General features: G+C 67.9%; 61 protein-coding genes (2 of these 61 cut by a window edge). 25 read left to right on the top strand and 36 right to left on the bottom strand.

What is annotated here, in order from left to right; translation table 11 throughout:
* Both I5803_RS06975 and I5803_RS06970 read left to right on the top strand, forming a co-directional pair.
* On the top strand, positions 1-42 hold the end of the coding sequence (locus tag I5803_RS06975) for an ABC transporter ATP-binding protein (protein ID WP_196985653.1). The gene continues 894 nt to the left of window position 1, outside the view; only the last 42 of its 936 coding nucleotides appear in the window; the start codon falls outside the window, past its left edge; the stop codon is at positions 40-42.
* The gene (locus tag I5803_RS06970; RefSeq protein WP_196985652.1) at positions 39-800 is read left to right on the top strand and encodes an ABC transporter permease; all 762 of its coding nucleotides are present in this window, start codon (positions 39-41) and stop codon (positions 798-800) included. The genes I5803_RS06975 and I5803_RS06970 overlap by 4 nt, the downstream gene beginning before the upstream one ends.
* Here I5803_RS06970 and I5803_RS06965 read toward each other — a convergent pair.
* Positions 790-1707 (bottom strand): LysR family transcriptional regulator, encoded by a 918-nt coding sequence (locus I5803_RS06965; protein WP_196985651.1) that lies wholly within the window; start codon positions 1705-1707, stop codon positions 790-792. The two genes, I5803_RS06970 and I5803_RS06965, sit on opposite strands and share 11 nt — an antisense overlap.
* Positions 1708-1817: 110 nt before the next feature.
* Between I5803_RS06965 and I5803_RS06960 the strand changes: the two genes are divergently transcribed.
* Positions 1818-2711, top strand: coding sequence for a sterol desaturase family protein (locus I5803_RS06960; protein WP_196985650.1), 894 nt, complete (start codon positions 1818-1820; stop codon positions 2709-2711).
* A 7-nt stretch (positions 2712-2718) separates the two neighbouring features.
* On the opposite strand, the gene I5803_RS06955 is transcribed toward I5803_RS06960, so the two are convergent.
* The gene (locus I5803_RS06955) at positions 2719-4038 is read right to left on the bottom strand and encodes a diguanylate cyclase domain-containing protein (protein WP_196985649.1); all 1320 of its coding nucleotides are present in this window, start codon (positions 4036-4038) and stop codon (positions 2719-2721) included.
* Between the two features lie 194 nt (positions 4039-4232).
* Between I5803_RS06955 and I5803_RS06950 the strand changes: the two genes are divergently transcribed.
* Complete coding sequence (locus tag I5803_RS06950) at positions 4233-4655, top strand: VOC family protein (protein WP_196985648.1); 423 nt, start codon at positions 4233-4235, stop codon at positions 4653-4655.
* 4 nt (positions 4656-4659) lie between these two features.
* Here the strand turns inward: I5803_RS06950 and I5803_RS06945 are convergent, their stop codons facing one another.
* Positions 4660-5925 carry a 7TM diverse intracellular signaling domain-containing protein gene (locus I5803_RS06945; RefSeq protein WP_196985647.1) on the bottom strand — a complete coding sequence of 422 codons (1266 nt, stop codon included), beginning with the start codon at positions 5923-5925 and terminating at the stop codon, positions 4660-4662.
* A gap of 129 nt (positions 5926-6054) precedes the next feature.
* Between I5803_RS06945 and I5803_RS06940 the strand changes: the two genes are divergently transcribed.
* Complete coding sequence (locus I5803_RS06940) at positions 6055-6825, top strand: SGNH/GDSL hydrolase family protein (protein ID WP_196985646.1); 771 nt, start codon at positions 6055-6057, stop codon at positions 6823-6825.
* Here I5803_RS06940 and I5803_RS06935 read toward each other — a convergent pair.
* From I5803_RS06935 to I5803_RS06920, 4 genes are all read right to left on the bottom strand, one after another.
* Positions 6809-7621 carry a class I SAM-dependent methyltransferase gene (locus I5803_RS06935; protein ID WP_196985645.1) on the bottom strand — a complete coding sequence of 271 codons (813 nt, stop codon included), beginning with the start codon at positions 7619-7621 and terminating at the stop codon, positions 6809-6811. The two genes, I5803_RS06940 and I5803_RS06935, sit on opposite strands and share 17 nt — an antisense overlap.
* A gap of 33 nt (positions 7622-7654) precedes the next feature.
* Entirely contained in the window at positions 7655-8062 is a 408-nt protein-coding gene (locus I5803_RS06930) for a hypothetical protein (RefSeq protein WP_196985644.1), read from the bottom strand.
* A complete protein-coding gene (locus tag I5803_RS06925; RefSeq protein ID WP_231402363.1) occupies positions 8055-8633 on the bottom strand; it encodes a nucleotidyltransferase domain-containing protein in 579 nt (192 codons plus the stop codon). Before I5803_RS06925 ends, I5803_RS06930 begins: the two co-directional genes overlap by 8 nt.
* Positions 8634-8724: 91 nt before the next feature.
* Complete coding sequence (locus I5803_RS06920) at positions 8725-9378, bottom strand: hypothetical protein (protein WP_196985642.1); 654 nt, start codon at positions 9376-9378, stop codon at positions 8725-8727.
* Positions 9379-9617: 239 nt separating this feature from the next.
* Here I5803_RS06920 and I5803_RS06915 point away from each other — a divergent pair, with 239 nt between their 5' ends.
* Positions 9618-11180: a T6SS phospholipase effector Tle1-like catalytic domain-containing protein gene (locus I5803_RS06915; RefSeq protein WP_196985641.1), complete on the top strand. Its 1563-nt coding sequence runs from the start codon at positions 9618-9620 to the stop codon at positions 11178-11180.
* Here I5803_RS06915 and I5803_RS06910 read toward each other — a convergent pair.
* The 4 genes from I5803_RS06910 to I5803_RS06895 form a co-directional block, all read right to left on the bottom strand.
* A complete protein-coding gene (locus I5803_RS06910; protein WP_231402362.1) occupies positions 11161-11991 on the bottom strand; it encodes a restriction endonuclease in 831 nt (276 codons plus the stop codon). The genes I5803_RS06915 and I5803_RS06910 overlap by 20 nt on opposite strands.
* 190 nt (positions 11992-12181) lie before the next feature.
* On the bottom strand, positions 12182-12469 hold the full coding sequence (locus I5803_RS06905) for a type II toxin-antitoxin system RelE/ParE family toxin (protein ID WP_196985639.1): 288 nt from the start codon (positions 12467-12469) through the stop codon (positions 12182-12184).
* Positions 12466-12696 carry an addiction module protein gene (locus I5803_RS06900; RefSeq protein WP_196985638.1) on the bottom strand — a complete coding sequence of 77 codons (231 nt, stop codon included), beginning with the start codon at positions 12694-12696 and terminating at the stop codon, positions 12466-12468. The genes I5803_RS06905 and I5803_RS06900 overlap by 4 nt, the downstream gene beginning before the upstream one ends.
* Positions 12697-12753: 57 nt before the next feature.
* Positions 12754-14556 carry a glutamine--tRNA ligase/YqeY domain fusion protein gene (locus I5803_RS06895; protein WP_196985637.1) on the bottom strand — a complete coding sequence of 601 codons (1803 nt, stop codon included), beginning with the start codon at positions 14554-14556 and terminating at the stop codon, positions 12754-12756.
* Positions 14557-14738: 182 nt separating this feature from the next.
* On the opposite strand from I5803_RS06895, the gene I5803_RS06890 reads away from it, so the two are divergent.
* Entirely contained in the window at positions 14739-15068 is a 330-nt protein-coding gene (locus I5803_RS06890) for a hypothetical protein (protein ID WP_196985636.1), read from the top strand.
* A 291-nt stretch (positions 15069-15359) separates the two neighbouring features.
* Here the strand turns inward: I5803_RS06890 and I5803_RS06885 are convergent, their stop codons facing one another.
* From I5803_RS06885 to I5803_RS06850, 8 genes are all read right to left on the bottom strand, one after another.
* Complete coding sequence (locus tag I5803_RS06885) at positions 15360-16160, bottom strand: LytR/AlgR family response regulator transcription factor (protein WP_196985635.1); 801 nt, start codon at positions 16158-16160, stop codon at positions 15360-15362.
* Between the two features lies 1 nt (position 16161).
* Entirely contained in the window at positions 16162-17208 is a 1047-nt protein-coding gene (locus I5803_RS06880) for a sensor histidine kinase (RefSeq protein ID WP_196985634.1), read from the bottom strand.
* Positions 17205-17504: a 2TM domain-containing protein gene (locus I5803_RS06875; RefSeq protein ID WP_196985633.1), complete on the bottom strand. Its 300-nt coding sequence runs from the start codon at positions 17502-17504 to the stop codon at positions 17205-17207. The genes I5803_RS06880 and I5803_RS06875 overlap by 4 nt, the downstream gene beginning before the upstream one ends.
* A gap of 11 nt (positions 17505-17515) precedes the next feature.
* Positions 17516-18541 carry an alpha/beta hydrolase family protein gene (locus I5803_RS06870; RefSeq protein ID WP_196985632.1) on the bottom strand — a complete coding sequence of 342 codons (1026 nt, stop codon included), beginning with the start codon at positions 18539-18541 and terminating at the stop codon, positions 17516-17518.
* A gap of 5 nt (positions 18542-18546) precedes the next feature.
* Positions 18547-18843 carry a 2TM domain-containing protein gene (locus tag I5803_RS06865; protein WP_196985631.1) on the bottom strand — a complete coding sequence of 99 codons (297 nt, stop codon included), beginning with the start codon at positions 18841-18843 and terminating at the stop codon, positions 18547-18549.
* A 33-nt stretch (positions 18844-18876) separates the two neighbouring features.
* Positions 18877-19425 (bottom strand): DUF6622 family protein, encoded by a 549-nt coding sequence (locus tag I5803_RS06860; protein ID WP_196985630.1) that lies wholly within the window; start codon positions 19423-19425, stop codon positions 18877-18879.
* Between the two features lie 39 nt (positions 19426-19464).
* A complete protein-coding gene (locus I5803_RS06855; protein WP_196985629.1) occupies positions 19465-19884 on the bottom strand; it encodes a DUF2306 domain-containing protein in 420 nt (139 codons plus the stop codon).
* Positions 19885-20036: 152 nt separating this feature from the next.
* Positions 20037-20303 carry a hypothetical protein gene (locus tag I5803_RS06850; RefSeq protein WP_196985628.1) on the bottom strand — a complete coding sequence of 89 codons (267 nt, stop codon included), beginning with the start codon at positions 20301-20303 and terminating at the stop codon, positions 20037-20039.
* 259 nt (positions 20304-20562) lie between these two features.
* Between I5803_RS06850 and I5803_RS06845 the strand changes: the two genes are divergently transcribed.
* Entirely contained in the window at positions 20563-20766 is a 204-nt protein-coding gene (locus I5803_RS06845; protein WP_196985627.1) for a KGG domain-containing protein, read from the top strand.
* Between the two features lie 70 nt (positions 20767-20836).
* Positions 20837-21661 (top strand): undecaprenyl-diphosphate phosphatase, encoded by an 825-nt coding sequence (locus I5803_RS06840; protein ID WP_196985626.1) that lies wholly within the window; start codon positions 20837-20839, stop codon positions 21659-21661.
* Here I5803_RS06840 and I5803_RS06835 read toward each other — a convergent pair.
* The 8 genes from I5803_RS06835 to I5803_RS06800 form a co-directional block, all read right to left on the bottom strand.
* Positions 21612-22388 (bottom strand): esterase/lipase family protein, encoded by a 777-nt coding sequence (locus I5803_RS06835; RefSeq protein ID WP_196985625.1) that lies wholly within the window; start codon positions 22386-22388, stop codon positions 21612-21614. The two genes, I5803_RS06840 and I5803_RS06835, sit on opposite strands and share 50 nt — an antisense overlap.
* Before the next feature lie 122 nt (positions 22389-22510).
* A complete protein-coding gene (locus I5803_RS06830) occupies positions 22511-23320 on the bottom strand; it encodes an alpha/beta hydrolase (protein ID WP_196985624.1) in 810 nt (269 codons plus the stop codon).
* A complete protein-coding gene (locus I5803_RS06825; RefSeq protein ID WP_196985623.1) occupies positions 23317-24147 on the bottom strand; it encodes a proteasome-type protease in 831 nt (276 codons plus the stop codon). The genes I5803_RS06830 and I5803_RS06825 overlap by 4 nt, the downstream gene beginning before the upstream one ends.
* Positions 24144-26708 carry a DNA mismatch repair protein MutS gene (gene mutS, locus I5803_RS06820; protein WP_196988488.1) on the bottom strand — a complete coding sequence of 855 codons (2565 nt, stop codon included), beginning with the start codon at positions 26706-26708 and terminating at the stop codon, positions 24144-24146. The genes I5803_RS06825 and mutS overlap by 4 nt, the downstream gene beginning before the upstream one ends.
* A 102-nt stretch (positions 26709-26810) precedes the next feature.
* Positions 26811-27302: a helix-turn-helix domain-containing protein gene (locus I5803_RS06815; RefSeq protein WP_196985622.1), complete on the bottom strand. Its 492-nt coding sequence runs from the start codon at positions 27300-27302 to the stop codon at positions 26811-26813.
* 18 nt (positions 27303-27320) lie between these two features.
* Positions 27321-27770 (bottom strand): type II toxin-antitoxin system RelE/ParE family toxin, encoded by a 450-nt coding sequence (locus I5803_RS06810; RefSeq protein WP_231402361.1) that lies wholly within the window; start codon positions 27768-27770, stop codon positions 27321-27323.
* 24 nt (positions 27771-27794) lie between these two features.
* Complete coding sequence (locus I5803_RS06805; protein ID WP_196985621.1) at positions 27795-28856, bottom strand: mechanosensitive ion channel family protein; 1062 nt, start codon at positions 28854-28856, stop codon at positions 27795-27797.
* Entirely contained in the window at positions 28853-29782 is a 930-nt protein-coding gene (locus I5803_RS06800; RefSeq protein ID WP_196985620.1) for an inositol monophosphatase family protein, read from the bottom strand. The genes I5803_RS06805 and I5803_RS06800 overlap by 4 nt, the downstream gene beginning before the upstream one ends.
* A gap of 154 nt (positions 29783-29936) precedes the next feature.
* On the opposite strand from I5803_RS06800, the gene I5803_RS06795 reads away from it, so the two are divergent.
* The 4 genes from I5803_RS06795 (at position 29937) to cysE (ending at position 32080) form a co-directional block, all read left to right on the top strand.
* Entirely contained in the window at positions 29937-30224 is a 288-nt protein-coding gene (locus I5803_RS06795) for a hypothetical protein (protein WP_196985619.1), read from the top strand.
* 113 nt (positions 30225-30337) lie between these two features.
* Positions 30338-30520 carry a DUF3606 domain-containing protein gene (locus I5803_RS06790; RefSeq protein WP_196985618.1) on the top strand — a complete coding sequence of 61 codons (183 nt, stop codon included), beginning with the start codon at positions 30338-30340 and terminating at the stop codon, positions 30518-30520.
* Between the two features lie 29 nt (positions 30521-30549).
* A complete protein-coding gene (locus I5803_RS06785) occupies positions 30550-31275 on the top strand; it encodes an RNA methyltransferase (RefSeq protein WP_196985617.1) in 726 nt (241 codons plus the stop codon).
* A gap of 31 nt (positions 31276-31306) precedes the next feature.
* Positions 31307-32080 carry a serine O-acetyltransferase gene (gene cysE, locus I5803_RS06780; RefSeq protein ID WP_196985616.1) on the top strand — a complete coding sequence of 258 codons (774 nt, stop codon included), beginning with the start codon at positions 31307-31309 and terminating at the stop codon, positions 32078-32080.
* 6 nt (positions 32081-32086) lie between these two features.
* Here the strand turns inward: cysE and I5803_RS06775 are convergent, their stop codons facing one another.
* On the bottom strand, positions 32087-32524 hold the full coding sequence (locus I5803_RS06775; protein ID WP_196985615.1) for a surface-adhesin E family protein: 438 nt from the start codon (positions 32522-32524) through the stop codon (positions 32087-32089).
* A 187-nt stretch (positions 32525-32711) separates the two neighbouring features.
* On the opposite strand from I5803_RS06775, the gene I5803_RS06770 reads away from it, so the two are divergent.
* Genes I5803_RS06770 through I5803_RS06755 form a run of 4 tightly spaced genes read left to right on the top strand, consistent with a single transcriptional unit; the run spans position 32712 to position 37908 of the window.
* Entirely contained in the window at positions 32712-33296 is a 585-nt protein-coding gene (locus I5803_RS06770; RefSeq protein WP_196985614.1) for a biliverdin-producing heme oxygenase, read from the top strand.
* A complete protein-coding gene (locus tag I5803_RS06765; protein WP_196985613.1) occupies positions 33277-35478 on the top strand; it encodes an ATP-binding protein in 2202 nt (733 codons plus the stop codon). Before I5803_RS06770 ends, I5803_RS06765 begins: the two co-directional genes overlap by 20 nt.
* Positions 35478-35936 carry a response regulator gene (locus I5803_RS06760; protein ID WP_196985612.1) on the top strand — a complete coding sequence of 153 codons (459 nt, stop codon included), beginning with the start codon at positions 35478-35480 and terminating at the stop codon, positions 35934-35936. The genes I5803_RS06765 and I5803_RS06760 overlap by 1 nt, the downstream gene beginning before the upstream one ends.
* On the top strand, positions 35929-37908 hold the full coding sequence (locus tag I5803_RS06755) for a hybrid sensor histidine kinase/response regulator (RefSeq protein ID WP_196985611.1): 1980 nt from the start codon (positions 35929-35931) through the stop codon (positions 37906-37908). The genes I5803_RS06760 and I5803_RS06755 overlap by 8 nt, the downstream gene beginning before the upstream one ends.
* Here the strand turns inward: I5803_RS06755 and mog are convergent.
* Both mog and yjgA read right to left on the bottom strand, forming a co-directional pair.
* Positions 37892-38482 carry a molybdopterin adenylyltransferase gene (gene mog / locus I5803_RS06750; protein ID WP_196985610.1) on the bottom strand — a complete coding sequence of 197 codons (591 nt, stop codon included), beginning with the start codon at positions 38480-38482 and terminating at the stop codon, positions 37892-37894. The genes I5803_RS06755 and mog overlap by 17 nt on opposite strands.
* On the bottom strand, positions 38479-39135 hold the full coding sequence (gene yjgA, locus I5803_RS06745; protein WP_196985609.1) for a ribosome biogenesis factor YjgA: 657 nt from the start codon (positions 39133-39135) through the stop codon (positions 38479-38481). The genes mog and yjgA overlap by 4 nt, the downstream gene beginning before the upstream one ends.
* A 37-nt stretch (positions 39136-39172) precedes the next feature.
* Between yjgA and pmbA the strand changes: the two genes are divergently transcribed.
* Positions 39173-40549 (top strand): metalloprotease PmbA, encoded by a 1377-nt coding sequence (pmbA, locus tag I5803_RS06740; RefSeq protein ID WP_196985608.1) that lies wholly within the window; start codon positions 39173-39175, stop codon positions 40547-40549.
* Between the two features lie 19 nt (positions 40550-40568).
* Here the strand turns inward: pmbA and I5803_RS06735 are convergent, their stop codons facing one another.
* From I5803_RS06735 to I5803_RS06715, 5 genes are all read right to left on the bottom strand, one after another.
* The gene (locus I5803_RS06735; protein WP_196985607.1) at positions 40569-41015 is read right to left on the bottom strand and encodes a GatB/YqeY domain-containing protein; all 447 of its coding nucleotides are present in this window, start codon (positions 41013-41015) and stop codon (positions 40569-40571) included.
* A gap of 108 nt (positions 41016-41123) precedes the next feature.
* The gene (rpsU, locus tag I5803_RS06730; protein WP_012346814.1) at positions 41124-41336 is read right to left on the bottom strand and encodes a 30S ribosomal protein S21; all 213 of its coding nucleotides are present in this window, start codon (positions 41334-41336) and stop codon (positions 41124-41126) included.
* A gap of 91 nt (positions 41337-41427) precedes the next feature.
* The gene (locus I5803_RS06725) at positions 41428-42705 is read right to left on the bottom strand and encodes a BaiN/RdsA family NAD(P)/FAD-dependent oxidoreductase (protein ID WP_196985606.1); all 1278 of its coding nucleotides are present in this window, start codon (positions 42703-42705) and stop codon (positions 41428-41430) included.
* Between the two features lie 10 nt (positions 42706-42715).
* Positions 42716-44488 (bottom strand): ABC transporter transmembrane domain-containing protein, encoded by a 1773-nt coding sequence (locus I5803_RS06720; RefSeq protein ID WP_196985605.1) that lies wholly within the window; start codon positions 44486-44488, stop codon positions 42716-42718.
* Between the two features lie 14 nt (positions 44489-44502).
* A complete protein-coding gene (locus tag I5803_RS06715) occupies positions 44503-45009 on the bottom strand; it encodes a TlpA family protein disulfide reductase (protein ID WP_196985604.1) in 507 nt (168 codons plus the stop codon).
* A 149-nt stretch (positions 45010-45158) separates the two neighbouring features.
* Between I5803_RS06715 and I5803_RS06710 the strand changes: the two genes are divergently transcribed.
* From I5803_RS06710 to I5803_RS06680, 7 genes are all read left to right on the top strand, one after another.
* On the top strand, positions 45159-46268 hold the full coding sequence (locus I5803_RS06710) for a transglutaminase family protein (RefSeq protein ID WP_196985603.1): 1110 nt from the start codon (positions 45159-45161) through the stop codon (positions 46266-46268).
* On the top strand, positions 46261-46626 hold the full coding sequence (locus I5803_RS06705; protein ID WP_196985602.1) for a mercuric transporter MerT family protein: 366 nt from the start codon (positions 46261-46263) through the stop codon (positions 46624-46626). Before I5803_RS06710 ends, I5803_RS06705 begins: the two co-directional genes overlap by 8 nt.
* A 22-nt stretch (positions 46627-46648) precedes the next feature.
* Entirely contained in the window at positions 46649-46948 is a 300-nt protein-coding gene (merP, locus tag I5803_RS06700; protein ID WP_196985601.1) for a mercury resistance system periplasmic binding protein MerP, read from the top strand.
* A gap of 126 nt (positions 46949-47074) precedes the next feature.
* The gene (locus I5803_RS06695) at positions 47075-47602 is read left to right on the top strand and encodes a MarR family winged helix-turn-helix transcriptional regulator (RefSeq protein WP_231402360.1); all 528 of its coding nucleotides are present in this window, start codon (positions 47075-47077) and stop codon (positions 47600-47602) included.
* Positions 47599-49053 carry an efflux transporter outer membrane subunit gene (locus I5803_RS06690; protein WP_354001630.1) on the top strand — a complete coding sequence of 485 codons (1455 nt, stop codon included), beginning with the start codon at positions 47599-47601 and terminating at the stop codon, positions 49051-49053. Before I5803_RS06695 ends, I5803_RS06690 begins: the two co-directional genes overlap by 4 nt.
* 16 nt (positions 49054-49069) lie before the next feature.
* On the top strand, positions 49070-50365 hold the full coding sequence (locus I5803_RS06685) for an HlyD family secretion protein (protein WP_231402359.1): 1296 nt from the start codon (positions 49070-49072) through the stop codon (positions 50363-50365).
* An 8-nt stretch (positions 50366-50373) separates the two neighbouring features.
* Entirely contained in the window at positions 50374-51933 is a 1560-nt protein-coding gene (locus I5803_RS06680; protein WP_196985599.1) for a DHA2 family efflux MFS transporter permease subunit, read from the top strand.
* Positions 51934-51956: 23 nt separating this feature from the next.
* Here I5803_RS06680 and I5803_RS06675 read toward each other — a convergent pair whose 3' ends face one another.
* A protein-coding gene (locus I5803_RS06675; protein WP_494337215.1) for a lipocalin-like domain-containing protein crosses the window boundary here: on the bottom strand, positions 51957-53022 show its 3' portion. It continues 29 nt past the right edge of the window; 1066 of the gene's 1095 nt are visible here — the last part of the coding sequence; its start codon lies off the right edge, out of view; the stop codon is at positions 51957-51959.

The raw sequence follows: 53022 nt of genomic DNA, 5'->3' as shown, positions 1-53022 counted from the left end.
GACATCTTCGTGAGCCTGGTGCATGGCGGGGAGCACGCATGAACCTCTACGCCGTCCGCGCGATCTACCGGTTCGAAATGGCGCGCACCTTCCGCACGCTGGTGCAGAGCATCGTCTCGCCGGTGGTCTCCACCTCGCTGTATTTCGTCGTCTTCGGCTCGGCCATCGGCTCGCGCATCCCGGAGGTCGGCGGCGTGAGTTACGGTGCGTTCATCGTGCCGGGGCTGGTGATGCTGTCGCTGCTCACGCAGAGCATCAGCAATGCATCGTTCGGCATCTACTTCCCGAAGTTCACAGGGACCATCTACGAGCTGCTGTCGGCGCCGGTGTCCACGCTGGAACTCGTGATCGCCTACGTCGGCGCCGCCGCGACGAAGTCCGTGATGCTCGGCATCATCATCCTTGCGACCGCCGCGCTCTTCGTGCCGCTCAAGATCATGCACCCCGGCTTCATGTTGCTGTTCCTCGCGCTCACCGCGCTCACCTTCAGCCTGCTCGGGTTCATCATCGGCATCTGGGCGGACGGCTTCGAGAAGCTGCAGTTCATCCCGACGCTCATCATCACGCCGCTCACCTTCCTGGGCGGCAGCTTCTATTCCATCGACATGCTGCCGGCGTTCTGGCAGAAGGTGACGCTCTTCAACCCGGTCGTGTACCTGATCAGCGGCTTTCGCTGGAGCTTCTACGGCGTGTCGGACGTGAGCGTCGGCGTGAGCCTGGTGATGACGCTGGTCTTCATGGGCCTGTGCCTGGCGGGCGTGGCCTGGATCTTCAAGACGGGCTACCGGCTCAAGAGTTGAGCGCGCTGCCCGCCCTTGCGGCGGACGCGAGAAATTTCACCGCGACCTCCGCCATCGGCGAATGGCTGCGCCCCAGCAGGGAAACGATCCCCATTTCGTTGTAGAGCGCAGGCAGCCCGCGCAGCGACAGCGCGTGCAGGCGGCCGGCCTTCACCTCCTCCTGGACGGCGGGATCGGTGGAGGCCAGCACGGTATCGCTTGTCAGCGCGACCCGCTTGAGCAGGTGCACGTCGTCGCATTCGAGCACGACGGGCAAGGCGGCGTCCGTGGCCAGCCCGAGCAATTGGCAAACGACCGCTTTCATCTCGTTGGGCAGCCTGACACTCGCGAGGCCGTACGCGGCCATCGCGGCGGGCTTCAGGTTCCTGCGCGCCAGGAGCGGATGGCCGGTGCGCACGTAGAAGCGGCCGCGCTGCCGTCCGATGCTCTTGATCGCGAGGTCCCCGTCGCGCGGCACGTCCCGGATGTCCGCCACGAAGAAATCGATTTCCTCGACGCGCAGGTGCTCCGCGAGGTACTTCCAGTTGTTCACCTCGACCCGCACCTGCACGGCCGGGTGCTTCGCGCGCAATTCGCGCATCAGCGGCTCGAGCAGCGTCGCCGCGGGGAAGGGGCCGACCCCGAAGGAAATGTTGCCGAGCTGCCTGCCGCGGAACAGGCCGATGTCGCGCTGCAGGCAATGGTTGTCGAACAGCAGCTTGCGCGCACGCTCGACCACGAAGGTGCCGGCAGCCGTGGGCCTCACCTGCAAGGGACCCCGCTCGAACAGGAGCAGGCCGAGCTCCGCTTCCGCCGCCTGCACGCTGCGGCTGAAGGCCGGTTGCGTCACGTGGACGCGCTCGGCGGCGCGGCCGAAATTGCGTTCCTCCTCCAGCGCCACGAGGTGCGACATCCGTCTCAGGTCCATGGGGCCTCCTGCGAAGACAATGCTTTGAAGGCATTGATTATCGGATCAGAATGCATTGGACGCATGATCGTGGCGCTTCGAGAATTTGCGCACGACATGGAGACAACGCGATGAACGCGACGCAAAACCTGATCCTGGTGGCGATCATCCTGGGCTTCGCCGCCGCGGAATTCATCTCGGGGCGATACCGGGACTTCCACGCCACGGCGGACGACGGCAAGCTCGAGCTGTTCATGTTCGTGAGCCTCGTGGCTTTCACCCAACCCTTCATCTTCGCCGTGGTCGGCAAGGCCGGTGAGTTGTGGTTTCCCCAGTGGCGGGGCGCCTGGGCGGGCCTGCCGTGGTGGATGATGGCGGCGATCCTGCTGGTCGGCGACGACATGACGCAGTACTGGTGGCACCGCGTCTCGCATACGCCGATGCTTTGGCCGCTGCACCGCGCCCACCACACCGCGCACTACATGAGCCTGCGCATCACCTACCGCAACAACTTTTTCTACTACCTCATGATGCCGGGGCTGTGGGTGTCCGGCGCGCTCATCTACCTCGGATTCGGCGACGTCTACCTGGCCTACGTGATCGTCAAGCTGACTGTCATCATGGGCGCGCACAGCGCGGTGCGCTGGGACGAGCCGCTCTATCGCATCAAGGCGCTCTCCCCGCTCATGTGGGTCGTGGAGCGCACGATCTCCACGCCGGCGACGCACTGGGCCCACCACGCGCTCACCAACACCGACGGCGTCGGCCACTACACCGGCAATTTCGGCAACCTGCTCTTCTTCTGGGACGTGCTGTTCGGCACCGCGCACATTACCCGCCGGTACCCGGAGAAGGTCGGCCTGCAGGACGACCTGATCTTCGGCAAGGAGCGCTGGTTCACGGAGATGTTCTACCCGCTGCTGCGCTCGCGCCGCGAGCACAGCGCGCTCACACCCGGCGGCAAGATCTACGCCGAGGCCGAAGCCGACGCCGGCGCACCTCCGCACGCCGCGCAACGGGGTTGAAGTCCCGTCACGCGCGCGGCCGCGCCGCGTGGCCGTTGGCGTGATGCATCGCGCCCGTCACGTGCGGCGCGGCGTGCGGCACATGCCCCGAGCGCGCGCGGCGGCGCCCACCGATCTGCGCATGCTCCACGGGCACGGCCTCGCCGCTCACCGGATCGCGCATCGCGGCGCGCGACGGCATGTGGCGCGCCGCCTCCGCCAGCCGCTGCGACTGGTGCAGCAGGTCCTCCACCGCCTCCGGCTGACGATCCATGTGCACCACGCCGACGCCGATCTCGCACTTCACCTGGATGCTGTGGCCGTCCAGTGCGTTCACCTGCATGGGGTGACGCAGGCTGCTGGCCACACGCAGGCCGAGCGTGCGCAGCGCGGCCGGCGAGTGGATGGTTTCGACGAGCGCGACGAAGCAGCGGTCCCAGTAGCGCCCCACGGGATTCATGATGCCCACCTGGCGCTGCAGCCGCTGCGCGATATGCAGGTACACCTCGTTGAGGCCCGCCACGCCGGCCTGCGACACGATGCGCTCGGGCGAGAAGATGATCACCGCCAGCACCGCGCGGTCGCGCCGCGTGAGGCGCCTGCGCTCCTGCGCCCGCACCAGCGCGCGTACGAAGGGCTGGCCGCCGGGCAGCTTGGTGAGGGGGTCGTATTGCGATTGCACGGGCTCGAATCCACGCGAGCGCTGGGCGTGCTGGTTGCGCTTCCACAGCATCATCCCGATAACGGCTACGCACAGGACGGTGAAGAGCGCGACGCCCGCCTGCCAACCGGCGCCGATGCCGGGGATGCCCAGCGCCACCGCATAGAGGCCGCCGACCGCGGGGAGCATCAGCACGCTGCCGATCGCGATGCCCAGGGCGAGCCTGTCCCCGAACAGCCAGGCCCGCACGCTCATCCAGACCACGAGCCCCGTGTTCACCAGCACCACCACGGCGACGGCGGGGAGCTGCTGCGAGGGCTGCAGTGCCAGGAGGGCGAAGAGGCCCGCGGCGGGCGCGAACACCGCGGAGCCGAGCAGGCACATGTCCATCAGGCGGTCCCGTTCGCGCGCCGCGAGCCAGCCGCGTACCCAGTAATTGCCAAGGCACACGCACAGCGGGCCGATGAGGACCTGCGCCACCTGCAGGGACGGGCCGCGGATGGCGGGGAAGATGGCCTGCGGGACGCCGCTCAGGAGCAGGACGAAGGCCAGCGCGGCCAGGTTGTACGCCGCGCCCTGCGCCGCGGCGAGGGTGGCGACCATGGCCAGGTCCACGAGGCAGAGGATCACCACGAGGGCGATCGCCCCGGCCGCCGCGCACCAGATCGCGAGTTCCGTCATGCTCATTCGGCGCTCCCTGTGAAGGCAACCACCTGCTGGCAAAGAACCACGATGACACAAATCCGCCGCGCTTGCCATCGCGGGACCGTGAGGGAATGCCCGAAGCGAAGGATTTGCGGGGCGGATGTCGAATGGAAGGGGCCCCGTTCGTCGTGGAGGAGGCGAGCCACGGGGCGCGCCGCCTCACAGGAGAACCCACCATGCCGATGCTCGACAGCTACCTCTTCTTCAACGGCGACTGCCGGGCCGCGATGACCTTCTACCAGGAGGTGATCGGCGGCCAGATGATGTCCATGATGACCTACGCGCAGTCGCCGGACCCCAACCAGTGCGGCGCGGAGGGCAAGGACAGGATCATGCACGCCCACCTGCTCGTCGACGGCCGGAACCTGATGGCCTCCGACGCGCCGCCTGGCCAGCCGGTGCCGGCGCAAGGCGGCTTCGCGCTGTCGCTGAACTACCCGAGCGCGGGCGAGGCGAAGAAGGCCTTCGACGCCTTCGCGGAAGGCGGCAAGGTCACCATGCCCATGAGCAAGACCTTCTGGATCGAATCCTTCGGCATGGTCACGGACAAGTTCGGCACGCCGTGGATGGTTGGAGGCGGGGAAGCGGCGAAGGGCTGAAGCCTCAGGCCTGTGCGATGCGCGGCGGCTTGCCCGCGCGGATGCGCCTGCGCTTGCCCAGTTGCGCGTGCTCCACCGGCACCACCTGGCCACTGACGGGGTCGCGCGTGGCTGCCCGCGAGGCGCAGCACCGTGCCGCCTCTGCCAGATGCTGCGCGTCGTGCAGCACGTCTTCCACCTGGAGCGGCTCCCGCCCCAGGTGCACCACGCCCACGCCCACCTCCAGCCGCACCGTGACCACCCGGCCGTCCGGCGCGTTCACTTCCATGGGCATGCGCAGGCTGGTCGCCACGCGCAGGCCCAGCGTGCGCATCGCGGCAGGGGAATGGATCGTCTCGGCCAGGCCGACAAAGCAGCGGTCCCAGTAGCGGCCCACGGGGTTCATCACGCCGAGCTGCTGTTGCAGGCACTGCGCCACCTGCAGGTACAGCTCGTTCATGGTGGCGGGCCCCGTTTGCGCCACGATGCGGTCGGTGTCGAACAGGATGACGGCGAGCACCGCACCGTCGCGGCGCGTGATGCGGCGCCGCTCCTGCGCGCGGATGAGCGCGCGCACGAAGGACGCACCGCTCGGCAGCCGGGTGACGGCGTCGAATTGCGAATGCACGGGCCGGTCGCCGCGCATCCTGCGTGCGAGCTGGTGGCGCTTGCGGAACATCATCCCCAGCACGGCCACGCAGGCGACGCTGTTGAAGGCGATCGCGGCCTGCCAGCCGGGGCCGATCCCCGGGATGCCGAGGGCCATGGCGTAGAGGCCGCCCGCGGCGGGCAGCATGAGCAGGGCACCCGCGGCGATTCCCAGCGCCAGCGCATCGCCCATGAGCCACGCACGAACGCTCAGCCAGACGATGAGCCCGGAGTTCACCAGCACGATGACGGCAGCGGCGGGAAGCTGCTGGGGCTGCGGAAGCGCCAGACAGGCGAGCCCCGCGAAGGGAGCGAAGATCGAATAGGCCAGCAGGCTGGAATCCATCAGCCGGTCGCGATGGCGCGCGCCCAGCCAGCCCCGCACCCAGTAGTTGCCCAGGCAGCCGCACAGGGGGCCGATCAGCACCTGCAGCACGGCCAGGGCCTGGCCGCGCAACTCGGGCAGGAGGGCCGGCGGCAAGCCGCTGAGGGAAAGGACGAACACGAGCGTCGCCAGGTTGTAGCCCGCACCCTTGGCCGCCGACCGCGAGCGCACCAGCGCGAAATCGACCAGGCCCACCACCACCACGAGGGCGATGGCGCCCGCGGCGGCGCTCCAGATGGCAAGTTCGAGGGGAAGCATCACGTCTATTCCACAAAAGTTCCAATTGTAGAGTTGGGGCGCGTACTTCGGTAGAGCTTATCTTCTGGTAATGGCCAAGAGGCCGATGTCCTACAGGGCAGGGAAGGCTCGCTCCCTAGCATGGGCACCATGATCCAAAGACAGCTTCTTCCCTTCCCGCCCGCCGCGCGCCGTGGCTCCCCACCCTGGGCGCTGGCCCTGGGCGTCGCCGCGGCGGTGGCGTTGCTGGGCACCGCCGGTCTGGCTACCTGGCGCATCCGCAGCGCCCAGTCGCTCGCGAGAACGAGCGAGCCCTTCCAGGCCTTCCCGCAAGGCGCCTCGCAAAGCCTGCTGATCGTGGGCGACAGCACCGCTGTGGGCACGGGCGCGAGCGGGCCCGCGGCAAGTGTCGCCGGGCTGATCGCATCGGCGCATCCGGGGCTGCGCCTCGTCAACCGCGCGGCCGATGGCGCGAAGTACGAGGACTTCGTGCGCCAGCTGCTGCAGGACAGCGAAACCTTCGACACCGTGCTGGTGCTGGGCGGCGGCAACGACGTGATCCGCTTCACCAGTGAAAGCGCTTTGCGCGTCAGCGTTGCCAAGGTGGCCGCGCTCGCCCGCCTGCGCGGCACGCGGGTGATCCTGATGCCGCCGGGCAACGTGGGCAATGCGCCGTTCTTCTTCCGCCCGCTGGCGTGGCTCATGGCGCGGCGCTCGCGGATGCTGCATGCGGTGGTGCGCGAGCAGGCGCAGCGCCACGGCGCGTCGTATGTGGATCTGTACAAGCCGCGCAGCGCGGACCCGTTCGCGCAGCGGCCACGGGCGATGCACGCGAAGGACGGGCTGCACCCCAGCGACGAGGGCTATCGGCTCTGGCTGGCCGAACTGCAGCAGCAGGCGGGCGCTACCTTGCCGGCTTGACGAACTTCAGCACGAATTCGTCCTTGGGCATGGGCGGCTCCGGCGTGTTCCTGTCGCGCGGGTCCGCCGGATTGCGCATGTAGTCTCCGCGAGCCGCGAGCCGGAAGCCTGCGGCCTCGACTTCGCGCTTGACGAAATCTTCCTCGACCCGGTGCAGCGTCCCCGCTTCGGAGATGCCCGTGCCCGCGCGGCCGGAGTGATCGGCGATCACATACACACCGCCCGGCTTGAGAGCTTTGAACACGGCGCGATTGACGCTCGCGCGGTCCACGCCCATGTGGCCGAAGTCGTGGTAGTTGAACATCAGTGTCACGAGGTCGAGCGCGCCGGCGGAAACCTCGGGCGGCGCCGGGTCTTCGAAGGGCCGCGACACGATGACGATGTTGGCGCCCGCCGGCCTCGCGGCGCGTTCCGCGAGCGTGGGCGCGGGCGGTGTGGTGGATGCGTTGGGCGCAGGAGGTGCCGACGCGCCCTCCGGCTGCGCCGGCGCCGGTGCAGGCGTGGCGCGACGCGGTGGCGACTGCGCGTAGACCTTGCCGCCGGGGCCGACGGCACGCGCGATCAGCTCCGTCGTGTAACCGCGCGCCGCGCTCACGTCCAGCGCGACCCAGCCGGGTTGCACGCCGATGAAGGCGAGCGTTTCGGCGGGCTTGCGGCGGACGTCCGTCACGCGATCCGCCGCCGCGCGGTCGGGCGCGGCGACGAGTGCTGCGAAGCGCTCGGGCGAGGGGGTTTGCGACGGCGTGGATGCGCATCCGGCCAGTGCTGCGAGAAGTGCGAAGAAAACAATGCGCATGGAGAAGGCCCCAAATTGAAGTTCGTGGACAGCTTACCTTGACAGTGCGTCTGCCACCGCCTGAGTCGCCGTGATCAGATCCGAAACGAGCCGCTCGCTGATGTCCAGAAGGCCTTCGTACTCGCCCAGATTTCGCGTCTGATGGCACTTGTCGAGCACTCGCCAGACCTCCGGGCCGAGACCCAGGGTATGAGGCAGCACCTGGAAGACGATGTAGCGATTGGACGCGCGATAGCCCCTTGCGCGAAGGGCGCAAAGGCAGAGCGAATGGGCAGCGTTGTACGCGAGGTCGAACCGGCTCTCGAGCGCGAGAGTCACATTGCGGGCGTCCGCCAAACGAGCCAGTCCGGTGCGTTGCAGACCGTCGCACTCGTGCGCGTCCGGCGGTTCCGCACGCAACTGCTTGCCCGGTCCACTCAGGTTTGAAAGTGCATCAGACACGAAGCGCGTCCTCCGAGCCGACGACCCACATCTTGGGCTGCTTCATCACGCGTGTCGTGAAAGCGCTGGCCTGCTTCATGCGTTTGGCGAGGTCAGCATGTGTATAGAGCGTAGGGTTGATCTTGCGTCCGACGATGTCGGCAGCATTTTCCAGTGCCGAGAAGACATCCGCGTAACCCAGCGCATCGGAAACGATGAGCAAGTCGACGTCACTGCTCTTCGTGTCTTCGTGCTTTGCGATGGATCCAAAGACGAATGCGGCAGAGATGCCGGATGCAAGGGGCGCAAGCGCGACGCGCAGCACGTCGACCAGACCGGAGGTCTTGAGGACCAGTCCCCGCAGTTCGGCGAAGACCGGAGCCTCCCGGTCTGCCTGGTAATGCTTCTGGTTTCCGCGGGTGGTAACGGTCAACAGACCTGCCTGGCTCAAGCCGGCCAGCTCGCGTTGCACTGCTCCGGTGCCGGACTGGACCAAAGCCACCACCTCATTGGAAAAGAAGCTGCGGTCCGGATTGCCGAAAAGAAGGGCGAGCACGCGTTGACGCACGCGTGGAAACAACGCGTCGGCCATGGGCGAATCGATTGGGGCGGGTTTCGAACCCATAATGGGGTCGATTATACCCAAATTGGGTTTGTCGGCCCTGTGCTCCTGTCCGGACGGCTTACTTCGCCATGCAATAGAACAATCCGCCGCCGCCCACGCGCGCCAGCGCCTCGGTGCTGCAGCCGGGCGTGCCGTGCGACGAATTCCATGACGCGTTCTTGACCGGATCGGGATTCGTGCCCGTGCGGTCCACGTGGCCGACGATGGCGGAGCCGTCGGTGCTGCTCGTCCAGGCGCGGCAGGACGCGTCCGCGGCTTGTGCCAGCGTGCCGTCTGGGTTGGAGCCGGTGAGGATGTCGTGCTGGTTGGGCGTGTCGCCGCGCACCTTGATGCGGTTGCCCTTTTCGTCGAGCGCGGTTTCCTTGGTGATGCCGTTGGTGCCGTGCAGCTCGGCATTGTTGAGCGCGATGAGCGCGCCTTTCGCGTTGTACCAGGGGCCGTTGCCGATGCGGTCGCGCGCATTGACCGCCGGCGAGCCGCCGCTGGCGGGCGCGCTCAGGTAGGCGGCCCAGGTCTTGCCGCGGACGCCGGCGCCTTCGGCGAGCATCTTGCAGTGGGCATCCGCCCCGGCGATGCCGCCCAGGTCGCCGCCCTTGCCGGAGCCGACGCTGGTGATGAAGAAGGACATCCCGCTGCCGGACATGCCGGCGCAGGAAGACAGCAGGACGGCGGCGCCGCAGACGGCGGCGAGGCGGGTGAGGGTGCGGCGCATTTTTGCTCCTGGCGATGTGGAACGCGGAGCGTAGAGCAATTCGGCGCGGCGCCGCCTAGAGGAAAACTCGGGGAAGCTTTGGGGAACCTCCGGGTCTGCTTGCGATCCGCTACCGGTACCCCGGGAAGGTCATGGCGAACCTCCTTCGCGTGAGCGGGACGATTTTCGGCCGCCGAATGGCCCGGCGCATCCTCACATTGGAGGATGCGGCCGCGGCGGGCCTGCCTTAGCCTGCGGCGATGCCGGACGACCCTTCCAAACCCAAGCCGCACCCACCCACGCGCGAAGCCGTGCTCGCCGAATGCCGGGAGGCGGCCGAGCGCTGGATCGCGCGGCCCGGCCGCAACCTCGTGCTGCTGTTCGACGGCACGGGCAACATCCTGGGCAACAGCCACGACACGAACGTCGTGAAGCTGATGCGCCTGCTCGCCAAGGACAGCCCGAACGCGCCGCACCGGCCGACGCAAGTCGTTTACTACGATCCCGGCGTGGGCACGACGAACGAATTTCCCGCGGCGAGCATCTCGAGCAAGATCGCGGGCTTCTTCCGGCAGGTGGTCGGCCTCGCCCTGGGCAGCGGCGCGTTCGACAACATCGCACAGGCCTACGAGTACCTGGCCCACACGCACGAAGAAGGTGACCGCATCTACCTCTTCGGCTTCTCGCGCGGCGCATTCACCGCGCGGGCCGTGGGCGGCATGGTGAACATGTACGGCCTGGTGCATGCGCCGGGGCTGCCGCTGATCCGCACGCTGGTGCGCAACTACTTCGCCAAGCCGAGCCGCGACCGCGAATCGTTCACGCAGGACGTGATCGACAACTTCTCGCTGGGCCGCACGCCGCTCGTGCACTTCGTCGGCGTGTGGGACACGGTGGAGACGATCGGCAGCGGCCTGCTCGGCGGCGTGTCGATCAGCAATTCGAAGGACTTCGAGCGAAAGCGCTTTGTGCACGTGCGCCATGCGATGTCGCTGCACGAGACGCGCAGCAAGTACCAGCCGCGCGGCTACACCGCGCCCGAATTCACGCCCGAAGAAGCGGCGGTGCGCAGCTTCGACGAGCGGTGGTTCCGCGGCGTGCACAGCGACGTGGGCGGATCGTACGAGCGCGATGGATTGTCGAACGTGACGCTGGCGTGGATGGTCCAGGAGGCGCGAGCGCAGGGCCTGATCGTCGAGAAGCCGAACCTGCACATCCCCGATGCAGGCGTGGCCATGCACGACCAGACCCTGGACAGCCCCTACTGGGTGTGGACGGGAATGAACTCGCGCGAGCGGGACGCGGCGGCGGTGATCGACGCCAGCGCGCACCCTGTGGCCGGCGCGACACCGGCAGTGCGGTCAGCGGGCGCGTGGATGTGGCTGGCGGGAGGATGGGTGCTGGCGCTGATCGTGGCGATCTTGTTCGCCATGGCGTTCAGCGGGGGAGGCAAGACGGGCTGCGATGCAGCGAGTATTCGCGCGGGGCTGTGCAGGGACTGGGCGATCCTGATTGCGCTCGCGTTGTGGATCGCTTATCCGATGGCATGGGCGCTGCGGCAGATGACGAAGGTGGCGGTGCTGAAGGGCCAGCAACTGCCGTGGATCGCAAGGAAAGTGCATTGGTGGATGATCGGTTTCGTCCTGGCGGATATGGGTGAGAACTTGCTGGCGTGGTGGCGGGTGGAGTGGGTGACGGTGATTGCCTGGGTGTGTGCGGTGAAGCTCGGATTGATGGCCGTCATGGCGTTGGTGTGGGTGATGGGGGTGGCGGCGTCGCTTCGGCGGCCCGGAAATCCTGCCGCTACGCCGCCTGGCGGATAGGCAGCGTCGAGCGGCACTTCGGAAAGTTCGCGCAGCCCCAGAACGACTTGCCATCCTTCCTCGAATCCCGTTCGACCATCTTGATGCCGCAGCTGGCGCAAGTGGGACGCCAGTACTCGCCCTCATACGCCAGTTGCAGGAGTTCTACCTGTTGCACGGGTGTGCGTGTCGCGATCAGCGCCAGTAGTTTCTGCCCGTCGAGCGCGCTGATACCGTTGTCCTTCGCGAAGCGCTGCGCGTCGGCAGTGAAGGTCGAACTCGTCGCGAAGGTGCCACGCTGCAACTTGTGCGACGACATGACGCCGAAAAACTCGCGCATCTCCTTCACGCCCCCCTGTCGGCCGATCCAGTGCTTGCACTGGACAACCGCGGCGGGGCCTTCGGCGTGTTGCGAATACAGCCAGATATCCACGCCGCCGTCCGCGCCGTGGGACTGCGCACGGGTCTCGAACCCGCCCTGGCCGAACAGACTTGAGCAAACCAGTTCGAAGCGACGCCACTCGATATCGTCGAATACGCGTTGACTCCATGCGATAGCCGGCGGGCGTTGTCCGCGGTGTGTGCGAGGGGGTGGGGTTGCTGCCGCTTTGCGCGGAAGCTGCGACACGAAGTCGGTGGAGTCCTTGCCGAAAAACGCGGGCTGGTTGTCGGGGCGCTCGGCGGAGGGAGAGCGCGGACGCATCGCGGCCCAAGCCGCCAAGAGGAAGAAACCCAAAAGTAAGGGATATGGCGCAGCGATTCGGATCCCGTTGGATGCGGCAACTAGAGCCGGGAGCGACGGCATAAGAAAGGAGATGACAAACAGCGCCATCCCTAACGCGAGCATTCCCAGACCAGCGGCCAACGCTCGGTCCGCTGGTCTCCACTTCGAGCTCGACCGGCCCGGTTTGCGCATACTCTTCTCCCCGAACTACCTGGCGATTGAAGCAGGAGGCACTCGAACGTGCAAGGATGGTCACCGAGTACGAGTTCCATCGCCGGTGGCGGCGCTTCCCCAAAGACTAGCGGTTGCGCCAATACGTGGGGCTGCGATGCTGGTGGGCAATCGCAAGGACCACCACATCGTCATCTTGGTTGGAGTAAACGACGCTGTAAGGAAACCGGTTGAGGCGGCAGCGGCGTACATCAGGAGCCAGCGGATGCCACGCCTGGGGGAACTGCGCGATGAGATTGAAAACCTTCATCACTTCGATCAGGAATGCATCACCAAGGCCGGGAGCTTGCTCCGCATACCGGATGACTGCTTCGTCCAGCTCGACCTGAGCTGGCGCGAGTAGCCGGACGTTCATCCCTGGCGGGTGACTTGGTACTTCGCAAGGACTTCCGACAATTCCACCGCTCGGATCTCGCCTCGCCTGTAGGCGCCGAGGCGATCCTGCGCTTCCATTGCCCACTGCGCGTCGAGCGAACTGTCCGGCGCGTCCAGGCTATCGAGAATACGTTCGACCAGGGCAACGCGCTCTGCGGGTGGTAGTTGCAAAGCTGCTTTGCCAAGGTCATCGGATGGATGCGACATGTCAGATTTACGAGTCTCGCCAAAGCCCAATATTAGCGAACAGGGCTGCAGTTGAGTTTATTTACCCCAACTATCTTTCATGCCTGCCACTCGGTTGAAGACTGGCTTGCGCTCACTTGTGCTCACGAGGGTTGAGAAGTGGTCCTTCCGATCCGCCACAAAATATCCGTGCCGCTCGAACTGAAACTTCTCATCCCCCTTCGCTGACGCCAGCGACGGCTCCACATACGCCGTAGCCACCGTCAAGCTGTCCGGGTTCAGTTCCTCATGGAAGTCCTTCTCCGTCGTGTCCGGCTGAGGCACCGCAAACAGCCGGTCATACAACCGGACTTCCGCCTTCAACGCATCCGCAACGGCCACCCAGGTGATCACCCCCTTCACCTTGACCTTGTCGCTGCCCGGCGTGCCGCTCTTCGTATCCGGCACCAGCTCCGCCTGCACTTCGGTCACGCGGCCCTCGGCGTCCTTCGTTGCGCCCTTGCACTCGATCACGTGCCCGTACTTCAGGCGCACGCGATTCCCCGGGTACAAACGGTTGTAGCCCTTGGGCGGCACGTCCTCGTAGTCCGTGCGCTCGATCCACAGTTCCTTGCCGAACTTGAATTCGCGGCGTCCCCGCGCTTCGTCGTGCGGGTGCACAGGCGCCGAGCAGGCATCCAGAAATCCTGCGCCGTGGATCTCGTCCCAGTTGGTGATCACCAGCTTCACCGGGTCCAGCACGGCCATCGCGCGGGCAGCCTTCGGGTCGAGGTCGTCGCGCAGCGCCTGGTCCAGCGTGCTGTAGTCGATCCAGCTGTCGCTCTTGGTCACGCCGATGCGTTCCGCGAAGAGCTGGATGCTCTCGGGCGTGTAGCCGCGCCTCCTCATGCCGACGATGGTGGGCATGCGCGGGTCGTCCCAGCCCGTCACGTGCTTCTCGTCCACCAGCTGCTTGAGCTTGCGCTTGCTGGTGATCACGTAGGTGAGGTTCAGGCGCGCGAATTCGTATTGGCGCGGGTGGGGCTTGTTGATCAGGCCGCCTTCGCTCAGGCGGTCCAGGAGCCAGTCGTAAAAAGGGCGCTGGTCCTCGAATTCCAGCGTGCACAGGCTGTGCGTGATGTTCTCCAGCGCATCCTCGATCGGGTGCGCATAGGTGTACATCGGGTAGATGCACCACTTGTCGCCGGTGTTGTGGTGCGTGGCGCGGCGGATGCGGTAGATCGCGGGGTCCCGCATGTTGATGTTCGGGCTCGCCATGTCGATCTTCGCGCGCAGCACGGCCGCGCCGTCCGCGAGCTTGCCGTCGCGCATGTCGCGAAAGCGCTGCAGGTTCTCGTCGATGCTGCGGCTTCGAAAGGGGCTGTCGGTGCCGGGCCGGCCGAAGTCGCCGCGGTTGTGCCGCATCTCCTCGGCGCTCTGCTCGTCGACATAGGCGAGGCCGGCTTCGATCAGGTACTCGGCCGCGCGGTACATAAAGTCGAAGTAATCGCTCGCGTGGTAGTAGTGGCTGGTGCCGTTGGCGTCCCAGCTGTAGCCGAGCCACTTCACCGCGTCCAGGATGCTGTCGACGTATTCCTGGTCTTCCTTCTCCGGGTTCGTGTCGTCGAAGCGCATGTGGCACACGCCGCCGTAGTCGCGCGCCAGGCCGAAGTTCAGGCAGATGCTCTTCGCGTGGCCCACGTGCAGGTAGCCGTTGGGCTCGGGCGGAAAGCGGGTGCGGATGCGCGCCGGGTCGGGCTCGCCTCGCTGGTGTTCCTGGGCGTCGGCGGGGTGGCCGGCCCACTTGCGCTGGGCGTAGGTGCCTTGTTCGAGGTCGCGTTCGATGACCTGGCGAAGGAAGTTGCTGGGTTTGAGGGGCTCTTTGTCGGGGGCGGCGTGCATATTGAAACCATTTTATGGTGCGCCGCAAGAATGTGACTCCCGTCACATAAAACCTGTGGTTGGGTTACGAGTCGCAACGACTTTGACTGTGCAGTGGTATTCGTGAAGGCTTTCGCCCCGTTTAATCAAGGCATGGGTGCGATTCGGACGCTCCCCCAGACAGATCAACACAGGAGTACAGCATGAAGTTCTACAGCAAAGCAGCCGTCGCGGCGCTCGCCCTGGCCGCAGCCGGCGTGGCCACGGTGGCCGAAGCCCGCAGCAACGTCTATTTCTCGGTCGGCGCGAATGTCGCCCCGGGCGTGTCGCTCGGCGTGTCCAACGCGCCCGTCTATTACGGCGCCCCGGTGGTCTACGCCGCCCCGGCTCCCGTCTATTACGAACCCGCTCCCATCGTCTACAGCGCGCCGGTGTACTACCGTCCGGCCCCTATCGTGTATGTGGGCCCGCGCTACTACGGTCCGCGCCACCACGGCTACTACCGCACGCACGGCGGCCGTCACTGGAACTGATTTTTCCGGCGTTCATCGTTCACCACTGAGTTCTCCAAGCTCGGCCCCCATCGCTGCAAGCGGTGGGGGCTTTTTTTTCGTGGGGGAGCCGATTCGCCCCGCACAAAAAAGAGCCCCCGAGCTTTCGGGCTCGGGGGCAACATGCCAGTCGCGGGACGGAGGGCCGGACCAGCTCACCCCGGAGGAGGAGGGGACTCAGAGGAGTCGGGGTGATTGGCTTGTAGTAGAGCCGCGCCCCGCCCGTTTCCCTGTAGGACGGGGACCACAAAGCATGACGGACATTTTCCGCTGCTACATGGCCTTGAAGAGGTGGGCGTAAAGCCGGCTCACGGGCAGTTTTTCCTTGCGGCCGTGCAGGGCCAGGTGCAGCTTGCCCGCCTCGTCGCGGGTGACGCTGTCGATCGCGTCGGCGCGCACCACGGTGCCGCGATGGACCTGCCAGAAGCGCTTGCTGTCGAGCTGCGGCAGCAACTCCTTGAGGGGCGTGCGGATCAGGTATTCGTGCGCCCCGGTGAGCACCCGCACGTACTTGTCCGCCGCTTCGAAGTACATCACCTCGTCGACCGGCACCATGCGGATGCTCGTGCCGACGCTTACCTGCAGCACCTTGAGCAGTTCCGTCGCGCCGGCGGGCTTGTCGATCGCGCCGAGCAGGTGGCGCAGCTGGCCGAGTGTCGATTCCATGTCGCCGCCCGGCGTGCGCTTGGCCAGTGCATCGCGGACCTTCGTCACGGTCTTTTGCAGGCGCGCGGATTGCACGGGCTTGAGCAGGTAATCCACCGCCTGCGTCTCGAAAGCCTGCACCGCGTACTGGTCATAGGCGGTGATGAAGACGAGGGCGGGGAAGGGCAGGTCGTGCGGCCATTCATCCGCGAGTTCGGCGGCGGCGTCGAGGCCGCTTTGCCCCGGCATGCGGATGTCGAAGAAGAGGACGTCCGGCCGCAGCTCCAGCGACTTCGCGACGGCGGAGATGCCGTCACCGACCGTCGCCACGATCTGCAGCTCGGGGCAGGCGCGTGCAAGCTCGGCTTGCAGCGCCGCCGCGAGCAGCGGTTCGTCTTCGGCGATGAGGGCGGTGGCCATGGCGGTCATGTCAACCTGCCAGCGGAAGTCGAAGCAGCGTGCGCGCGCCGCCGTCGGGGCCCGTGCCGAAGTCCATCTGCGCGTCGGCGCCGTACAGCGTGGCGAGCCTCTCGCGCACCTGGCTCATGCCGAAACCCTGGCCGGGCGGCGGCGACCCTGGCGACGGGCCGACGCCCGTGTCCGTCACTTCGAGAAGCAGCCGCGCGCCTTCACGCCGCGCGCTCACCGCGATGCGCCCGCCGCCGACCTTGGGCTCGAGCCCGTGCTGGATGCTGTTTTCCACGAGGGGCTGCAGCAGCAGCGCGGGCACGGGCAGCGCGGCGAGGTCTTCCGGCAAGTCCAGCGCGTACGCGAGCCGCGGCCCCATGCGGATCGCCATCAGCTCGAGGTAGTCGCGCAGCCGGTCGAATTCGGATTGCAGCGTGTGCGTCGTGCTGCGCGACGCATTCAGCGTCGCGCGCAGGTACGCGATCATGTGGTCCAGCATGCCTTGCGCGCGCACCGGGTCCACGCCGATCAACGCGCGCAGGTTGGCGAGCGTGTTGAACAGCATGTGCGGCTCCAGCTGCGTCTCCAGCAATTTCAGGCGCGCCTCGTTCGCGTGCTTGCGCGCCTCGCCCATCTTCTGCTCGAGGTAGCGGCTCTTGTTGGCGCTGTAGAAGTAATAGCTCCCGGCGACGCCCGCCATGGCGGTGATGAGGATGGAGTTGCGCAGGTCGCTCGCCTTGTCCGGTGGCGGGCCGGGGGGATAGAGATTGAAGCTGCGGCAGATCAGGTCGCCGGTGAAGTTGCCGATGAAGTAGCCCCCGACGATGCCGAGCAGCACGATGCCGATGCCCCAGATGCCCTGCGGCCAGCCGGTCTCGCGGCTCGAAGGGAAGAACTCGCGCCCGAGGTCGATGATCGCCCAGATGGAGGTGCCGATCAGCAGCGAATAGACCATCGGCGGGCCGTAGGGCTTGTCCGGCTGGAAGCCGAACTGCAGGGTGCCGATCGCCAGGCAGAAGGCCAGCACCTGCAGGAAGTGCTGGAGCTTGGTCTGGCCGTCGAGCTTCACGGCATGCGATTCTGTTCGCGCTGCAGGCGCTCGCGTTCCTTCTGCACCATGCGTTCGCGCAGGCTGCTGCCGCCGCCCAGCACGAAGACGGCGATGAAGTGCAGCGCGAGGCCTAGGCCCCAGCCGAGCAGCAGCTTCGGCGACCAGGTCTTGTAGCCGAAGCCCAGGTCCGACGCGAGGAACCAGTACAGGTTGATGAGCGTGAACACCAGCGCGTGCGTGTACCAACCCATCTTGGCCCCTGCACGCTTGCGCGCGAGGGCGTCGACTTCTTCGGGGGTCATGGGTGAGGTCATGTCGAACGATTCTAGGGGACAAGGTGGCGGCTGAAGAAGGCTGCGATCTTCCTGTCGACGGCGGGCATTGCGCTGCGGTCGAAGCCGGGCGGGTCGCCGAGCAGGTCCTGCGCGATCTCGCCCATCACGTCGATCGGGGGCGGGGGCGACAGCAGCGCGCCGTGGCCGCCGTCGGGCAGGTCGGCGATCACCGTGCAGGTTTTGCACACCGCGAGGATGCGGTCGCTGTGGAAGCGCGGATTGAGCCACTTGTCCTTGCGCGCGGTGACGAAGCCGAGCGGGACGGCGGGGCTCGCGAGCGAAGCCGGGTCGAAGTCGGCGGCCGCGGGCACGCCCGCCACGATGGCGCGGATGCGGGGGTCGCGGTGGACGTACCAGGTCGCGTCGTCGTAGCGCTCGCGGATCACGCCCGTCGCGACCGCTTTCTTCACGCCGTCGAGCGCGTCGCCGCGCAGCCGCGCGCTCAGGCCGACGCAGGTCGGGAAGTCTTCGGCGATGTTCGTGACGCAGTGATCGCGATAGGCCGCAGGAGACCAGCGGCCACCCGCCAGGCTGAGCGCCGTGTGCCCGCCCGCGGACATGCCGTACATGCCGACCTTGTCCAGCGACAGCAAAGGCGCGAAACGCGGGTCCCTGGAGACCGCATCGATGGCGCGCGACACTTCGGCGGGGCGCAGCCTCCAGCTGTCCGGTCCGGGGTGCGAGGGGTCGGTGGCGTTGTCGCCCCGGTGCTGGGGCATCGCCACGGTGAAGCCCGCTTCGACGAGCGTGCGCGCGAGGTCCGAGTGCACCCACGGGTTGCCGCCGGAGCCGTGCGAGATCATCACCAGCCGGCCGTTGCCGCGCACCGGCGGCGCGTCCTGCAAGGCCTTGATCGTGAAGGGGCCGCGCTTCAAGGCGGCATCCGTACCGTCGGCCGGATAGAACACGGTGACGGGCCCATCGCCGTTGGCGGCCGGCAACTGCGTGAGGCCCACGCCGGCTTGCGCGCACGCGGCGGCCAGTGCCAGCACGCAGGTGAAGAAGTACTTGCCCATCGCGTTCACCACGGGTCGCGCTGCAGTTGCAGGCGGTTGCGTTCGTGCTGCAGCAGCTTGGCGTGCAAGCCGCCGCCTCCCGTGATGAGGAACACCACGGCACCGTGGATCGCCAGGCCGAGACCCCAGCCCCAGGCGGGATACAGCACCCACCCCTTGCCGCTCGAGGCCGCGAGCATGACGAGCATCAGGTTCACGGCGGCGAACACGAAGGCGTGGATGAAAAAGCCCAACTTCGCGCCGGCGCGGCGGCGCGCCATGCGCTCGAGGTCGGGGGCTTGGGTGTCGATCAGGGTCTTCATGGCGATCTCCAGGGTTGGAAGGGTTCAGGCGTTTCAGGCAGCGGCCGTCATCGGCGAGGCGCGATGCGCCAGCTTCCACAGGCGGGCGGCGCGTCCGGCGAAGAGGCCGTTGAACACGCCGTACAGCGTGGCGACAGGCAGGGCGAAGGAGGCATCGCGCACGAGCTGCGGCTGCATCGCGAGCTCCACGCCCACCCAATACTTGGTGAGGAAGATCCCGGCGATCAGCAGCAAGGGGACGACGCTGCCCGGCAACGCATAGCTGCGTGTCGCGGCGTCGTAGCGCGCGCCGGAATCGCCGAGCGACACCACTGCACCGACGATGGCCGCGGTGACGATCCAGGCGGCGAGCACGCCGGTGAAATGCGGCGAATTGCCGAAGGCCGAGACCATGCCCCAGGCCGAGAAAACCGTCATCGCGACCGGCATGATGGACACGCGGGCCAGGCTTTGCGTGCGGTCACGCAGTTGCGTGACGCCGAGCACCATCAGGCCGGAGAACAAGCCCCAGACCCAGGTGGGCGTTTGCTTGACGATCTGGACGATGGCTTCGGGATGGTTGGCGAGCAGTTGGTAGAGCATGGGGTTCTCCGGGAGGTTGGGAAAGAGGGTTGGATGGGATCAGGCGATGCCCATCCACTGGCCGAGTACGAGGTGGCCGAGGAAGCGGTTGGGCAGCAGGGTGAAGGAGCCCGCGATCACGCATGCGCCGACGTACAGGCGCTGCATGAGGCGGCGGTGCGCGCCGATGTTGCCCTTGGCGAGCTGGTAGAAGCTCGCGAACAGCATGCCGAAGACGACGGGCACGAACAGGTGGATGGGGGAAAAGCCGGCGATGCTGGGCAGCTCGGAGCCGGCGGGGATGAAGATCGCGGAAGTTGCCGCGATGACCATCAGCGTGACCCACGCATAGCCGAAGGCGCGGTGCAGCTTCGGATGCTGGGAGCGGCCGCGGCGCGCCCACAACGCGATGGGGCCGGTCACCACCGCGCCGAGCGCGGCGGCGACGTGGATCGCGATGACGGGGGTGAGTGCGGCCATGTCCTTCTCCTGTGTGGCGGGTCTGTCGATGGGCGGACTTTGCCGCCCGCCGCAGGGCAGGGCCACAGGGATGGGACGAAACGACGCGAAAACGCCGCGAAATGTCGCGGCGCCGGAGTGAAATGCGGGGCGGAATGGGCGGGTGGACGGCGCTAGATCGCGCGGACCCGGTACAGGTTGCCGAGCCAGCTGCGCTTCCTGTCGGGCAATTCGACGCCCAGCAGGCGGCGGGCCTGCGCCAGGAGTGCGGGGTCCGCCGGCTTGCCTTCGGTGATCGCCTGTTCGGCGGCCACCAGGGCCTTGGCGATCAGGGGCCGCACGTTGGCCGGCAGCAGCAGGTCGCCATTGGGTTGTTCCATGCCGCGCGGCACGTCGCCGGGCACGGACTCGAGGCTGAAGATGGTCGATGTGCTTGTCATGGAAGGCTCCCGCTGTAGGCCTTCACTGTGGTCCTCCCGCCGATGGCCCCATGTCGGAGCGCGCCGCGTCGCGATGACGGGCGCTGCATGAGGACGCTGTCAGCGCCATGGGTGCGGCGGCCTGTGCGCATGTAGGAGCTTGCCTACGCGTTTGACTGAACGGCGGCGGCACGGCCGGGCTCGGGAATTTTCTATCGTTGTGCTGACCGGCCGAAGCCGTCGGCCGTTCACCTTTTTTCCTCAACCTACGGAGCTCACCATGGAAGACACGAACCAGTCCCCCCAGAACACCCGTCCACGTGCACCGCGCGGCTTCGCTGCCATGGACCCCAGCCGCCAGCGCGAGATCGCGAGCCTCGGCGGCCGCGCCGCGCACCAGAGCGGGCATGCGCATGAGTTCAGCTCCGCCGAGGCGCGCGCCGCCGGCATCAAGCGTCACCAGAAGAGCAACAAGCCGGCCTGACGCCGCCGGTCAGCCGCCGGGCCCGCCCCGGCGGCGATAATCGCGCACTTCAAAAGCAGAAGGATTGCGCATGGATCTCGTGTTGTTGGCCAAGGCCGCGGTGATGGGTGTGGTCGAAGGCCTCACGGAGTTCCTCCCGATCTCCAGCACCGGTCACCTGATCCTCGCGGGCGCGCTGCTCGGCTTCGACGACGACAAGGCCAAGGTCTTCGACATCGCGATCCAGACCGGCGCCATCCTCGCGGTCATCATCGTCTACTGGCAGAAGATCCGCGACACGCTGGTCGCCCTCCCCACGCAAAAGCGCGCTCAGCAGTTCGCGCTCAACGTGCTCATCGCCTTCGTGCCGGCCGTCGTGCTGGGCCTGCTCTTCGGCAAGGCGATCAAGGAACACCTCTTCACCCCGGCCGTGGTGGCCAGCACCTTCATCATCGGCGGGTTCATCATCCTGTGGGCCGAGCGGCGCTCGCCCGCGACGGTGCGCGTGCAGGAAGTGGACGAGATGACCTGGAAGGACGCGCTCAAGGTCGGGCTCGTGCAGTGCCTCGCGATGATCCCCGGCACGAGCCGCAGCGGCGCGACCATCATCGGCGGCATGCTGCTCGGGCTCTCGCGCAAGGCGGCGACGGATTTCTCGTTCTACCTCGCGATCCCGACGCTGATCGGCGCGGGCGCGTACAGCCTCTACAAGGAGCGCGCGCTGCTCTCGATGGCGGACCTGCCGATGTTCCTCGTCGGCCTGTTCTTCTCGTTCGTCAGTGCGTGGTTCTGCGTGCGCTGGCTGCTGCGCTACATCTCCACGCACAGCTTCACGCCGTTCGCGTGGTACCGCATCGCCTTCGGGATCATCGTGCTCGCGACCGCGTGGAGCGGGCTGGTGCACTGGGCCGCCTGATCGGCTTCCAGCCGCCTTCGGGCTGCGCGAGGCGGTCCGCGACGATGCGCAGCACCTCGCCATGCGTGCCCATGCCGAGGTGGCTGGCATGCACCTCGACGCTCTCGGAGCGCGCGGTGTTCTTCTCGATGCAGCCGCGCCACGACACGATGCCGTCCGACTTGCTGTAGACCGAGGTGGTGGGTACCGGCGGGGTCTGGCGCAGCCGCGCTTCTAGTTGCGGGGTGAGCTGCGAGGTGTCGCGGTTGAGCAGCTTGTAGACCGTGCCAGCGTGCGTGCCGCCACCGAGCGAGGCGAAGGGCGTGCCGAGGGTGACCACCTGGCGCACGCACTCGGGGCAGCGCCGGGACAGCTCACGCGCATAGACGCCGCCGAGGCTCCAACCCACGAGGCTGACGGTGCGCCCGGTTTGCGCGTGCAGCGCACGCACGCGCTGCTCGAGCCCCGCGAGCCAGTCGTCGATGTGGCCTTCGGGGCCGGTGTTCAAGCCGCCGCCCCAGTCGTGGGCCTCGAATCCGGAATCGGCCAGGAAGCGGCGCAGGTGCTGCGTGCTGAGCGCGCCTCCGCCAAGACCGGGATAGACGATGACCGGGTGGCCGTCACCGATGGGCACGGCGCGGGACCCCACCTTGGCGGAGACGAAGTCGAAGAGCGCGCGCAGGGGTTCCGTCGCCAGCAGGGAGAGCGAAGGGGCGGAAAAGGAAGTGAGAGTCTGGGCTTGGGGCATGACTCCAATGTGGCGCCGCCGGGCCCTGGGACCTGTGGGTACGCGCGGAGGCCCCCTGTAGGACAGCCGCGCCAGTGCTGCACTGCAGCAGTGCATTCGCCCCGCTTTCGCGAGCTTTCGATCTAGTGAGGAAAGTCGAATCCGCGCAGCGCGGCTTCGATGGCGGCCGCCGTAGCGATCGGCTTTTCCATCGGGAAGAGGTGGCTGCCGTCCAGCATCATGATCCGGCCACCCGTGACCTTCTGCGTCATCGCGATGCCCACCTGCTTCATCTCCTGCGACGCGAGGCCGCCGATGAACGCCGCGTTGCATTGCAGCGGGTAGCGGCGTAGCAGGCTGTCGAGGTTGTGTGGGAGCGTGTTGTAGATCGAGGTCTCGATCTCGCGGTCGAAGGACAGCATGCGTTCGCCGTCGTCGTCGTGCATGCAGTGGTCGACATAGTCGCGCAGCACTTGCTCGTCCCACGCGGCGAAGGCCTTCTTGCGCTGGAAGTGCTCGAGCGCGGCCTCGCGCGAGGGCCAGCGGTTCTTGCGCTTGCGGCTCACCGCGCCGGGGGAGAGGGACCCCACGAGCGGCGTCTGCTTCATCGCGCGCAGCGCCCGGGCTTTCCAGCCGCCGATCAGCGGCGAATCGAGCAGCAACACGCCGCGTGCGAGTTCAGGGTGGCGCGCGGCGCACATCAGGCTCAGGAAGCCGCCCAGCGAATGGCCGACCAGGAAGGCGGGCTCGCCGTGCTTCTGCACTTCGCGCTCGGCGAAGTCGTGCAACTGTTGCACGAGGTGGCGCCAGTTATCGGTGACGGGGTAGGCCCCGTCGTGGCCGAACTTGTCGACCGCCTTCACCGTGAAGCCGCGCGAACGCAGGCTCTTGAACAGGACGCCGTACGCGGCCGCGGGAAAGCTGTTGCCGTGCGAAAAAACGACGAGGCTCAAATCAGGCGCTCTTCCGGCCGCGTGATCTTCTTCAGCGGCTTGGACCTGCCGCCTTCCGTCTTGAGCGGCGTGTCCGTCTGCGCGTCGTCCCAGACCGGGTCGTCGAGGCTGTCGAAGACTTCGCGCAGCTTCTGGCCCCAGCTGCTGTGCAGCATCCGGTAGTACGGGTTCTGCATGTCGATGGAGATGATCTTGTCGGTCTCGAAGCGGTTGGCCTCGTACACGACGAGGTCCAGCGGCGGGCCGACCGACAGGTTGGACTTCATCGTGGAATCCATGGAGACGAGCGCGCACTTGGCGGCTTCGTCCAGCCGGGTGTCGGGCGTGATCACGCGGTCGAGCACGGGCTTGCCGTACTTGTACTCGCCGATCTGGAAGTAGGGCGTCTCGGGCGTCGCCTCGATGAAGTTGCCGGCGGAATACACCTGGAACAGGCGCATGCCTTCGCCGCGGATCTGCCCGCCGAAGATGAGCGAGACGTTGAACTCCACGCCCGTGTACTTGAGCGCTTCCGCGTCGCGGTCGTACACGTGGCGCACCGCGTTCCCGAGCACGCGCGCGGCGTCGAACATGCTCTTGGCGTTCCAGATGGTGAGCGATTCCTTGTCTTCCGGGTCTTCCTTGAGCTGCTCGACCTGCAGGATCTCGCGCACCGATTGCGAAATGCTGAGGTTGCCCGCGGAGAGCAGCACCATGAAGCGGTCGCCGGGGCGCTCGTAAACGATCATCTTGCGGAAGGTGCTGATGTTGTCCACGCCCGCGTTGGTGCGGGAGTCCGACAGGAACACGAGGCCCGCGTCCAGTTTGATGCCGACGCAATAGGTCATGATTTTTCTCCAAGCTTCTTCAGGGCGTACAGGGCGTCGAGTGCTTCGCGGGGACTCAGCGAATCGGGATGGATCGCCGACAGGGCGGCCTCCACCGCGCTGTGCATGGGCGTGTCGGCTGCCGGTGGGGGCGCGAACAAGTCTACCTGTTCGCGGCTTAAGGTCTGCTGACTCTCGAGCGCAGCGAGCGCATGCCGCGCGTGGTTGACCACGGCAGCGGGCATGCCCGCGAGCTTCGCGACCTGGATGCCGTAGCTGCGGCTCGCGGGGCCGGCCTGGATCTCGTGCAGGAAGACGATGTCGGTCCCCGATTCGGTCGCGCTCACGTGCACGTTCATGGCGGCGTGATGCTTCGCCGGAAACTCCGTGAGCTCGAAATAGTGCGTGGCGAAGAGCGTGTACGCCTGCGTCCTGTCGTGCAGGTGCGCGGCGATGCCGGACGCGAGCGCGAGGCCGTCGAAGGTCGAGGTGCCGCGGCCGATCTCGTCCATGAGCACCAGCGATTGCGGCGTCGCGGCGTGCAGGATCTGCGCGGCTTCCGTCATCTCGAGCATGAAGGTCGACTGCGCATTCGCGAGGTCGTCGGCCGCGCCGATGCGCGTGTGGATCGCATCCATGGGCCCGAGCCGTGCGGCTTGCGCGGGCACGTACGAACCCATCGCCGCGAGCAGGCAGATGAGCGCGACCTGCCGCATGTACGTCGACTTGCCGCCCATGTTCGGGCCGGTGATGACCTGCATGCGCTGCTTCGGGCCGAGGCGCGTGTCGTTGGCGATGAAGCTGCCCGCCGAGGTCTCCGCCAGGCGCGACTCCACCACCGGATGGCGGCCCTGCACGATCTCGATGCCGGGCTCCTTCGAGAATTGCGGGCGGGACCAGTTGAGCGTGAGCGAGCGTTCGGCCAGCGCGCACAGCGCATCGAGCGACGCCACCGCGCGTGCGAGCCGCGTGACGGCCGGCACGAAAGCTTGCAGCTGGTCGAGGAGTTGCTCGTACAGGAATTTTTCGCGCGCGAGCGCGCGGTCCTGCGCGGACAGCGCCTTGTCCTCGAAGGCCTTGAGCTCGGGCGTGATGAAGCGCTCCGCGTTCTTGAGCGTCTGGCGCCGGCGGAAGTCCCCGGGCACCTTGTCGAGCTGCCCCTGCGAGATCTCGATGTAGAAGCCATGCACCTTGTTGAACTGCACGCGCAGGTTCGCGATGCCGGTGCGCGCGCGCTCGCGGGTTTCGAGCTCCAGCAGGAAGCCGTCGCAGTTGTCCTGGATGGCGCGCAGCTCGTCGAGCTCGGCGTCCAGGCCCGTGGCGATCACGCCGCCGTCGCGAACGAGCGCGGCCGGTTCGTCCATGATCGTTCGCGCGAGCAGCGCGGCGCAGCCTTCGGGCGGCGTCATCGAGGCGGCGAGTTCCGCGAGCAATCCCTGCTGTCCGGCCAGCCGCCGCGACAACTGCGCCGCCTTGTCCAGCGAATGACGCAAGCCGACGAGCTCGCGCGGCCGCACCTGCCGCAGCGCGATGCGCGCGGTGATGCGCTCGATGTCCGAACATCCTTTCAGCTCGGCACGCAGGAGGTCGGCCCCACCTTCGCGGAGCGCCGCGATCGCCTCGTGCCGCGCCACCGCATGGCTCCTGTCCCTGCGCGGCTCCAGCATCCAGCACTTCAGCATGCGGCTTCCCATGCCCGTCATGCAGGTGTCGAGCAGCGAGAAGAGCGTCGGCGAATCCTCCCCGCGCAGCGTCTGCACGAGCTCGAGGTTGCGCCGCGTCGTCACCGGCAGGTCGATCAGTTCGTCGTCGCGCTGCACCTGCAGGCTCTGCACGTGCGTGAGCGCGCGACCTTGCGTGTGCTCGGCGTACGCGAGCAACGCGCTCGCCGCCGCATGCGCGAGGACCAGGTCATCGGCGCCCCAGGCCGTGAGCGTCGCGCCGTTCAATTGCTCCAGCAGCTTGCGCAGTCCCAGCCCGGAATCGAACTGGAACTCCGGCCGCTGCGTGAGCGACATCGACATGCCCGCGCGGATCGCCTTGAGGCGCTGTTCGAACTGCGGCGTGACGTCGGCGCTGAACAGCAGCTCGCTCGGTGCGATGCGCGCCACCCAGGACTCGAGTTCGTCGCCGGCGCATTCGGCCAGTTGCAGCGCGCCCTGCGTCACGCTCAGCCAGGCCAGGCCCAGCTTGTGCCGCGAGCCCTGGTGCACGGCCAGCAGCACCGCCTCGGATTTGTCGTTCAGCAGTTCGGTGTCCGTGAGCGTGCCCGGCGTGACGACGCGCACGACCTTGCGCTCCACCGGCCCCTTCGACGTGGCGACGTCGCCGACCTGCTCGCAGATCGCGACCGATTCGCCCTGCTTGATCAGGCGCGCGAGGTAGTTCTCCACCGAGTGGAAGGGCACGCCCGCCATCACGACCGGTTCGCCCGCGGAATTGCCGCGCCGCGTGAGCGTGATGTCCAGCAGGCGCGCGGCCTTCTCGGCGTCGCTGTAGAACATCTCGTAGAAATCGCCCATGCGGTAGAACACGAGCGTGTGCGGGTGCTCCGCCTTGATGGCCAGGTACTGGGCCATCATGGGCGTGTGTGCGGCTATGGCCGTGTCCTTGTCCGTCAACAAGATGGCTCCATTTTCTTATTGTCCCTTCTGGAATCGTCGCTGGCCGCTACGGGCTGCTTTCTATCGAGATGCCTTCTTCCTGGAGCGCGCACCATCTCGCAGTTGGCCCGGGGCCGATGCGGCCGCCGGAGCTCGCTCCAGTTTGGCGCTGCGTCGCGCAGGTAACGCCTGCTTGCGCGCGATGGCCTTGCCCTGCCTGGTCGCGACGGCCGGAACGGAGACGTCCTGCCAGGGCTGGAACTTCGGGAGCGGCACCCTGTCGCCATCGGGCTTGCGGAACGCCAGCTCCAGTTCGTATCCCAATGCCACGGCCACATTGGCGACAGTGGAGATGAAAACCTCGGTCCTCTTTTCCATTTGCGACACGGCGTTCTGGTTGATTCCCATCAAGTCGCCGAGCTCCGTCTGCGTCAGGCCGGCCACCCTGCGGATCGCGGCAAGCGAATCAGCGCCGCGGAGCATCTCCTCGGCCATCTTCTCGGCGCCGGCGTGGATTCGCGCGCGGCGCGCCTGCGGCAGGCTGTCGATGATGTCGTCGATGTTGCGTCCCATGTCGTTCCCCTTGTTCGGTCACTTCCGCTTGCTGGACTTCGCCTGGACCTTCGCTCCGCCTTTGCGCGCGGCTCCAGCGCGCTCCCTTCCATCCCTGATTCGCTTTAGGTGACTGTCGTACCGCTTATCCGCCTTCGCGATCAAGCTCCTGTAGAACCCGTCGGGCGATACGCCCTGTTTGTCCGCGGCGCACAGGATGATGGCTTGCTGGTTCGGATCGAAGGCGAAAGCCGCCCTCCAGATCTGCGAGCCGTCATCCGATTTGTATCTCAGCTCCTTCATGTTCTGGTGCTTCGAAGCCTTCAGCGTGTCCACGTGCGGCCGGCCGACCTGGGGGCCTGCGATGCCGAGTGCCTTGGCGGCGGTCAGCAGCCAATCTTTCTCGTCATCCGTGAACTTCTCGAACTCGGGCTCGAACGCATCATCAAGGCTCACCTTCCATGGGGGCCTCGTCTTCGGCGAACTCAATTATCACTCCAAAATGATATCACGTCAGGATGCTAGAGGCCCCGCAACGTACGGATCCTGCGTCCGCAGCTTCGGCAGCATCTGCGGATATTCCCGCGCCATGAACGCGAGCAAGCCTTCGCGCACCTTGCACCCCAGGTCGAACGCCGTGCCTGCCGCGCCGGACGACACCAGCAGGCGGATCTTCATCGCGCGTTCCGTCGCGTCGACTGCGACCAGCTGCGCCGTGCGGCCGTCCCACTCCGGGGCCTCCTTGACGATGCGTTCCAGCTCCGCGCGCAATGGCGCGAGCGGCGTCGCGAAATCGACGAAGAGGTAGACGGGCTGGTGGATCTGCGCATTGGTGCGCGTCCAGTTCTGGAACGGGTGCTCGATGAACCACTGCAGCGGGACGATCAGCCGCCGCTCGTCCCAGATCTTCAGCACGACATAGGTGCCGGTGATCTCCTCCACGCGGCCCCATTCGCCTTCGACGATCAGCACGTCGTCCAGCCGGATCGGCTGCGCGAGCGCGAGCTGCAGGCCCGCGATCAGGTTGCTGAACACCGGCCGCGCGGCGATGCCGCCGACGATGCCGATCACCCCGGCCGACGCCAGCAGGCTCGCGCCGACCTGCCGCGCGCCCGGAAACGTCATGAGGCCGATCGCCGCGCCGGCGATCAGGATCACCACCATCGCGGTGCGCGAGAGCACCTTCGCCTGCGTCTGGATTCGGCGCGCGTGGAGGTTGTCCGCGATGTCGACGGGATGTCGCGCGATCACGCCCGACGAGATGCCTCCGACGAAGGCGATGGCCAGCCAGGTGAGCGCGGCGATCAAGGCCAGCCCGTTGGCGTGGCGGACGGTGCCGATGTAGGCCAGCGTGTCGGGCGCGGCCTGCCAGACCACCTGCAGCGCCACCAGCGGAATCACGGCGCCCGCCGGGTGCTCGCAGGCGCGGACCATGCTGGAGAGCAGCACCGACATGCGGCTGGCCCGCCGCAGCACGGCACCGCCGGCGCGATGCACGGCGAGACCGAAGACCACCGCCAGCAGCGCCGCCCCCGCGGCCGCGAGCCACGGGCTGTGCGCGAGCACCTCGCTCATCGCTGGGCGTGGCCTTCGTCTTCCTCGCCGGGGGCGTTGTCCAGCGCGGCGCTCGGGGTCATGTCGGGCGCGACGAGCGTGGCCTGCTGGCGCACTTCGGCCTTTTCGCCGGCGGTCGCGAACTTGCTGTACTTGCCGATGATGCCCACGAGCTGGCTGTAGATCTTGGGACTGCCCGCGACGCACTCCTTGTGTTCGAGGAAGTCCGACTCGCCCGTGAAATTGCCGACCAGGCCGCCGGCTTCCTGCACGAGCAGCGAGCCCGCGGCGACGTCCCAGGGGGAGAGGCCGGTTTCGAAGAAGCCGTCGGTGAAGCCCGCGGCGACATAGGCGAGGTCGAGCGCGGCTGCGCCCGGGCGGCGCAGGCCGGCGGTGCGCTGCATCACGTCGGCCATCATGCGCAGGTAGTTGTTGAAGTTGTCGCCGGGGCGGAAGGGAAAGCCGGTGGAGATGAGGCACTGGCGCAGGTCGATGCGCTTGGAGACGCGCAGGCGCCTGTCGTTCATGTAGGCGCCGCGGCCGCGCGTGGCGGTGAAGAGGTCGTTGCGGCTCGGGTCGTAGATCACGGCCTGTTCCATCTTGCCGCGCACCTGGAGCGCAATGCTCACGCAGTAGACCGGGAAGCCGTGGATGAAGTTGGTGGTGCCGTCCAGCGGGTCGATGATCCAGATGTGGTCCGAGCCCTGGTTGCCGTGCTGCTTGCCCGATTCCTCGGCCCAGATCGCGTGCTTGGGGTAGGCGCCGAGCAGCGTCTCGATGATGACGGCTTCGCTCGCGTGATCGACCTCGGTCACGAAGTCGTTGACCTGCTTTTGCGAGATGCGCACGGCTTCGACGTCGAGCGCGGCGCGGTTGATGATGGCGCCGGCGGCGCGGGCGGCCTTGACGGCCACGTTGAGCATGGGGTGCAGGTTGGGAGACGGCATGGATTGTGGGGAAGATCGGCGGGCCGGGCCTCCCGGCGATGCGGAAGGGGGACAGTGGCGCCGATTTTACCCGGCGGGCCATCTCATCCACGGCACGCCGCTTCCCGCCGGCCTGGCGATACTGTATATTTGAACAGTTATTCAGGAGTACGAAGTGAAGGGCTACTACACCGTCAAGCTGGTCGGCGGCGATCTGGCAGGCCGCCTGCGGATCGAGCTCGAGACGCGCTACGCCAGGGCGCTGGAGGGCTTGCTCGGCGGCCCCGAACAGGTGAAGGACGTATGCCTGGCCGCCGCGGCGCACGCGCGGTCGAACGCGCCCGCGGATCCCCGGCTGCGCGCGGCCTGCCTCAGCGCCGAGGCCGTGGCCTGGCATGGGCGAGCGCGGTGCGAAGGCGCGCGCTTCGAGCTGAATGCGTGGGAAGCCGTGGACCTCGCGTGAGGGACGGGGCGGCGCGCTGCCGGAATTCGCCCACACGCGATACCTCGATCAGCCTGCAACCGAGTCCACGCCGCCGCGCCACCCTGAATGCTTCCCCATAACAAGGAGCAACCATGGCAACCAAGACCTCCAGTTCCCGCGGCCGCGCACAGGACCGGCGCCTCGTGGCCGGCGAGCAGAAGCACGAAGTCGCTTATGAAGCGAAGAAGACCGGCGCGTCCGCGGCCGACGTGAAACGTGCCGTCAAGAGCGGCGGCAACTCGCGCAAGAGCGTGGAGAAAAAGCTGTCGAAGTAGGCGGCGCACGGGGCCCGACAATAGGGCCCGTGCAAACCCGCTTCGTCCTCCTCCAGACCAGCCACGCCGGCAATGTCGGCGCGGCTGCACGCGCGCTCAAGGTCATGGGCTTCGACGATCTCGTACTCGTCGCGCCGCGCTGGCCGGACGTGCTCACGCGCGAGGAAACCGTCCAGCGCGCGAGCGGCGCGACGGATGTCCTCGCGAAGGCGCGCATCGTCGCGACGCTCGATGAGGCACTGGACGGCATCACCTACCTGTGCGCGACCGCCATGACACCGCGCGACTTCGGCCCGCCGACGTTCACGCCGCGCGCGCACTTTCCCGCCATCGCCGACGCGGGACACCGTGTGGCCTTCCTGTTCGGCTCCGAGCGGTTCGGCATGAGCAACGAGGACGTCTACCGCTGTCACGCGGCGCTCACGATCCCCACCGACCCCGGCTACGGATCCCTCAATCTCGCCGCAGCAATCCAGGTGATCGCGTACGAGTGGCGCATGGCGCTCGGCGGCTTCGCGGCGGCGCGCGCCGGACAAGCGCAGCCGCGAGCCGATGCGCAGGCCGTCAGCGGCATGCTCGCGCACTGGGAGCGCGCGCTCGTGGACATCGGCTTCCTCGATCCGGCCTCGCCCAAGAAGCTCATGCCGCGCCTGAACCAGATGTTCAACCGCGCGCAACTGACCCCCGAGGAAATCCACATCCTGCGTGGTGTTGCCAAGGCGATGTCGGAAGCGGGCGCGAAGCTAAAACGATAGACTGCGCGGACCAACCACAGCGGCCCCCTCCATGTTCAACCGCCTGCGCTCCGACATCCAGTGCATCCTCGACCGCGACCCCGCCGCCCGCGGGACGTGGGAGGTGATCACGTGTTACCCGGGGTTGCACGCGCTGGTCATGCACCGGCTCGCGCACTGGTTCTGGCTGCACGGGCTGCGATGGCTCGGGCGCTTCACCTCGCAGTTCTCGCGCTGGCTCACCGGCATCGAGATCCATCCGGGGGCGACGATCGCCGAACGCGTGTTCATCGACCACGGCATGGGTGTCGTCATCGGCGAGACCGCGGAGATCGGCGAGGGCTGCACGATCTACCAGGGCGTGACGCTGGGCGGCACGTCCCTCTACAAGGGCACGAAGCGCCACCCGACGCTCGGCAGGAACGTGGTGGTGAGCGCGGGCGCCAAGGTGCTCGGCGGCTTCACCGTGGGCGACGACGCGAAGATCGGCAGCAACGCCGTGGTGATCAAGCCCGTGCCCGCCGGCGCGACGGCGGTGGGCATTCCCGCGCGCATCATCCAGGCCGACGACAGCAAGCGGCGCGAGCAGGTCGCCAACCAGCTGGGCTTCTCCGCCTACGGCATCACCGAGAACGACGACCCGCTGTCGCAAGCGATGAAGGGCCTGATCGACAACGCCTCGACGCACGAGCACCAGATCGCGCTGCTGTGGCAGGCGATCGAGAAGCTGTCCACCATGAAAAAGGGCGAGGACTGCGTGCCCGACGGCGCGGCCATGAAGGAAAGTTTCGAGGCCGACAAGCTCACGCAGCTCGTCGGCAAATAGCCCGCGCTACTCGCGCGCGACGCTGGCGGCCGGCGCGCAGGCGGCCGAGATGATGCGTGCGTTGGGGTTGGGTTCCACCTCGCGGAACTGCATCATGCGCGGCTCCCCCTTCACGTAACTCACGGTGCGCTCGGGCTTTCCCTTCCAGAAGGGGACCTGGTAATAGTCGATGCGCTCGTAGCGCGCCGTGCGCTGCGCGCAGTCGAAGACCACCCGCGCGTCGTACGACCGGTAGGGGACACCGTCCCAGCTCGTGCGGTTGGCCGAGCGGCTCACGCGCACCTGCAGCGTCTTGGCCGCGCTGCGCGGTTCGAGCGGCGCCGGATTCACCTGGATCGTGTTGACGGACGGGTCGGACATGTCCCCGATGATGGTGAGCCACGGGTGCGCGTCCACCGGTGCAAGGGTGGCGCCGGCGGCGGCGAGGAGCAGGGAAATGATCACTGATGAGTCTTCGGGGGGTGGAAAATCATAGCCCGATATGCATGCTGACTGCGGCAGGCTTACAGCGAGTCGGAATCGTCCTACATCGGAAGCTGAGAAACTCGTTCATGCTTGCTGTCGTGCTGGACCCGCGGGCTCCGGCGACGATGTTGCGATGCGGGGCTGGCCCGCGAGTGGATGACCGGATTTGCGCCAACCCCTGATCGATGCCTTGCGGCGTGCCACCTCGGCGCGCCACGCCGAAGTGGAATGCCTGCTGGGGCTCGACGCCCCCTTCGACATGGACACGTACACGCGTGTCGTGAGCGGCTTCGACACCTTTCTTTCCTCCTGGGAGCCCCGCACGTCGCAGGCGCTGCCGGAATTGCTGCGCCCCTGGTTCGCCGCGCGTTGCCGGGGCGACATGGCCCGGCGCGACGCCGCCCGACTGGGCGCCATCGCGCCGCCATCGCCGGCTGTCGAGTTCACGGCGTTGCCGGGCTTGTCCGCGGCGCTGGGCTCGCTCTACGTGATGGAGGGCTCGGCGCTCGGCGGCCAGGTCATCGCACGGCAGGTCGCGCGCCAGCACGGCCTGCACGCGGACAACGGGGCGGCCTACTTCAACGGCTGGGGTGAACGCACCGGCGAGATGTGGCGCGAATTTCGCACGATGCTCGAGCAGCACGACGCCCAGGGCGCGGATCACGAAGCCGCGTGCGCAGGTGCGAACCACACCTTCGACGCGCTCATCCATACATTTCGCCGGGTGCTGCATGCAACAGCTGCTGCCTGACCTCGTCGCCTGCGCCGACGAGCCCATCCGCGTGCCGGGGGCGATCCAGCCGCACGGCTGGATGCTCGTGGTGGACGCCTCGCGCCACCTCGTGGCCTACAGCGGCAACCTGGGCGACGCCGTGCGCGCGCGCGCCGTGCTGGAGCGGCTCGATGGCATCAACCTCGCGCGCCTCGTCGCGTCCGAGCCGCCGGCCGCGATGGGCAGCGTCGACATCGATGGTGTCCCGCACGACGTCCTGGCGCACCGCCTCGAGCAGTACTTCATCCTGGAGCTGGAGCCCGCCGCTCCCGTGACGGGTACGCAGGCGCCGCTCTACGGCCTCGCGCGGACCTTCCTGCCCCGACTGCAGGGAGTCAGCTCCGTCGAGGCGCTGTCGGCGCTGGCGGCCGACGAGATGAAGCGGCTCACCGGCTTCGGCCGCTGCCTCGTCTATCGCTTCGACGCCGAGGGCCATGGCGAGGTGCTTGCGCAGGCGATCGACGAGGGCTACGAGTCGTACGAGGGCCACCACTTTCCCGCCGCCGACATTCCCGCGCAGGCGCGCGAGCTGTATCGCCTCAACCATATCCGCGTGATCCCCGATGCGCGCTACGGACCGGCCGCACTGGTCGGCGTGGTCCCGGGCTTCGACCCGCGCGGCATCGACCTCAGCTGGGCGACGCTGCGCAGCGTCTCGCCGATCCACCTCGAGTACATGGTCAACATGGGCACGCTCGCGTCCATGTCGGTCTCGATCATGGTGCGCGGCAAGCTCTGGGGGCTCATCTCGTGCCACAACCACGGCCCCCTGCCGCTCTCGCAGCCCGTGCGCGCCGCGTGCGAGCACCTGGGCCAGCTCCTGTCCCTGCAGATCGAGGCGAAGGAAGACAACGCTGAAGTGGCGGAGCGGCTCGAGCTGCGCAAGCTCACGCTGGAGATCGTGGCGCACCTCGCCGAAAGCGATGCCACGCTGCAGAAGCTCACGACCACCCAGCTGCTGCGGCTGGCGCAGGCGGGCGGCGCCGCCGTGGTGCTGGACGAGCAGTCCTGGGCGGTGGGCGACACGCCGCCGCACGAGACCATGCGCGCGCTCGCCGACTGGGTGGCTGCGTCGGGGCAGAGCGTGTTCCGCTCGGAGCGCGTCGGCGAGGAGATGCCGGGCGCCGCGGCGTTTCCGGGCCTGCCGGCCGGCCTCCTGGCCATCTCCATTTCGCAGGTGCACCGCCACCTCGTGATGTGGTTCCGGCCGGAACACATCCACACGATCCAGTGGGCGGGCGATCCGCGCAAGGAAGTGCGCGGCACCGATGGCCGCATCCACCCGCGACGCAGCTTCGTGAGCTGGCGCCAGCAGGTGCGCGGCGTGTCCGCGCCGTGGACGCCGGCGCAGCTCATCACGGCCGGCGAATTGCGCCAGGCGCTGATCGGGATCGTGCTGCGCCGCGCGCAGGAAATGGCCGAATTCGCCACCGAGCTCAGCCGCGTCAACAAGGAGCTCGAAGCGTTCTCCTATACCGTCTCGCACGACCTGCGCGCGCCGATGCGCCACATCGCGGGCTATGTCGACCTGGTGCTGGACCTCGAAGGCAAGAACCTGTCCGAGCGCGCGCTGCGCTACCTCGCGCACGTGAAGGAGGCCTCCGCATTCGCGGGGCACCTGGTCGATGCGCTGCTGGATTTCTCCCGCATGGGCCGCGCGGAACTCAAGCGCAAGCCGGTGGACACGCAGACCATGGTCGAGGACCTGGTGCGCGAATTCGAGCGGCACGAATCCGACGGCCGCGCCTCGTGGGAGATCGACGGGCCGCTGCCGAAGTTGCAGGCGGATCCCATCCTGCTGCAGGTCGCCGTGCGCAACCTGCTGGACAACGCCGCCAAATACAGCCGCGGGCGCGACCACCCCGTCATCCGCATCAGCGCCCTGCGCGAGCCCGGAAGCTCCGGCCTGCAGGTCGCGGACAACGGCGTGGGCTTCCAGATGAAATACGCGAACAAGCTGTTCGGTGTTTTCCAGCGCTTGCACCAGGCCGAGGAATTCGAAGGCACGGGCATCGGCCTGGCCACCACGAAACGCATCGTCGAGCGCCATGGCGGCTCGGTGCACGCCGACGGCGAGGTAGGCAAGGGAGCCACGTTCGGCTTCCTGCTTCCCGACGTCCCTTCCCCCCAGCGCCATGACCCCATGAAAGATACGGCCTGATGCTCAAACCGATTTTGCTGGTCGAGGACGACAAGCGCGACCTCGAACTCACCCTCCTTGCGCTCGAGCGCAGCCAGCTCGCCAATGAGGTGGTGATCGTGCGCGACGGCGCCCTGGCGCTGGACTACCTGCGCCGCGAGGGCGACCACGCGGCCCGTGCCGAGGGCAATCCGGCGGTCATCCTGCTGGACCTCAAGCTGCCGAAAGTCAACGGCCTCGAAGTGCTGCAGGCCGTCCGCGCGCACCCGCAGCTGCGCAGCATCCCGGTCGTCATGCTCACCTCCTCGCAGGAAGAGACGGACGTGCTTCGCAGCTACGAGCTCGGCGTGAACGCCTATGTGGTGAAGCCCGTGGAGTTCAAGCAGTTCGTCTCCGCGATCGCCGACCTCGGGGTGTTCTGGGCCGTGCTCAACGAGCCGCCCCCCGGCAGCCTCAAGGCGGCGCGCCGGTATGAGTGAGCGCGCGGTCTCCGACACCCGGGCGCTGAGGGTCCTCCTGCTGGAGGACTCGCGCTTCGACGTCGAGCTGTTGCGCGAGGCCTTGCTGGATTGCTATCCGCGCGCGACGCTGGAGGTCGTCTCCACCGAGGACCGCTTCTCGCTGGCGCTCGCGCACGGCGGCTGGGACGTGATCCTGTCGGACTACGAATTGCCGGGCTTTTCCGGCTCGCAGGCGCTGGAACTGGCGCGCGAGCAGCGGCCGCGCACGCCCTTCATCTTCGTCTCCGGCGTGATCGGCGAGGACAACGCGGTGGAGATGCTCAAGCGCGGCGCCACCGACTACGTGAGCAAGCAGCGCCTCTCGCGCCTGCCCGTGGTGCTCGAGCGCGCCTTGCGCGAGGTGGCCGACCGCGAAGGGCGCGACCGCGCGGAGGCGCGCCTGCGCGAGGCCGATGCGATCTTCGCGCGCGTGGTCGAAAGCCTCACGGACTACGCGGTGATCCTGCTCGACGCGGCGGGCCGTGTCCGTTCCTGGAACCGCGGGGCGCGTGACATCTTTGGCTTCAGCGACGCGCAGGTCATCGGCAACACCGCGGAGCTGCTCTTCACGCCGGAAGACCGCGCGGCCGGAGTCTTCCGCAAGGAGATGGCCGATGCGCTGGCGGACGGCAGCGCCGAATGCAACCGCTGGATGTCGCGCAGCGACGGCCTGCACCTGCGCGCCGAGGGCGTGATGACGCCGCTCTACGACGACGCGCGCCGCCACAACGGCTTTTGCAAGATCGTGCGCGACGTGACGGCCGCCTGGCGCGATGCCGAGGCGCTGCGCGTCGCGAAGGAGCAGGCCGAGCACGCGAACCAGGCGAAGGACCAATTCCTCGCCGTGCTCTCGCACGAGCTGCGCACCCCGCTGTCGCCGATCGTCGCGGCCACGCACCTGCTGGAGCGCACGGCGACGGTGCCGGAGCACCAGCAGCACCTGCTGCCGATGATCCGGCGCAACGTGGCCCTCGAAGCGCGGCTGATCGACGACCTGCTGGACCTCACGGCGATCACCGCGGGGAAGGTCAGCTTGAAGACCACCGCGGTCGACATGCACCAGGTGATCCACCGCGTCGTGGACATGCTGGGCGAGCAGGTGGCGCATGCGCGCCTTGAACTCGTGCTGGAGCTGCGCGCGAGCCAGTGCATGGTCAGTGCCGATGAAGCGCGCATGCAGCAGGTGGTGTGGAACATCCTGCGCAACGCCATCAAGTTCACGCCGCCGGGCGGGCGCGTCGCGCTGCACACGCAATCGGGCGGCGGCCGGTTCACCTTCGAGTGCAGCGACACCGGCGCGGGCATCGCCCCCGAGGCGCTGGACCGGATCTTCACGCCCTTCGAACAGGCGGACCGCGAGCTGTCGCACCGCGTCGGCGGCCTCGGCCTGGGACTCGCGATCGCGCGGGGCCTGGTGACGGAGCATCGCGGCCAGCTCGTCGCGCACAGCGATGGCCCGGGCCGCGGCGCGACTTTCACGCTGATCCTGGATACCCTCGCGGTGCCCGGCGCTGCCGCCCCCGGGGTGGACGCGCCGGCCGCGCCGTCGCCGAGCCGGTCGCTGCGCGTGCTGCTCGTGGAAGACAACATCGACGCGGCCGACACGATGGTGCTGGTGCTGGAAAGCTACGGCTACCGAGTCACACATGCGGCCACGTGCACGCAGGCGCTCGCCACCGCGCGCGACACGGACTTCGACGTGGTGCTGACGGACCTGGGCTTGCCCGACGGCAGCGGCATCGACGTCGGACGCGCGCTGAGCGGCACCGTGCCCGTGGTGGCGCTCAGCGGCTACGGTGCCACGCCCGACCTGCAGCGCTCTGCGATGGCGGGTTTCTCCGGACACCTGGTCAAGCCGGCGGAGCCGGAGGCGATCCACCGTGCGCTGCAGAAGGCGTACGTGGAGCGCGAGGCGCAATCAGGCAAAGCCCGGGCTACTTCGACGGCTTGATGGCCGACTTCGGCCGGAAGGCCTTGCACACGTCCTCGTGTGTTTCCAGGTAGGGACCGCCGATGAGGTCGATGCAGTAGGGCACGGCCGCGAAGATGCCCGCGACCAGCTGCTCGCCGGCCGGCCCCTTCAAGCCTTCCAGCGTTTCCTGGATGGACTTCGGCTGCCCCGGCAGGTTGAGGATGAGGCTCTTGCCGCGGATGACGGCGCACTGGCGCGAGAGGATCGCGGTGGGCACGAAGCGCAGGCTGATCTGGCGCATCTGTTCGCCGAAGCCCGGCATCTCCTTCTCCGCGACGGCGAGCGTCGCTTCCGGCGTCACGTCGCGCGGGGCGGGGCCCGTTCCGCCGGTGGTCAGCACGAGCGAACAGCCTGCATCGACGAGCGACACCAGCTCCGCGCTGATGCGGTCCTTCTCGTCGGGGATGAGGCGGGCGTCGAAAGTGATGGGGTTCTTCAGCGCCCTGGAGAGCCAGTCCTTCAGGGCGGGCAGGCCCTTGTCCTCGTAGACGCCGGTGGAAGCCCGGTCGCTCACCGAGACGATGCCGATGCGGACGGGTTCGAAGTCGCTCATGAGAGATCCGAAGGACGGCCTTCGGCCTGTGGGTCGTCGTCGATGCCGCCGAGGTGGCCCTTCACCAGCTGGAAGATTTCGCGATAGGCGCGGCCGTGGCGTGGCGCGAGCCCCTTCGAGATGGATTCCGCGTCGGGCTGCACGTCCTTGCGTGCCTGGCGGATCAATGCACGCAGTTGCTGCGTGTCGGTGCGCGGGTGCTCGTGCAGCCACTGCTCCAGCGCGTCCTCGTCGGCGATGAGCTTGTCGCGCCATTCCTCCGCCTGGTGCAGCGCCAGCGCATCGCCGGCAGCGCCGCGGCGCTGGTCTTCCAGGGCATCGCGCACCGATTGCAGGACGTCTTCCTCCAGCCCGCGCATCAGCTTGCCGATGAACTGCATCTGGCGGCGCTTGCCTTCGAAGTTCGTGATGCGGCGCGCCTCCGCCAGGGCCTCCACGAGCTTGTCGGGCAGCGCGAGGCGCGACATCAGGTCGGCGCGCAGCGTGAGCAGGGCTTCGCCGAGCTTTTGCAGCTCGGTGCTTTCGCGCTTGAGGTCGGTGCGGCTCGCCTCGGTGGTGCCTTTGAGCTCAGCCTTGAGCTCCAGGTCCAGTTCGCTGCCTTCGGCGACGAACTGGCCACGGACGAAGTAGCCTTTTTTGGGTTTGCGGGACATCGGAGGGACAGGTGGGGGCAAGTATCATAGCCGCGACATGAACAAACAAGACGCACGCCCCGCAGCCGGCTTCAGTTACAGCCGCGCCACCTTCGAACAACTGGTCGATTCCGCCCTGGCCCACGCCAAGAAGCTCGGTGCGACGGACGCCGGCGCGGAGGCGAGCGAAGGCTGCGGCCTCAGCGTGTCGGTGCGCAAGGGCGAGCTCGAGAACGTCGAGCGCAATCGCGACAAGTCGCTCGGCGTCACGGTGTACGTGGGGCACCGCCGCGGCAACGCGAGCACCTCGGACTTTTCCGAAGCGGCCATCCAGCGCACCGTGCAGGCCGCCTACGACATCGCGCGCTTCACCGCAGAAGACCCGGTGGCCGGCCTGCCCGAGGCCGGCGACATCGCGGGACCGGACGAGCAGCCCGACCTGGACCTGTTCCATCCCTGGGCGATCGACAGCGAAGGCGCGGCGCGCGTCGCGCTCGCCTGCGAAGCCGCGGCGATGAACACCGACAAGCGCATCACCAACAGCGAAGGGGCCGGCGTGTCGGCGCAGCAGAGCCACTTCTTCAGCGCGCATTCGCGCGGTTTTCGCGGCGGCTACGCGAGCTCGCGGCATTCGATCTCCGTTGCGCCGATCGCTGGCAAGGGCGATGGCATGCAGCGCGACGCCTGGTACAGCTCGATGCGCGGCGCAGACGCACTCGCGGCGCCGGAAGTCATCGGGCGCTATGCGGCCGAACGCGCGTTGTCCCGCTTGAAGTCGCGCAAGATCACCACGCGCGAGTGCCCGGTGCTCTACGAATCGCCGCTGGCGGCGGGCTTGCTGGGCGGCTTCGTGCAGGCGGTGAGCGGCGGATCGCTGTATCGCCGCAGCACGTTCCTGCTCGACTCGCTGGGCAAGAAGGTCTTCCCCGACCACATCGACGTGCAGGAAGACCCGCACATCCGCCGTGGCAAGGGCAGCGCGGCGTTCGATGAAGAAGGCGTTCGCACCAAGGCGCGCAAGGTGGTGGATGCGGGCGAGGTCCAGGGCTACTTCCTCAGCAGCTATTCGGCGCGCAAGCTGGGCATGAAGACCACGGGCAACGCGGGCGGCTCGCACAACCTCACGCTGACCTCGCGGCTGACCAGGCCCAGCGACGACCTCGACGAGATGCTGCGCAAGCTCGGCACGGGCCTCTTCGTGATCGAGCTGATGGGGCAGGGCGTGAATTACGTGACGGGCGACTACTCGCGCGGCGCGAGCGGCTTCTGGGTCGAGAACGGGAAGATCGCGTATCCGGTCCAGGAAATCACGATCGCCGGGAACATGAAGGACATGTTCATGGGCATCCAGGCGATCGGCGCCGACACGTACAACTACGGCGCGAAGACGGTCGGCTCGGTCTTGATCAACAAGATGAAGGTGGCCGGGAGCTGAGCGCGGCCGGCCCGGGCGTTCAAGACGCCAGCGCTGCCTTCACCGCTGCCGACACCTGCCCCATGTCCGCCTTGCCCGCAAGCTTCGCCTTCACCGCGCCCATGACCTTGCCCATCTCGCCGGGGCCCTTGGCGCCCAGTTCCGCGACGATCGCCTTCACTTCCGCGGCGACCTCGTCGGCCGACAGGCGCGCCGGCAGGTAAGCCTGCAGCACGGCCACTTCGGCCTTTTCCTTGTCGGCGAGGTCCTGGCGGGCGGCCTTCTCGAAGGCTTCGATGCTGTCCTTGCGCTGCTTGAGCATCTTGTCGACGATGCCGATCACGGTGGCGTCGTCCAGCTCGATGCGCTCGTCCACCTCCTTCTGCTTCATGGCGGCCGTGAGCAGCCGGATGGTGCCCAGGCGCTCGGCGTCCTTGGCGCGCATGGCGGCCTTCATGTCGTCGGTGATGCGTTCCTTGAGGGTCATGGGAGTGTCCTTTGTCGGTTTCCGGAAACAAGAAAGCCCGCTTGAGCGTCCCCAGGCGGGCTTTGGAGCCTTGTGGCGGACACGGGGGCCCGCCTCGCGTCAAAAAGCTTAGTAGAGCTTCTTGGGCAGCTGCATGCTGCGAACGCGCTTGTAGTGACGCTTGACGGCGGCAGCCTTCTTGCGCTTGCGCTCGGCCGTGGGCTTCTCGTAGAACTCGCGGGCGCGAAGCTCGGTGAGCAGGCCCAGTTTCTCGATGGTGCGCTTGAAGCGGCGCAGCGCCACGTCAAAAGGTTCGTTTTCTTTAACTCGGATGGTGGTCATCAGCCAATGAATTCCAAAATGTGCGGATAGAGGGTGCTCTGGGAAGATCGGGCCCGAGCGCCGTGTCCGCGGGTTCCCCAACTTATGGTGATCAGGCCGTTGGGGGTTTGCCAGCAAAGCCTGACATTATAGCCTTCCTGCCGCCGGCGGCAACCATGGCCTGGGCGGCGGCGTATCCACTGGCCCACGCCCACTGGAAGTTGTAACCGCCGAGCCAGCCGGTGACGTCCACCACCTCCCCGATGAAGTACAGCCCGGGCTGCTTCGATTCCAGCGTCTGGGAGGACAAATCGCGCGTGTCCACCCCGCCGGCCGTCACCTCGGCCTTGCGGTAGCCCTCGCTGCCCGAGGGCACCAGTGTCCAGTTGGAGAGCCGGTCGGCCAGCGCGGCCAGGGACTTGTCCGAGGCTTCGTTCACCGGGCGTTGCCAGGCGGGGTCCTGCCCGGCCCAGGCGTCGGCCAGCCGGGTGGGCACCAGCGCGGCCAGTTCGTTGGCGACCCGCTTGCGCGAGGTCGCCTTGGCGTGCAGCAGCCGGGCGCCGATGTCCACGTCAGGCATGAGGTCCACACGGATGGGCTGGCCGTCCCGCCAGTAGCTGGAAATCTGCAGCACGGCCGGGCCGCTCAGGCCCCGGTGCGTGAACAGCAGGTCCTCGTGGAACACCATGCGCTGCTTTTTTTCGCCGGTTTCGATGGCCACGGGCAACGCGAGGCCGGCCAGCTGGGAGTAGGGCGCCCAGGCGTCGCCGTCGAAGGTGAGCGGAACGAGCGCCGGCCGGGGCTCCACCATGCGCAGGCCGAACTGCTTCGCCACGCGGTAGCCGAAATCCGTCGCGCCGATCTTGGGGATCGACAGCCCGCCGGTCGCGATCACGAGGTGGCGGGACCGCACCGTCCCCTGGTCGGTATCCACTTCGTAGCGCTCCACGCCCTCCACCGCGCGGATGGCCTTCACGCTGCAAGGCTGCCGGTGCACCACGCCGCCCGCGCCGCACTCGGCCTGCAGCATGCGGATGAAGTCCTCCGAGGAGCGATCGCCGAAGAGCTGCCCCTTGTGCTTCTCGTGGAAAGCGATGCCGTGCTTCTGCACCAGTGCGATGAAGTCCTGCGGCGTGTAGCGCGAGAGCGCGGAGCGGCAGAACTGCGGGTTCTCGCCCAGGAAATGCCTGTGCGGCGCGCGCGGGTCCAGCTCGCGGTTGGTGAAGTTGCAGCGCCCGCCGCCGGAGATACGGATTTTCTCCGCGACTCTTTCCCCGTGATCGAGCAGCAGCACATGGAGGCCCAGCTGGCCCGCGACCCCGGCGCAGAACAGGCCGGCCGCACCCGCGCCGATGACGATGGTGTCGAAGCTGTCCGCGCTGTCTGTCATTCGGCCTTGCTCACTCCATGAACTGCAGCGCGGCAAGGCGCGCGTACACGCCGTTCGCGGCGACCAGCGAATGGTGCGTGCCCTGTTCCACGATGCGCCCGTGATCGAGCACGACGATGCGATCCGCCTTCTGCACCGTCGCGAGCCGGTGCGCGATGACGAGCGTGGTGCGGTCGCGCATCGCCGACTCCAGCGCGGCCTGCACCATGCGCTCGCTCTCCGCGTCCAGTGCGCTCGTGGCCTCGTCCAGCAGCAACAAGGGCGGATTCTTCAGCATCGCGCGCGCGATGGCGATGCGCTGCCGCTGTCCGCCGGACAGCCGCACGCCGCGCTCGCCCAGGAATGTGCCGTAGCCCTCGGGCAAGGCCTCGATGAAGTCGTGCGCGAAGGCCGCCTTCGCCGCGGCCATCACCTCCTCGTCGCTCGCGCCGGGCTTGCCGTAGCGGATGTTTTCCATCGCGCTGCTGGAGAACACCACCGCGTCCTGCGGCACGATGCCGATGCGCTGGCGCAGGTCGTGCAGCGCGAGCGCGTTCGTCGCCACGCCATCGAGCAGGATGCGGCCCTGCAGCGGATCGTAGAAGCGCAGCAGCAACTGGAAGACCGTGCTCTTGCCCGCGCCGCTCGGGCCGACGAGGGCGACCGTCTCGCCCGGCGCCACAGACAGCGAGAAATCCTTGAGCGCGGGCGTCGCGGGGCGCGACGGGTAGTGGAAGGTGAGGTTCTCGATGGCGATCGCGCTGCCGCCGTGCGCGGCCTGCGGCGTGAGCGGGTTCGCGGGCGAGGCCACGGGCGAGCGGCTGTCCAGCAGTTCCATCAGGCGCTCGGTCGCGCCTGCCGCACGCAGCAGGTCGCCGTACACCTCGCCGAGCACGGCCGCCGCACCCGCGAGGATGATCACGTAGACCACCGTCTCGCCCAGGTGGCCCGCCGTGATGCGGCCGGCCATCACCGCCTGCGTGCCCTGGTACAGGCCCCACAGCAGCGCGGCGCTGGTCGCGATGATGATGAAGGCGATGAGCAGCGCGCGGGCCCGCGAGCGGCGCACGGCGGTGCCGAACGCCTCCGAAGTGGAGGCCTCGAAGCGCGAAGCCTCGCGCGATTCCGCGGTGTAGCTCTGCACGACCGGGATCGCATTGAGCACTTCCGCGGCGATCGCGCTCGAATCCGCGATGCGATCCTGGCTCGCGCGCGACAGCCTTCGCACGCGGCGCCCGAACCACACGCTGGGCAGCACCACGATCACGAGGATGCCCAGCACCTGCGTCATCACGTACGGGTTCGTCCACACGAGCATGCCCAGGGCGCCCACGCCCATCACCGCGTTGCGCAGGCCCATGCTGAGGGACGAACCGACCACGGTCTGCACGAGTGTCGTGTCCGTCGTCAGGCGCGACAGCACCTCGCCCGTCTGCGTGGATTCGAAGAATTCCGGGCTCTGTTCGAGCACGTGCCCATACACCGCGTTGCGCAGGTCCGCGGTGACACGCTCGCCGAGCCAGCTCACCATGTAGAAGCGCGCGGCGGAGAAAAAGCCCAGCCCCACCGCGACCGCGAACAGTTCCACGAAGTGCTCGCGCAGCGCCATGAGGGCGGTGCCCTTGTCCTGCGCCGCGAGGCCGCCGTCGATCAGGCTGCGCAGGGCGACGGGGAACACCAGCGTCGCCATCGCGGCGAGCACGAGGAACAGCATCGCCAGGCCGATGCGACCGCGGTAGGGACGCAGGAACGGGAGAAGCCCGGAGAGGGAGCGGGGCGAGGCCTTGGCCGGAGTCGATGGCATGGAAAGCGCGCGTGTCAGAGCAGGGGGCGGACGAGTTCCTGGCCGGGAGGGCCGGACCAGTCGACCTCCCCGACGCTGACGAACAAGGTGCGGCCGTTGCGGTCCAGTCCGACCGTGCTCGGGAAAATGTTGATGCCGAAAGCGCGCGCGGCTGCGCCGTCGCCGTCGCGCAGCACCGGGAGGGCCAGGGGATTCGCGGCGAGAAAGCGCCGGATCGCCGCTTCGCCTTCCTTGAAGTTCACGGCCAGGACTTTCAGGCCGGCGTCGCGGTGCATCGCCGCGAGACGCTCCAGCGACGGCATCTCGCTGCGGCAGGGCTCGCACCAGCTCGCCCAGAAATTGAGCAGCACCGGATGGCCGCGTTCCGCCGCCGGCGTCCATGGCGTACCGTCGACGGAGGCCAGTTGCAGCGCCGGGGTGGGTGTGCGCGGCGGCCAGGGCTTGCGCACGAATCCCTGGGCCCGCAGCGGCCCGGCGGCCAAGGCGCCGGCGAGGGCCGCGAGACAGTCGCGTCGATTCATGAAGGCGGCGCCTTTCGGTCGTGGTGGAAGATTCGAGGTCGCCGAAAGGCGTATTCGGATGTGCCGAAGCAATCCGAAGGTACTTCGGGTAGAGTGCTTTTCATAATAGCAAGCTCGCGGCGTGCCCCTCGCGCCCAAGGAATTCCCCCATGTCCCACCCCGTTTCCCGCCGCCATCTCATCCAGTCCGCAGGCGCCACCGCGCTGGTCGCGGGCCTGCCTGCCGCCTTCGCGCAGGAGGCCGCGCGCCGCTTCGACCCGAAGCCCACCGGCTGGCGCAGGTTCGAAGTCGTCACCACCGTGAAGCTGCGCGGCGACGCCGGCGAGTCGACCCTGTGGCTGCCCGTCCCCTCCCTCGACACACCGTGGCAGCGCACCATGGACAACAGCTGGAGCGGCAACGCGAGCGACATCAGGATGACGTCCGACGGCAGCACCGGCGCGAAGGTCCTGGTCGCGAAGTTCGCGCCGGGCGCCGACCAGACGCTGGTCCTCGTGAGCCGGGTCGAAACGCAGAACCGCGCGGTGGACTGGAGCGCGAAGCCCGTCGCGCCCGCGGACCCTGCGGACCTGAAGCACTGGACGGAGCCGAGCGAGCTCATCTCCACCGACGGCATCGTGCGCAAGGTCGCGACGCAGATCGTGTCGGGCGCGCGCAGCGACCGCGAAAAAGTGCAGCGCATCTACGACTGGGTCGTCATCAGCACCTACCGCGAACCTAAGGTCAAGGGCTGTGGCACCGGCGACATCAAGGCCATGTTGGAGTCCGGCAACCTGAGCGGCAAGTGCGCCGACATCAACGCGCTCTTCGTCGGGCTGTGCCGCGCCGCCGGCATCCCCGCACGGGACATCTACGGCGTGCGCCTCGTGCCCAGCGCCTTCGGCTATCGCGAGCTCGGCGGCAACCCCGCGAGCCTCAAGGGCGCGCAGCACTGCCGCGCCGAGGTGTACCTGAAGGCCAACGGCTGGGTCGCGATGGACCCGGCGGACGTCACTAAGGTCATGCGCCAGGAGACGCCCGAATGGATCAAGGACGCCGGCCATCCCATCGTCGCCCCCGTGCGCAAGGCGCTCTTCGGCGGCTGGGAAGGCAACTGGATGGGCTACAACTCGGCCAGCGACATCAAGCTGCCGGGCGCGAAGCAGGCGAAGCTCGGCTTCTTCATGTACCCGCAGGCCGAGAACGCCGCCGGCGCGCGCGACCCGTACGACCCGGATTCCTTCGCCTACCAGATCACCGCCCGTGAGATCAATGCCTGAGCCTTCGGCTCGCAACACCACACGGCCGCTGGCGATTGCCGGGATTGCCGCGCTGCTGGCGTCCACCTGCTGCGTTGTCCCGCTCGTGTTCGCGCTGGTCGGTGTCTCGGGCGCCTGGATCGCGCACCTGCGCCGGATGGAGCCGTATTCCGGCGCCTTGACGGCCCTGGCCGCCGTCGCACTGATGACGGCCGGCTGGCGCCTCTACGGCGCGCAGCGCCGCGCCGCCGTCGCCTGCGAGGACCCTGCCACTTGCGGTCCCGCCAAGACAGCGGCACGATGGATGTTCTGGGTGCTCGTGGGACTCACGCTGCTGCCCATCGTCGCCCAGTACACGGCCCACTATTTTTATGACTGACCGATCCGAAAGGGGTTTGCCGATGAACCCGATCCGCCTGGCCGCCGCCGCGCTGCTCCTCACCGCCGCCGCGCTCGCGCAGGCCGCGCCGCGCAAGGTCACCTTGACCGTCCCCACCATGGATTGCGACACCTGCCCGATCACCATCCGCGTCGCGCTGATGAAGGTGCCCGGCGTGCAGAAGGCGGTCGTGAGCTACGAGCGCCGCACCGCCATCGTGACCTTCGACGACGCGAAAACCACGCTGGCCGCCCTCACGCGCGCCACCGACGAGGCGGGTTACCCGTCCTTCGAAGCGGAAGCCGCCACGAAGTCGCGCTGAGCCCACACCCTCCTGCCCGATGCCACCCGCTGGATTCCAGCAGGTGGCTTTTTTTTGAGCTCTGCAACCACTGACTCAACAAACACAGCCTTGACAATATTTGACTAGGCAAGTATTATCGGGGCCATGTCATCGCTTCCGACCCCGAAAAAGACACGGCGCACGCCCGAGGTGCCGATGTTCTACCGCCCGGACAACTACAAGCCGGACGAAAGCGTGGGCTACCTCATGCGCCGCATCCTCAACACGGTGTCCGCGGAGGTCGAGCGCGAGCTCGAACCCACCGGCCTCACCAACGCGCAGTGGGTGCCGCTGCTCAAGCTGTACATGGGCTCCGCCTCCACGGTGGCTGAACTCTCCCGCGCTTGCTCCATCGACAACGGCGGCATGACGCGCCTGCTCGACCGGCTCGAAACCAAGGGCCTGGTGCGCCGCACGCGCTCCAGCGAAGACCGCCGCGTGGTGAACCTCGAGCTCACCGACGAAGGCCGCGCCGCGGCGCAGGGCATCCCGGCCATCCTGTGCGGCGTGCAGAACGCCCACATGCGCGGCTTCAGCGTGGAGGAGTGGACGACGCTCAAGTCGCTGCTGCGCCGCATCCTGGACAACGCGAGCGCGATCCAGGCCGAACGAGAAGAAGGAAAGACCCAGTGAACACCCAGAACAACGGCCGGCGCCTGGGCGCGCTGGCGGCAGCGCTATTCCTCGCGGGTTGCGCGAACATGTCCGGCATCGAGCCGCAATCGAAGCTGCGCGATGCCGCGTCGGTCGGCCTGTCCGGCACGGCGATGGCGTCCGCGGTTCCGGCCGCCGAATGGTGGCGCGATTTCGGCGACGAGCAGTTGAACCAGCTCATCGCCCTCGCGCTGAAGGACAACCCCACACTGAAAACGGCGCAGGCGCGGCTCGCGCGTGCGCAGGCGGTGAGCGAAGTGGCGGAATCCTCGAAGCTGCCCCAGCTCAACGGCTCCTTCGACGCGACGCGCCAGAAGTACAGCGCCAACGGCCTGTATCCGCCGCCGATCGCGGGCTCCATCAACAACAGCGGGACGCTGCAGCTCAACGCGAGCTGGGAGCTCGACTTCTTCGGCAAGAACCAGGCGGCGCTCGACGCCGCGCTGGGCACCGCTCGGGCCGCGCAGGCCGATGCCGACGCCGCGCGCGTGCTGCTCGCGAGCAACGTGGCGCGCAGCTACTTCCAGCTCGCGCGGACGAACGACCAGCTCACCGTGGCGAAGCGCACGCTCGCGCAGCGTGAAGAGTCGCTCAAGCTCGTCGGCGACCGCGTGCGCGCGGGCCTGGACACCCAGCTCGAGCAAAAGCAGAGCGAAGGCGCCCTGCCCGAAGCGCGCCAGCAGATCGAGGCGCTGCAGGAGCAGGCCGAACTCGCGCAGCACGCGCTCGCCGCGCTCACGGGGCAGGGCAATCGCCAGCCCGTGGCGGCACCGCCCAGCCTCGCGGCGCTCAAGCCCGTGCCGGCGCCCACCGAGCTTCCGGCCAACCTGCTCGCCCAGCGCGCCGACATCGCGGCTGCGCGCTGGCGTGTCGAAGCCGCGGGCTACGACGTGAAGAACGCGAAGGCGCAGTTCTATCCCAACATCAACCTCATGGCCTTCGTCGGCCTCAACAGCCTGGGCCTCGGCCGCCTGCTGAACGTGGGCAGCGAGCAGTGGGGCGTCGGCCCGGCGGTGCGCCTGCCGATCTTCGAAGGCGGCAAGCTGCGCGCGAACCTGCGCGGCAAGACGGCCGACCTCGACGCCGCGGTGGAAAGCTACAACGGCGCCGTGCTCGACGCGATCCACGACACGGCCGACCAGGTCTCGTCCGCGCGTTCCGTCGCCAGGCAGCAGGCCGAGCAGCGCGATGCGCAGGCCGCCGCCGAGTCCGCCTACCAGATCGCGCTGCAGCGTTACCGCGCGGGCCTGGGCACCTACCTGAACGTGCTCACGGCCGAGACGGCCGTGCTGAACCAGCGCCGCCTCGCGGTGGACCTCGCCGCGCGCGCCCTGGACACGCAGGTCGGATTGATCCGCGCCGTGGGCGGTGGCTGGCAGGCCGACGCCACCGTGCCCATCGCCATGAATGCATCGAAGGCTTCCCAGTAATACCGGAATGAAGAACATGAGCAACGACAACAACACACCCGTCGCCGAACGAGCCGCCCCCGCGGGCAACACACGCCGCCGCAAGGCGCTCACGATCCTGGCCGGCGGCGTGCTCGTCATCGGCGCGGCCTGGGGCGCGTACGAATGGCTGGTCGCGAGCCACTACGAATCCACCGACAACGCCTACGTGCAGGGCAACGTCATCCAGATCACGCCGCAGGTCGGCGGGACGGTGATGGCCATCTATGCCGACGACACCGACTTCGTGAAGGCGGGGCAGCCGCTGGTGAAGCTCGACCCGGCGGACGCGAAGGTCGCGCTCGACCAGGCCGAAGCCGGCCTCGCGCAGACCGTGCGGCAGGTGCGCACGCTGTATGCGAACAACGGTTCGCTGTCGGCGCAGATCAACCTGCGCGAGGCGGACGTGCAGAAGGCGCAGGCCGAAGTGGCGCGCGCCAACGACGACCTGAACCGCCGCCAGTCGCTGGTCGGCAACGGCGCGGTGTCCAAGGAAGAACTGAACCACGCGAGCTCGCAGCTCGCCAATGCGCGCAGCGCGCTGCAGGCCGCGCAGGCCGGCGTCGTCGCCGCGCGCGAGCAGCTCACGAGCAACCAGGCGATGACCGAAGGCACCAGCGTCGAGCAGCACCCGAGCGTGCAGGCCGCCGCGGCGAAAGTCCGCGAGGCATGGCTCGCGCAGCAGCGCGCCGCGATGCCCGCGCCCGTGGACGGCTACGTCGCCAAGCGCACCGTGCAACTGGGCCAGCGCGTGGCCGCCGGCGCGCCGCTGATGTCCATCATCCCGCTCAACCAGGTGTGGGTCGATGCGAACTTCAAGGAGGTGCAGCTGCGCAAGATCCGCCTGGGCCAGCCGGTGAAGCTCACCGCCGACCTGTACGGCAAGAAGATCGAATACCACGGCACGGTCGCCGGCCTCGGCGCGGGCACGGGCGCGGCCTTCGCGTTGCTGCCGGCGCAAAACGCGACCGGCAACTGGATCAAGGTCGTGCAGCGCGTGCCGGTGCGCGTCGCGCTCGACCCGAAGCAGGTTGCCGCCAATCCGCTGCGGGTAGGCCTGTCCATGGATGCGGAAGTGGACGTGAGCAACCAGGACGGCAAGACGCTGGCCGACGCGCCGCGCAGCACGCCGGTCGCGCAGACGGCGGTCTACGACGTCGCGGACGGCAGTGCCGATGCGGAAGTCCGCCGCGTGATCGCCGGCAACTCGGGCCGCGGCCGCACGATGATGGGCGCCGCACCCGCGGCCTCCGCGTCGGTCGCCAAGGCGCCTGCCGCTTCCACCACGCACTGAGCACCGCCATGGCTTCGTCACCGCCGTTGGCGCCGCCGCCGCTGGAAGGCGCCGCGCGCGTCTGGGGCACCATCGCCCTGTCCGCCGCGACCTTCATGAACGTGCTGGATACGTCCATCGCGAACGTGTCCCTGCCCGCCATCGCGGGGGACCTGGGCGTGAGCCCGAACCAGGGCACCTGGGTCATCACCAGCTTCGCGGTGGCCAACGCCATCGCGGTGCCGCTTACCGGCTGGCTGTCGCAGCGCTTCGGGCAGGTGCGCCTGTTCGTGGGCAGCGTCATCCTCTTCGTGATCGCGTCCCTCCTGTGCGGCATCGCGCCGAACATGACGACGCTCATCGCCTTCCGCGCGCTGCAGGGCTTCGTGGCCGGGCCGATGATCCCGCTGTCGCAGTCGCTGCTGCTCGCGAGCTATCCGCGCGCGCTCGCCGGCCTCGCGATGGCGATGTGGGGCATGACGACGCTCGTCGCGCCCGTCACCGGGCCGCTGCTGGGCGGCTGGATCACCGACAACATCTCCTGGGGATGGATCTTCTTCATCAACATCCCCGTCGGCATCATTGCCGCCATGTCCGCATGGGCGATCTACAGGAAGCGCGAAAGCGTCACGCGCAAGGTGCCGATCGACAGCGTGGGCCTCGCGCTGCTCGTGGTGTGGATCGCCGCGCTGCAGATGGTGCTGGACCTCGGCAAGGAGAACGACTGGTTCCACTCGGGGCTCATCGTGGGGCTCGCCATCGTCGCCGTCGTGGGCTTCGCGTTCTTCCTCATCTGGGAGCTCACCGACGAGCATCCGGTGGTGGAACTGCGCCTGTTCGCCCGGCGCAACTTCTGGGCCGGCACCATCGCCACCTCCATCGCCTACGGCCTGTTCTTCGGCAACGTGGTGCTGCTGCCGCTGTGGCTGCAGCAGTTCATGGGCTACACCGCGACGGATGCCGGCATGATCATGGCGCCCGTGGGCCTGCTGGCCATCGTGCTGTCGCCCGTCGTGGGCAAGAGCGTGAGCAAGGTGGACCCGCGCCGCTTCGCGACCGCCGCCTTCATCATCTTCGGCCTCGTGCTGTGGATGCGCTCGCACTTCAACACGCAGGCGGACTTCAAGACCATCCTCATCCCGACGATCATCCAGGGCGTGGCGATGGCGTTCTTCTTCATCCCGCTGATGACGATCACCATGTCAGGCCTCACGCCGGACAAGATGCCCGCGGCCTCGGGCCTCACGAACTTCGTGCGGATCACCGCGGGCGCGATGGGCACGTCGATCTCCACCACGCTGTGGGAAAGCCGCGCGGCGCTGCATCACTCGCAGCTGGCTGAAGCGGTGAACCCGGGCAACCCGACGGCGCAATCGACGATCGCGGCGCTGCGCGCGAGCGGGCTGTCGATGGAGCAGGCGCTGTCGCAGATCAACCGGCTCGTCGACCAGCAGGCCTTCATGCTTGCGGCCAACGACATCTTCTGGCTGTCGGCGGTGCTCTTCCTCGCGCTGATCCCGCTCGTGTGGCTCACGCATCCGCAGAAGTCCGGCGCCGGGGGCGCCGAGGCGGCGGCAGGAGCGCACTAGGCGGTGGACACGCACGGGGCGGGCTATACCTTCAGCCGGCCCGTGTAGCCCGTCATCTCGAGGTAGCCGCGGCCGACGCGCTTTCCGTTGCTGTCGAAGAGGTCCGCGACGCCTTCCCAGTAGATCGCGCCGGTCGATGCGCGGCTGTCCAGCTCCTGGTCGTCCACCAGCGCCTTCACCGTGTAGAAATCCGCGGGCGTGCGCACCATCCAATCGACCGGGTAGCGCGCCTGCGAGCGCGGGCTGTGCCAGCTGCGCTGCGGGCTGAAGATCGCCTCGCCCGGCCTGAAGACATAGGTGCCGCCTTGCGACGAGCGGAACGACCCGCCGTCCCACACCGTGGACCCATCGGCGCGCCGCAGGCGGAATGCGGTGAGCGCGCTGCCGTCATCGAGGTTCATGCCGATCCAGTCCCAGCCCACGGCGTCGCGGTGCAGGAGCTCGTCGCTCCATTCGTGGTCCAGCCAGGCCTTGCCCGTCACGGGCACGCGCGCGCCCTGCAGTGTGACGCCGCCCTGCACGGAAAGCTGCGGCAGGCTGTAGTAGTAGCTCGCCTGCCCGGGCTGCGGGCCTTTGCGCGACAGGCCCTGGTCTCCCTGCAGCAGGACGGGCTGCGTCGTCGTGCACGCCAGGTCCAGCGCGAAGTCGCCCGACACCACGCGGCACCGGATGCCTGCATCGCTTCGCTCCATCGACCAGTCGCGCAACTTCACCGCGAGATCGCCCTGCGCGGAGGCGGCAATGTCGAATCCTTCGCGGGCGATGCGTTGGTCATGCCAGAGCTTGCGACCCCGCACGTCCGTCAACGCCGCGTGCGCGAAGACCAGCTGCTTGGCCGCGAACTTCGATTGCATCGCCTGCGTGGCGTCCACGCGCGAGCGGAAGAAGGTCACCTGGAAGCCGAACTCGCGATCGCCCGAACGCAGCGCGCCCGTCACGTACCACCACTCGGTGCGGAACGCGGGGTGCGCGCCGTGGTCGCGCGGAAACATCAGGTTGGCGGGGGGGAGGGCGTGTGCACGCCCGCTGCCAAGCAAGGCGGCGCCCGGGCCTGCGATCAGGAAGGTTCGCCGGCGCAAGGACGTGTGC

This window comes from Caenimonas aquaedulcis (genome assembly GCF_015831345.1).
Lineage (GTDB): Bacteria > Pseudomonadota > Gammaproteobacteria > Burkholderiales > Burkholderiaceae_C > Ramlibacter > Ramlibacter aquaedulcis.
Note: the sequence above shows the minus strand (reverse complement) of the source record. Positions and strands in the feature narration are given on the sequence as shown.

Coding starts and splice junctions, on each gene's coding strand:
- I5803_RS06970 (WP_196985652.1), top strand. CDS start 39: ATGAACCTCTACGCCGTCCGCGCGATCTACCGGTTCGAAATGGCGCGC.
- I5803_RS06965 (WP_196985651.1), bottom strand. CDS start 1,707: ATGGACCTGAGACGGATGTCGCACCTCGTGGCGCTGGAGGAGGAACGC.
- I5803_RS06960 (WP_196985650.1), top strand. CDS start 1,818: ATGAACGCGACGCAAAACCTGATCCTGGTGGCGATCATCCTGGGCTTC.
- I5803_RS06955 (WP_196985649.1), bottom strand. CDS start 4,038: ATGAGCATGACGGAACTCGCGATCTGGTGCGCGGCGGCCGGGGCGATC.
- I5803_RS06950 (WP_196985648.1), top strand. CDS start 4,233: ATGCCGATGCTCGACAGCTACCTCTTCTTCAACGGCGACTGCCGGGCC.
- I5803_RS06945 (WP_196985647.1), bottom strand. CDS start 5,925: ATGCTTCCCCTCGAACTTGCCATCTGGAGCGCCGCCGCGGGCGCCATC.
- I5803_RS06940 (WP_196985646.1), top strand. CDS start 6,055: ATGATCCAAAGACAGCTTCTTCCCTTCCCGCCCGCCGCGCGCCGTGGC.
- I5803_RS06935 (WP_196985645.1), bottom strand. CDS start 7,621: ATGCGCATTGTTTTCTTCGCACTTCTCGCAGCACTGGCCGGATGCGCA.
- I5803_RS06925 (WP_231402363.1), bottom strand. CDS start 8,633: ATGGCCGACGCGTTGTTTCCACGCGTGCGTCAACGCGTGCTCGCCCTT.
- I5803_RS06920 (WP_196985642.1), bottom strand. CDS start 9,378: ATGCGCCGCACCCTCACCCGCCTCGCCGCCGTCTGCGGCGCCGCCGTC.
- I5803_RS06915 (WP_196985641.1), top strand. CDS start 9,618: ATGCCGGACGACCCTTCCAAACCCAAGCCGCACCCACCCACGCGCGAA.
- I5803_RS06910 (WP_231402362.1), bottom strand. CDS start 11,991: ATGGCGCTGTTTGTCATCTCCTTTCTTATGCCGTCGCTCCCGGCTCTA.
- I5803_RS06905 (WP_196985639.1), bottom strand. CDS start 12,469: ATGAACGTCCGGCTACTCGCGCCAGCTCAGGTCGAGCTGGACGAAGCA.
- I5803_RS06900 (WP_196985638.1), bottom strand. CDS start 12,696: ATGTCGCATCCATCCGATGACCTTGGCAAAGCAGCTTTGCAACTACCA.
- I5803_RS06895 (WP_196985637.1), bottom strand. CDS start 14,556: ATGCACGCCGCCCCCGACAAAGAGCCCCTCAAACCCAGCAACTTCCTT.
- I5803_RS06890 (WP_196985636.1), top strand. CDS start 14,739: ATGAAGTTCTACAGCAAAGCAGCCGTCGCGGCGCTCGCCCTGGCCGCA.
- I5803_RS06885 (WP_196985635.1), bottom strand. CDS start 16,160: ATGACCGCCATGGCCACCGCCCTCATCGCCGAAGACGAACCGCTGCTC.
- I5803_RS06875 (WP_196985633.1), bottom strand. CDS start 17,504: ATGACCTCACCCATGACCCCCGAAGAAGTCGACGCCCTCGCGCGCAAG.
- I5803_RS06870 (WP_196985632.1), bottom strand. CDS start 18,541: ATGGGCAAGTACTTCTTCACCTGCGTGCTGGCACTGGCCGCCGCGTGC.
- I5803_RS06865 (WP_196985631.1), bottom strand. CDS start 18,843: ATGAAGACCCTGATCGACACCCAAGCCCCCGACCTCGAGCGCATGGCG.
- I5803_RS06860 (WP_196985630.1), bottom strand. CDS start 19,425: ATGCTCTACCAACTGCTCGCCAACCATCCCGAAGCCATCGTCCAGATC.
- I5803_RS06855 (WP_196985629.1), bottom strand. CDS start 19,884: ATGGCCGCACTCACCCCCGTCATCGCGATCCACGTCGCCGCCGCGCTC.
- I5803_RS06850 (WP_196985628.1), bottom strand. CDS start 20,303: ATGACAAGCACATCGACCATCTTCAGCCTCGAGTCCGTGCCCGGCGAC.
- I5803_RS06845 (WP_196985627.1), top strand. CDS start 20,563: ATGGAAGACACGAACCAGTCCCCCCAGAACACCCGTCCACGTGCACCG.
- I5803_RS06840 (WP_196985626.1), top strand. CDS start 20,837: ATGGATCTCGTGTTGTTGGCCAAGGCCGCGGTGATGGGTGTGGTCGAA.
- I5803_RS06835 (WP_196985625.1), bottom strand. CDS start 22,388: ATGCCCCAAGCCCAGACTCTCACTTCCTTTTCCGCCCCTTCGCTCTCC.
- I5803_RS06825 (WP_196985623.1), bottom strand. CDS start 24,147: ATGACCTATTGCGTCGGCATCAAACTGGACGCGGGCCTCGTGTTCCTG.
- mutS (WP_196988488.1), bottom strand. CDS start 26,708: ATGATGGCCCAGTACCTGGCCATCAAGGCGGAGCACCCGCACACGCTC.
- I5803_RS06815 (WP_196985622.1), bottom strand. CDS start 27,302: ATGGGACGCAACATCGACGACATCATCGACAGCCTGCCGCAGGCGCGC.
- I5803_RS06805 (WP_196985621.1), bottom strand. CDS start 28,856: ATGAGCGAGGTGCTCGCGCACAGCCCGTGGCTCGCGGCCGCGGGGGCG.
- I5803_RS06800 (WP_196985620.1), bottom strand. CDS start 29,782: ATGCCGTCTCCCAACCTGCACCCCATGCTCAACGTGGCCGTCAAGGCC.
- I5803_RS06790 (WP_196985618.1), top strand. CDS start 30,338: ATGGCAACCAAGACCTCCAGTTCCCGCGGCCGCGCACAGGACCGGCGC.
- cysE (WP_196985616.1), top strand. CDS start 31,307: ATGTTCAACCGCCTGCGCTCCGACATCCAGTGCATCCTCGACCGCGAC.
- I5803_RS06765 (WP_196985613.1), top strand. CDS start 33,277: ATGCAACAGCTGCTGCCTGACCTCGTCGCCTGCGCCGACGAGCCCATC.
- I5803_RS06760 (WP_196985612.1), top strand. CDS start 35,478: ATGCTCAAACCGATTTTGCTGGTCGAGGACGACAAGCGCGACCTCGAA.
- I5803_RS06755 (WP_196985611.1), top strand. CDS start 35,929: ATGAGTGAGCGCGCGGTCTCCGACACCCGGGCGCTGAGGGTCCTCCTG.
- mog (WP_196985610.1), bottom strand. CDS start 38,482: ATGAGCGACTTCGAACCCGTCCGCATCGGCATCGTCTCGGTGAGCGAC.
- yjgA (WP_196985609.1), bottom strand. CDS start 39,135: ATGTCCCGCAAACCCAAAAAAGGCTACTTCGTCCGTGGCCAGTTCGTC.
- pmbA (WP_196985608.1), top strand. CDS start 39,173: ATGAACAAACAAGACGCACGCCCCGCAGCCGGCTTCAGTTACAGCCGC.
- I5803_RS06735 (WP_196985607.1), bottom strand. CDS start 41,015: ATGACCCTCAAGGAACGCATCACCGACGACATGAAGGCCGCCATGCGC.
- rpsU (WP_012346814.1), bottom strand. CDS start 41,336: ATGACCACCATCCGAGTTAAAGAAAACGAACCTTTTGACGTGGCGCTG.
- I5803_RS06725 (WP_196985606.1), bottom strand. CDS start 42,705: ATGACAGACAGCGCGGACAGCTTCGACACCATCGTCATCGGCGCGGGT.
- I5803_RS06720 (WP_196985605.1), bottom strand. CDS start 44,488: ATGCCATCGACTCCGGCCAAGGCCTCGCCCCGCTCCCTCTCCGGGCTT.
- I5803_RS06715 (WP_196985604.1), bottom strand. CDS start 45,009: ATGAATCGACGCGACTGTCTCGCGGCCCTCGCCGGCGCCTTGGCCGCC.
- I5803_RS06710 (WP_196985603.1), top strand. CDS start 45,159: ATGTCCCACCCCGTTTCCCGCCGCCATCTCATCCAGTCCGCAGGCGCC.
- I5803_RS06705 (WP_196985602.1), top strand. CDS start 46,261: ATGCCTGAGCCTTCGGCTCGCAACACCACACGGCCGCTGGCGATTGCC.
- merP (WP_196985601.1), top strand. CDS start 46,649: ATGAACCCGATCCGCCTGGCCGCCGCCGCGCTGCTCCTCACCGCCGCC.
- I5803_RS06695 (WP_231402360.1), top strand. CDS start 47,075: ATGTCATCGCTTCCGACCCCGAAAAAGACACGGCGCACGCCCGAGGTG.
- I5803_RS06685 (WP_231402359.1), top strand. CDS start 49,070: ATGAGCAACGACAACAACACACCCGTCGCCGAACGAGCCGCCCCCGCG.
- I5803_RS06680 (WP_196985599.1), top strand. CDS start 50,374: ATGGCTTCGTCACCGCCGTTGGCGCCGCCGCCGCTGGAAGGCGCCGCG.